The sequence below is a fragment of the Cysteiniphilum sp. genome, assembly GCF_057495195.1.
On record NZ_JBXTEF010000005.1, the window covers coordinates 1 to 57,671 of the forward strand.

At 38.1% G+C, this 57,671-nt stretch carries 56 protein-coding genes and 1 pseudogene (1 of these 57 running past the window's edge); 22 read left to right on the forward strand and 35 right to left on the reverse strand.

Annotated elements, in window-relative coordinates; translation table 11 throughout:
* Positions 1–104: 104 nt before the first annotated feature.
* On the reverse strand, positions 105–935 hold the full coding sequence (locus tag ACY10D_RS00270; protein WP_486998814.1) for a TIM44-like domain-containing protein: 831 nt from the start codon (positions 933–935) through the stop codon (positions 105–107).
* Between the two features lie 316 nt (positions 936–1,251).
* Here ACY10D_RS00270 and ACY10D_RS00275 point away from each other — a divergent pair, with 316 nt between their 5' ends.
* Both ACY10D_RS00275 and ACY10D_RS00280 read left to right on the forward strand, forming a co-directional pair.
* Positions 1,252–2,142 carry a hypothetical protein gene (locus ACY10D_RS00275; protein WP_486998815.1) on the forward strand — a complete coding sequence of 297 codons (891 nt, stop codon included), beginning with the start codon at positions 1,252–1,254 and terminating at the stop codon, positions 2,140–2,142.
* 298 nt (positions 2,143–2,440) lie between these two features.
* Positions 2,441–3,625: a hypothetical protein gene (locus ACY10D_RS00280; protein ID WP_486998816.1), complete on the forward strand. Its 1,185-nt coding sequence runs from the start codon at positions 2,441–2,443 to the stop codon at positions 3,623–3,625.
* Here ACY10D_RS00280 and ACY10D_RS00285 read toward each other — a convergent pair.
* A complete protein-coding gene (locus tag ACY10D_RS00285; protein ID WP_486998817.1) occupies positions 3,578–4,972 on the reverse strand; it encodes an NAD(P)-binding domain-containing protein in 1,395 nt (464 codons plus the stop codon). The two genes, ACY10D_RS00280 and ACY10D_RS00285, sit on opposite strands and share 48 nt — an antisense overlap.
* A 620-nt stretch (positions 4,973–5,592) precedes the next feature.
* On the opposite strand from ACY10D_RS00285, the gene ACY10D_RS00290 reads away from it, so the two are divergent.
* Positions 5,593–6,486 (forward strand): hypothetical protein, encoded by an 894-nt coding sequence (locus tag ACY10D_RS00290; RefSeq protein WP_486998818.1) that lies wholly within the window; start codon positions 5,593–5,595, stop codon positions 6,484–6,486.
* Here the strand turns inward: ACY10D_RS00290 and ACY10D_RS00295 are convergent.
* Both ACY10D_RS00295 and ACY10D_RS00300 read right to left on the reverse strand, forming a co-directional pair.
* Entirely contained in the window at positions 6,479–6,730 is a 252-nt protein-coding gene (locus ACY10D_RS00295; protein WP_486998819.1) for a LysM peptidoglycan-binding domain-containing protein, read from the reverse strand. The two genes, ACY10D_RS00290 and ACY10D_RS00295, sit on opposite strands and share 8 nt — an antisense overlap.
* 7 nt (positions 6,731–6,737) lie before the next feature.
* Positions 6,738–7,571, reverse strand: a complete 834-nt coding sequence (locus tag ACY10D_RS00300; RefSeq protein ID WP_486998820.1) for an outer membrane beta-barrel protein — start codon at positions 7,569–7,571, stop codon at positions 6,738–6,740.
* A gap of 181 nt (positions 7,572–7,752) precedes the next feature.
* On the opposite strand from ACY10D_RS00300, the gene ACY10D_RS00305 reads away from it, so the two are divergent.
* Positions 7,753–8,265 carry a hypothetical protein gene (locus tag ACY10D_RS00305; protein WP_486998821.1) on the forward strand — a complete coding sequence of 171 codons (513 nt, stop codon included), beginning with the start codon at positions 7,753–7,755 and terminating at the stop codon, positions 8,263–8,265.
* Between the two features lie 10 nt (positions 8,266–8,275).
* Here ACY10D_RS00305 and ACY10D_RS00310 read toward each other — a convergent pair whose 3' ends face one another.
* Together ACY10D_RS00310 and ACY10D_RS00315 are read right to left on the reverse strand one after the other, a co-directional pair.
* A complete protein-coding gene (locus tag ACY10D_RS00310) occupies positions 8,276–8,794 on the reverse strand; it encodes a hypothetical protein (RefSeq protein ID WP_486998822.1) in 519 nt (172 codons plus the stop codon).
* Between the two features lie 4 nt (positions 8,795–8,798).
* Entirely contained in the window at positions 8,799–9,809 is a 1,011-nt protein-coding gene (locus ACY10D_RS00315; protein WP_486998823.1) for a hypothetical protein, read from the reverse strand.
* Positions 9,810–10,456: 647 nt separating this feature from the next.
* On the opposite strand from ACY10D_RS00315, the gene ACY10D_RS00320 reads away from it, so the two are divergent.
* Positions 10,457–11,062: a short chain dehydrogenase gene (locus ACY10D_RS00320; RefSeq protein WP_486998824.1), complete on the forward strand. Its 606-nt coding sequence runs from the start codon at positions 10,457–10,459 to the stop codon at positions 11,060–11,062.
* Here the strand turns inward: ACY10D_RS00320 and ACY10D_RS00325 are convergent.
* From ACY10D_RS00325 to csrA, 5 genes are all read right to left on the reverse strand, one after another.
* The gene (locus ACY10D_RS00325) at positions 11,059–13,134 is read right to left on the reverse strand and encodes an ABC transporter permease (RefSeq protein ID WP_486998825.1); all 2,076 of its coding nucleotides are present in this window, start codon (positions 13,132–13,134) and stop codon (positions 11,059–11,061) included. The two genes, ACY10D_RS00320 and ACY10D_RS00325, sit on opposite strands and share 4 nt — an antisense overlap.
* A complete protein-coding gene (locus ACY10D_RS00330; protein WP_486998826.1) occupies positions 13,094–13,987 on the reverse strand; it encodes an efflux RND transporter periplasmic adaptor subunit in 894 nt (297 codons plus the stop codon). Before ACY10D_RS00330 ends, ACY10D_RS00325 begins: the two co-directional genes overlap by 41 nt.
* Positions 13,968–15,284 carry a TolC family protein gene (locus ACY10D_RS00335; RefSeq protein WP_486998827.1) on the reverse strand — a complete coding sequence of 439 codons (1,317 nt, stop codon included), beginning with the start codon at positions 15,282–15,284 and terminating at the stop codon, positions 13,968–13,970. The genes ACY10D_RS00330 and ACY10D_RS00335 overlap by 20 nt, the downstream gene beginning before the upstream one ends.
* A gap of 6 nt (positions 15,285–15,290) precedes the next feature.
* Entirely contained in the window at positions 15,291–15,722 is a 432-nt protein-coding gene (locus ACY10D_RS00340; RefSeq protein WP_486998828.1) for a LysM peptidoglycan-binding domain-containing protein, read from the reverse strand.
* Between the two features lie 221 nt (positions 15,723–15,943).
* Entirely contained in the window at positions 15,944–16,129 is a 186-nt protein-coding gene (gene csrA / locus ACY10D_RS00345) for a carbon storage regulator CsrA (protein ID WP_117001530.1), read from the reverse strand.
* A 242-nt stretch (positions 16,130–16,371) separates the two neighbouring features.
* Between csrA and ACY10D_RS00350 the strand changes: the two genes are divergently transcribed.
* Positions 16,372–18,513 carry a RelA/SpoT family protein gene (locus ACY10D_RS00350; RefSeq protein ID WP_486998829.1) on the forward strand — a complete coding sequence of 714 codons (2,142 nt, stop codon included), beginning with the start codon at positions 16,372–16,374 and terminating at the stop codon, positions 18,511–18,513.
* On the opposite strand, the gene ACY10D_RS00355 is transcribed toward ACY10D_RS00350, so the two are convergent.
* The 8 genes and pseudogenes from ACY10D_RS00355 to ACY10D_RS00390 form a co-directional block, all read right to left on the reverse strand.
* The gene (locus tag ACY10D_RS00355; RefSeq protein WP_486998830.1) at positions 18,510–19,703 is read right to left on the reverse strand and encodes a protoporphyrinogen/coproporphyrinogen oxidase; all 1,194 of its coding nucleotides are present in this window, start codon (positions 19,701–19,703) and stop codon (positions 18,510–18,512) included. The two genes, ACY10D_RS00350 and ACY10D_RS00355, sit on opposite strands and share 4 nt — an antisense overlap.
* Before the next feature lie 166 nt (positions 19,704–19,869).
* Positions 19,870–20,940 carry a PDDEXK nuclease domain-containing protein gene (locus ACY10D_RS00360; RefSeq protein ID WP_486998831.1) on the reverse strand — a complete coding sequence of 357 codons (1,071 nt, stop codon included), beginning with the start codon at positions 20,938–20,940 and terminating at the stop codon, positions 19,870–19,872.
* A 203-nt stretch (positions 20,941–21,143) separates the two neighbouring features.
* Positions 21,144–22,157 carry a tRNA pseudouridine(13) synthase TruD gene (gene truD, locus ACY10D_RS00365; protein WP_486998832.1) on the reverse strand — a complete coding sequence of 338 codons (1,014 nt, stop codon included), beginning with the start codon at positions 22,155–22,157 and terminating at the stop codon, positions 21,144–21,146.
* On the reverse strand, positions 22,154–22,528 hold the full coding sequence (locus ACY10D_RS00370; RefSeq protein WP_486998833.1) for a ZapG family protein: 375 nt from the start codon (positions 22,526–22,528) through the stop codon (positions 22,154–22,156). The genes truD and ACY10D_RS00370 overlap by 4 nt, the downstream gene beginning before the upstream one ends.
* An 8-nt stretch (positions 22,529–22,536) precedes the next feature.
* Positions 22,537–23,019, reverse strand: a complete 483-nt coding sequence (ispF, locus tag ACY10D_RS00375) for a 2-C-methyl-D-erythritol 2,4-cyclodiphosphate synthase (protein WP_486998834.1) — start codon at positions 23,017–23,019, stop codon at positions 22,537–22,539.
* 17 nt (positions 23,020–23,036) lie between these two features.
* Positions 23,037–23,396 (reverse strand): annotated as a pseudogene (locus ACY10D_RS00380) (rhodanese-like domain-containing protein); the annotation flags it as partial.
* A 241-nt stretch (positions 23,397–23,637) separates the two neighbouring features.
* Complete coding sequence (locus ACY10D_RS00385) at positions 23,638–23,886, reverse strand: hypothetical protein (protein ID WP_192483440.1); 249 nt, start codon at positions 23,884–23,886, stop codon at positions 23,638–23,640.
* Positions 23,887–23,913: 27 nt separating this feature from the next.
* Positions 23,914–24,543 (reverse strand): LOG family protein, encoded by a 630-nt coding sequence (locus tag ACY10D_RS00390; protein ID WP_486998871.1) that lies wholly within the window; start codon positions 24,541–24,543, stop codon positions 23,914–23,916.
* 249 nt (positions 24,544–24,792) lie between these two features.
* Between ACY10D_RS00390 and ACY10D_RS00395 the strand changes: the two genes are divergently transcribed.
* The gene (locus ACY10D_RS00395; protein WP_486998835.1) at positions 24,793–25,578 is read left to right on the forward strand and encodes an enoyl-ACP reductase FabI; all 786 of its coding nucleotides are present in this window, start codon (positions 24,793–24,795) and stop codon (positions 25,576–25,578) included.
* 1 nt (position 25,579) lies between these two features.
* Here the strand turns inward: ACY10D_RS00395 and glnD are convergent, their stop codons facing one another.
* From glnD to ACY10D_RS00430, 7 genes are all read right to left on the reverse strand, one after another.
* Positions 25,580–28,129, reverse strand: a complete 2,550-nt coding sequence (gene glnD, locus ACY10D_RS00400; RefSeq protein ID WP_486998836.1) for a [protein-PII] uridylyltransferase — start codon at positions 28,127–28,129, stop codon at positions 25,580–25,582.
* Positions 28,130–28,212: 83 nt separating this feature from the next.
* Complete coding sequence (locus tag ACY10D_RS00405; protein WP_486998837.1) at positions 28,213–30,210, reverse strand: iron ABC transporter permease; 1,998 nt, start codon at positions 30,208–30,210, stop codon at positions 28,213–28,215.
* Complete coding sequence (locus ACY10D_RS00410; protein WP_486998838.1) at positions 30,203–31,222, reverse strand: ABC transporter substrate-binding protein; 1,020 nt, start codon at positions 31,220–31,222, stop codon at positions 30,203–30,205. Before ACY10D_RS00410 ends, ACY10D_RS00405 begins: the two co-directional genes overlap by 8 nt.
* An 11-nt stretch (positions 31,223–31,233) precedes the next feature.
* On the reverse strand, positions 31,234–31,986 hold the full coding sequence (locus ACY10D_RS00415; RefSeq protein WP_486998839.1) for an energy transducer TonB: 753 nt from the start codon (positions 31,984–31,986) through the stop codon (positions 31,234–31,236).
* 2 nt (positions 31,987–31,988) lie between these two features.
* On the reverse strand, positions 31,989–32,369 hold the full coding sequence (locus ACY10D_RS00420) for an ExbD/TolR family protein (protein ID WP_486998840.1): 381 nt from the start codon (positions 32,367–32,369) through the stop codon (positions 31,989–31,991).
* Positions 32,362–32,769 (reverse strand): ExbD/TolR family protein, encoded by a 408-nt coding sequence (locus ACY10D_RS00425; RefSeq protein ID WP_486998841.1) that lies wholly within the window; start codon positions 32,767–32,769, stop codon positions 32,362–32,364. The genes ACY10D_RS00420 and ACY10D_RS00425 overlap by 8 nt, the downstream gene beginning before the upstream one ends.
* Positions 32,770–32,775: 6 nt before the next feature.
* Entirely contained in the window at positions 32,776–33,384 is a 609-nt protein-coding gene (locus tag ACY10D_RS00430) for a MotA/TolQ/ExbB proton channel family protein (RefSeq protein ID WP_486998842.1), read from the reverse strand.
* A gap of 142 nt (positions 33,385–33,526) precedes the next feature.
* On the opposite strand from ACY10D_RS00430, the gene ACY10D_RS00435 reads away from it, so the two are divergent.
* Genes ACY10D_RS00435 through ACY10D_RS00465 form a run of 7 tightly spaced genes read left to right on the forward strand, consistent with a single transcriptional unit; the run spans position 33,527 to position 43,530 of the window.
* Positions 33,527–35,608 (forward strand): TonB-dependent receptor family protein, encoded by a 2,082-nt coding sequence (locus ACY10D_RS00435; protein ID WP_486998843.1) that lies wholly within the window; start codon positions 33,527–33,529, stop codon positions 35,606–35,608.
* A 19-nt stretch (positions 35,609–35,627) separates the two neighbouring features.
* Positions 35,628–36,857 (forward strand): ATP-grasp domain-containing protein, encoded by a 1,230-nt coding sequence (locus ACY10D_RS00440; protein ID WP_486998844.1) that lies wholly within the window; start codon positions 35,628–35,630, stop codon positions 36,855–36,857.
* A complete protein-coding gene (locus ACY10D_RS00445) occupies positions 36,838–38,574 on the forward strand; it encodes an IucA/IucC family protein (protein ID WP_486998845.1) in 1,737 nt (578 codons plus the stop codon). Before ACY10D_RS00440 ends, ACY10D_RS00445 begins: the two co-directional genes overlap by 20 nt.
* Complete coding sequence (locus tag ACY10D_RS00450) at positions 38,571–39,818, forward strand: MFS transporter (RefSeq protein WP_486998846.1); 1,248 nt, start codon at positions 38,571–38,573, stop codon at positions 39,816–39,818. The genes ACY10D_RS00445 and ACY10D_RS00450 overlap by 4 nt, the downstream gene beginning before the upstream one ends.
* Positions 39,815–41,524: an IucA/IucC family protein gene (locus tag ACY10D_RS00455; protein WP_486998847.1), complete on the forward strand. Its 1,710-nt coding sequence runs from the start codon at positions 39,815–39,817 to the stop codon at positions 41,522–41,524. Before ACY10D_RS00450 ends, ACY10D_RS00455 begins: the two co-directional genes overlap by 4 nt.
* A gap of 1 nt (position 41,525) precedes the next feature.
* Positions 41,526–42,764 (forward strand): type III PLP-dependent enzyme, encoded by a 1,239-nt coding sequence (locus tag ACY10D_RS00460; protein WP_486998848.1) that lies wholly within the window; start codon positions 41,526–41,528, stop codon positions 42,762–42,764.
* On the forward strand, positions 42,757–43,530 hold the full coding sequence (locus ACY10D_RS00465; protein WP_486998849.1) for an ABC transporter ATP-binding protein: 774 nt from the start codon (positions 42,757–42,759) through the stop codon (positions 43,528–43,530). The genes ACY10D_RS00460 and ACY10D_RS00465 overlap by 8 nt, the downstream gene beginning before the upstream one ends.
* Before the next feature lie 429 nt (positions 43,531–43,959).
* On the opposite strand, the gene uvrB is transcribed toward ACY10D_RS00465, so the two are convergent.
* Entirely contained in the window at positions 43,960–45,981 is a 2,022-nt protein-coding gene (uvrB, locus tag ACY10D_RS00470) for an excinuclease ABC subunit UvrB (RefSeq protein ID WP_486998850.1), read from the reverse strand.
* A 202-nt stretch (positions 45,982–46,183) separates the two neighbouring features.
* On the opposite strand from uvrB, the gene ACY10D_RS00475 reads away from it, so the two are divergent.
* Positions 46,184–46,441: a helix-turn-helix domain-containing protein gene (locus tag ACY10D_RS00475; RefSeq protein WP_486998851.1), complete on the forward strand. Its 258-nt coding sequence runs from the start codon at positions 46,184–46,186 to the stop codon at positions 46,439–46,441.
* Between the two features lie 98 nt (positions 46,442–46,539).
* Here the strand turns inward: ACY10D_RS00475 and ACY10D_RS00480 are convergent, their stop codons facing one another.
* From ACY10D_RS00480 to ACY10D_RS00500, 5 genes are all read right to left on the reverse strand, one after another.
* Positions 46,540–47,514: a KpsF/GutQ family sugar-phosphate isomerase gene (locus ACY10D_RS00480; protein ID WP_486998852.1), complete on the reverse strand. Its 975-nt coding sequence runs from the start codon at positions 47,512–47,514 to the stop codon at positions 46,540–46,542.
* 107 nt (positions 47,515–47,621) lie between these two features.
* Positions 47,622–49,364 carry a proline--tRNA ligase gene (locus ACY10D_RS00485; protein WP_486998853.1) on the reverse strand — a complete coding sequence of 581 codons (1,743 nt, stop codon included), beginning with the start codon at positions 49,362–49,364 and terminating at the stop codon, positions 47,622–47,624.
* Between the two features lie 37 nt (positions 49,365–49,401).
* Positions 49,402–49,653: a hypothetical protein gene (locus tag ACY10D_RS00490; protein ID WP_486998854.1), complete on the reverse strand. Its 252-nt coding sequence runs from the start codon at positions 49,651–49,653 to the stop codon at positions 49,402–49,404.
* A 79-nt stretch (positions 49,654–49,732) separates the two neighbouring features.
* Positions 49,733–50,152: a PIN domain-containing protein gene (locus ACY10D_RS00495; RefSeq protein WP_486998855.1), complete on the reverse strand. Its 420-nt coding sequence runs from the start codon at positions 50,150–50,152 to the stop codon at positions 49,733–49,735.
* Complete coding sequence (locus tag ACY10D_RS00500; RefSeq protein WP_486998856.1) at positions 50,149–50,388, reverse strand: FitA-like ribbon-helix-helix domain-containing protein; 240 nt, start codon at positions 50,386–50,388, stop codon at positions 50,149–50,151. Before ACY10D_RS00500 ends, ACY10D_RS00495 begins: the two co-directional genes overlap by 4 nt.
* A gap of 188 nt (positions 50,389–50,576) precedes the next feature.
* Here ACY10D_RS00500 and ACY10D_RS00505 point away from each other — a divergent pair, with 188 nt between their 5' ends.
* Positions 50,577–51,227: a 4'-phosphopantetheinyl transferase family protein gene (locus ACY10D_RS00505; RefSeq protein WP_486998857.1), complete on the forward strand. Its 651-nt coding sequence runs from the start codon at positions 50,577–50,579 to the stop codon at positions 51,225–51,227.
* A 230-nt stretch (positions 51,228–51,457) separates the two neighbouring features.
* Here ACY10D_RS00505 and ACY10D_RS00510 read toward each other — a convergent pair whose 3' ends face one another.
* The 3 genes from ACY10D_RS00510 to ACY10D_RS00520 form a co-directional block, all read right to left on the reverse strand.
* Positions 51,458–51,919 (reverse strand): TUL4 family lipoprotein, encoded by a 462-nt coding sequence (locus ACY10D_RS00510; protein WP_486998858.1) that lies wholly within the window; start codon positions 51,917–51,919, stop codon positions 51,458–51,460.
* A gap of 146 nt (positions 51,920–52,065) precedes the next feature.
* Positions 52,066–52,437, reverse strand: coding sequence for an Mth938-like domain-containing protein (locus ACY10D_RS00515; RefSeq protein WP_486998859.1), 372 nt, complete (start codon positions 52,435–52,437; stop codon positions 52,066–52,068).
* Positions 52,438–52,453: 16 nt separating this feature from the next.
* Entirely contained in the window at positions 52,454–53,098 is a 645-nt protein-coding gene (locus ACY10D_RS00520; protein WP_486998860.1) for a site-2 protease family protein, read from the reverse strand.
* Positions 53,099–53,192: 94 nt separating this feature from the next.
* On the opposite strand from ACY10D_RS00520, the gene ACY10D_RS00525 reads away from it, so the two are divergent.
* The 6 genes from ACY10D_RS00525 to kdsB form a co-directional block, all read left to right on the forward strand.
* Positions 53,193–55,211 (forward strand): M3 family metallopeptidase, encoded by a 2,019-nt coding sequence (locus ACY10D_RS00525; protein WP_486998861.1) that lies wholly within the window; start codon positions 53,193–53,195, stop codon positions 55,209–55,211.
* Positions 55,212–55,550 (forward strand): YraN family protein, encoded by a 339-nt coding sequence (locus ACY10D_RS00530; RefSeq protein WP_486998862.1) that lies wholly within the window; start codon positions 55,212–55,214, stop codon positions 55,548–55,550.
* A gap of 106 nt (positions 55,551–55,656) precedes the next feature.
* Positions 55,657–56,733, forward strand: coding sequence for a tRNA (5-methylaminomethyl-2-thiouridylate)-methyltransferase (locus tag ACY10D_RS00535; RefSeq protein ID WP_486998863.1), 1,077 nt, complete (start codon positions 55,657–55,659; stop codon positions 56,731–56,733).
* Positions 56,733–56,957: a sulfurtransferase TusA family protein gene (locus ACY10D_RS00540; protein WP_486998864.1), complete on the forward strand. Its 225-nt coding sequence runs from the start codon at positions 56,733–56,735 to the stop codon at positions 56,955–56,957. The genes ACY10D_RS00535 and ACY10D_RS00540 overlap by 1 nt, the downstream gene beginning before the upstream one ends.
* A 3-nt stretch (positions 56,958–56,960) precedes the next feature.
* On the forward strand, positions 56,961–57,149 hold the full coding sequence (locus tag ACY10D_RS00545) for a Trm112 family protein (RefSeq protein WP_486998865.1): 189 nt from the start codon (positions 56,961–56,963) through the stop codon (positions 57,147–57,149).
* Positions 57,142–57,671, forward strand: partial view of a 3-deoxy-manno-octulosonate cytidylyltransferase gene (kdsB, locus tag ACY10D_RS00550; protein WP_486998866.1) — the 5' portion only. It continues 235 nt past the right edge of the window; the window shows 530 of its 765 coding nt (coding positions 1–530); the start codon lies at positions 57,142–57,144; the stop codon falls past the right edge of the window. The genes ACY10D_RS00545 and kdsB overlap by 8 nt, the downstream gene beginning before the upstream one ends.

Consider the following 57,671-nt stretch of genomic DNA (forward strand, 5'->3'; position numbering starts at 1 on the left):
TGGAAGGCTATGTGCAGCATTTGAGTTGCTGGCACAAAAATACTGTGCATAATTTAAACCTTGATTCACATTTAAAGCGCGTTATATGATGTAGCCTTTGAATTTTAGAATTGCTGAACACCGGCAACTTGCCATAAATGCTCACCATCTTTGCGTGTGAAGTGCCAGATTTCTTCAAAGTTTTGCCAGTCACTATGGGCATCTTCTTTGACTTGTCCAACGAACATGACACTTGCAATATATTGATTCTCTTGACGATCACAGCTCATGACTTTGCAGCTCAAATCTTTAAATTGCGCTAACTCATCATTGTGCTCGATGTCATTTAAGACACTGTGATAGAGATCTTCAGTGATATAGCTTTTGATCTTTTCAAGACCTTCTTTATTGTTTAAAGCTTGTAGTTGATTAAATAAGTTTAACGCTTGGTGATTAAAGACGGTCTCGGGTGTGCCATCAGCCAATTGACCATTAACGATGCCATTACTTACTGGCGCTGAGTGGTTGTGTTCAGTTGCACTTTCTTGTGCATTGCCTGTAAAGGCATTTGCAGCGCTATGCAATGGTGATGCTTGGTTAGGTGAAGCATTATTGTTGCTATTGTGCATTTGTTGCTGCATGGCTTTTCTACGCATAAAGAAAACAAAAAGCGCGATCAATGCGATAACGATAAGTAGTCCTGTCATACCGTGCGCGCTAAAAAGCCAAGCAAAAAGTGCACCCAATCCAAGGGCGGTTAAGATCTTGCCAAAGGTGCCCATACCACCTTTTTTCTGAGCAGTGCTGCCAGCAGCTGTGCTATTGTGTGTTTGTGTCGGTGCTGAGCGACTATAACCATGGCTTGAGCCACCGCCAAAACGCTTAGCTTCAGCTAACTGAAAGCCTGACATCGCTAACAGCATAAATGAGAATATCACGCCAATTTTCTTAAGCATCGTATTGTATCCTTTGGTTTTGCTAAATGAAATCTTGCCAATCATAACCAAAAGCTGCCGTAGAAACTAGTTGAATATTTCAGCAGGGTGGTTGATGTTTGGCTCTGTTAGTCAGGGGGTGATTTAAAAATAAAACGCGCGTATAAATAGCTAATGAGAATGGGAAAATTGAAATGCTCAACCATATCTGATAAAAATCGCGTTTGAAAAATAGGGAACTGTCAGATTGAATCTAAACTTCTGCATAATTGATGTGTGCAACATATTAGGATAATATCGAACTTAAACAATAGCTATCAATCTAGTGGTAAGGCATATGAATGCACTTGAAGACATAAATCTAATAAAGCTAAATCTGCACGATATAACACTGCTTATGAGGACTTTTAATGAGCTTGGGTTATATCAGTCTGGGAATACCTTAGCAAATGAATTTGCAGCAAGACTAATTGAATGTAGCAAAACTAACTGGTCATTAATTAAATTATATTTTAATGATGAAGCAAGTTTAACTGAAGTGTGTCATGAATTTATTAAAACATGCCAGAACCACAAAGAACTACTTGCTCCACAAGATATATTGGCTTGCTGGGATTATCATAATGTGATTACCAATCAATCTATATTAAATGCAATTGAGCCGCTTTGCCTTGAAAAAAAGGATGTCAATATTTTTAGTTATGGGATTGGTAATGGAGAATATGAGCTATCATTAAAATCATTTTTAGAGGAAAAATATTCAATCAATGTTGGTGTTTATGGATATGATCCCTATCCTGATATTAAATCAAATAGTATATGTTATGTAACTCCTGAAGAAAGTGAGCAACCATCCTATGATATTATCATTGCTCGATGGGTATTGCATCATGTCGAAGATAACTGCCGCTGGAGTGAGTTTTCATCTTTCCTTCGATGCTTATCTCAGCATGGAAAAGCAATTATTATCGAGCATGGTTATACTGAAAAGCCGCCAGAAACTCTTCATGAAAAGCTTCTGGCATTCTTAAATGCAACCTATGATGTCATCACCAATTATCACTTACGACCATCGGGATTTATTAACCATAATCAAACGAATCATTCTTTTTATATCAACTATCTGAATATGGATGATATTGCAAGAATTGGCAGTGGGTATAATGTTACAGTTACGACGCTAGGTCCAAAATTTCCACAGCAAACAGAAGTAGTCATCACAAGATAAAAAACCATTTTTTTGTGCCAGCAAAAAGTATTGCTGGCACTACCCCATTTATGATGCGTTAACCCCCACCATAAATTTCTTAAGACTATTGTTAAACATTCAACTTAACTGTTCGGAATGATATCCAAGCTTTTCGCACAATAAAATTGTTATATTTTCAGTAATTTAACTCCAGATATCAGGGATTTCTCCTGCTATAAATGCAGGCAAAGTGCGTAAATATATATAAATTTTGATTGTAATTAATTATGATGTCTCATGACTAAACTTTAGCTATAAAAATAAAGATAGATAGATAATGGAATTGAAATCATGCACATGGCAAGATGTTGCCCAATCGGTAAAGCAAGAAAACAAAGAATTATTTGATGCAATTGAAGATATTGTATCAGTGGATGATGTTTTCTATGAAGGAGCCTATTGTTATGGTGAAAACATTCTACTTAATGGGAAGGTCCAAACTAATGGAATACTAGATGATTTAAACTATGCACATATTCCCTTGTCAATAGTTCTATCAAATAATGTTGAGCTTTATATTGATAATAGCACTCGAACAATTCCATTAAATTTATTGCATCAGGGTGACATCTTTGGAACGTATGAAATTCTTGACGCGTTATGTAACATCAATGCTAAACCACTTTGGTCAATTACTGCTGGAAGTAAAAGCATATTTTGTTTACAAAAGCTAACTGAAGTATCAAGACTTAAAAAGCTACAACAGCATTTCCATCTTAAAAATGATATATTTCCAGCAACCTATCATCAGCATTATCACCTGTTTAAAGCGATTGCTGAGTCTCAGTCATGGACATGCAAAATCTTGTTTTTCCCTAAATCGATTGTAGAGCCCGTCATCAAACGCAAGCCTTCCCATCATTTATTAACTGATTTCATTACACAATACTCATGGAAATCAGTAAATTCATCTGTGGAGATGATGAAAAATTCATTACATTGGGAAAAATTATCACTAACATTGTCCCAATATAATATCAAACTGGATCAACAACACATTGAAACTTTAAAACACTTAATTCAAATTCATAAAGGTAAAGCGCCAGCATTTAGAGTATCTACATCAATGGATGCCCCTATTGATGAAATCAAATATGCATTATCAGAAATCTATCAATGCCGATATCCACCAGATATAATTTCTCTGGCTGGAACAGCCGAGAGTTCCACTGTAAAAAGTGTATATTACTCGTTTTTACACCCGACACTTTTAGATGGTAACGTTGTATTATCTGAAAACTTAAGAAGCTATTATGCTTTTTGTGAAAAGATTTCCTATACACTTAATTGTATTAACCATAATAACAAAGATATGCCACTTCCCATTAATATATACAGCTCTAAGAAAGATATATATGACAATAAGTTAGTGAGATCAAGCCATGAGATAGGCATAGATATTGCTACTGATAATTTATCCAGTTCTAGATTTTTCCGTGCTTGTGCTGAAGTCATTTTTTAGAGTAAGTAATAATTTAAACTCATCACAATCAAGACTCATTCCTTCAGAAAAAGACTTTATACAATCTAATGATGAAAAAATTTGCCGTACTTCATTGTTAAAGTCATCGCCATGATCATAAGTTAGGTATTTTTGTGCTAAGTAATATTGTAATGAAGCATCTGTTGCCAGGCTTAAATTACTCGTTACGTCATCTAAATTTAGGTACCTTAGTAAGAAACAGGCTTGAAAAATTGATCCCAACATTAATGCACGTGTAATGCATATATCTTTAATTGGTACAGACTCACTGGCTTGATCAAAGTTGACAGGAAATCCACCCGAAAGAATGGTTATGGTATTACCGTTGTCTGTCTTTAATTTAATATCGTTTTGTAATGGTTTATTGCTATCAACTGATTTTAGAAGTGATTTGAATTCCTTGTCTTCAGAGCTAGCACTAATCAAAAAGATGTCATGACATAAGTGCTCTTTAAAATTAAAGTCCACACTAATATCTTTTCCTGTTGTTCCTATAATGACTTCTGAATTATGAATTAATTCATCCAATGTTGAAGCCAATTCAACGCTGCTTTTATCTTTCAGTGATTTGCACTTTTCAGACTCTGTATCAAAAGCAATGACTTCATAGCCATTATTAACAAGCTCTCTTGATAAGGCAGCCCCGATATTACCTAACCCAACCACTCCATATACCTTATATTGTGAATAAGGTAATTTGCTGATTTTTTGTAAAACGGTTTTTACCACTTTACTGACAATTTTAGGAGATTCTAATATTTTTTTAACCGCAGATAACGCGGGCTTTAAAATGGGTATATTCATATGTTGAGAAGCACTATTGTACAGACCTCCTCTTGTATGCTCTATGACAATCACACTATATTTATTCTTCAAATAACGAGGAATTTCCTCTAACGCCCTGCCGCCTTCATCTAAAATAATGATGTTATCAATATTATTTGCATCCTCGATGTCAGCTAATGCATATTGCCACATATCTCTAATTGTCTGTTTTATTGCAATAGAAAACTCTCCTGGCTTTATCGTGTGGTTAATGGTGTGAATGTTAATTCCTTTACCTCTCAAAGTTTGAATAGCAGGAAAATAATCGGAATACAACTTACCAGCAAATCTAATTTGTTCTGGTATTGCACCTGCACACAATAAACCATCAAATAAGCATAGCTCCGTTTCCATTAAGTGCTGTACACCAATCACATAAGATCTTGATAAAATATTTTTCAAATAAACCCGACTTGTGTCTGATAGGTCATTCATCATATCATCAACCAAATCCACTTGATACGGTGACATTTTACTTTTAAATTGATTTACAACATACATCGTAACCCCCTTGTATTTAAAGATTTATATTATCTGCTGAAGCTAATCTTTTAGCATAAGCATAATCATTATAAGAGGATTCACTTTTAGATAATATAAACTCAAAAGGTAATATACGTATCAAAATCTGAAATACACATAAATGAGCTAATCTTTAACGCTCAAACATGAATATTACAACACCTATATCCCTATTAGGGTTTGATCTTAAAATGCAGATATCCATGCCAAAATTTATATATTCCTTTAATTTTTGCCTCTAGATGGGGGCTATTAGCAAGCAAGGCAACCTACGTTTAAGTGACGGGGTAGTTCACTTAAAGATAAGCTATCTGCACTGCTAAATAATAACTAATTTTACTCAATAAATCTACAAACAGACTTGTAATCATTTAGAAAAATGTAAAAATATACATCTTATATCCAAACTAAATAATCACCACCGTATTCACCCAAACCATAATAAGACTAACAAATATAAAGCAAGCAAGTAGACCAAACAAAAATAACTCATTCATCATCATTACCCCAGTTAAGAGTGATCGCACACATGTTGAGTATAGCCAAAGAAATAATGATGGTTTGCAATTATAAACTATACTCAACCTAAGAATGATCAGATGGAACCTAAACAAACAATGGATATAAGAAATAAACTCCCTTTCTATAGTGGACTATGCTTGCTACTGGGCTTGGTTGAATCTGCTATTGCAGCAAATGTTGTCGATAATCATGACCAAGATGATTTGCATCCTACGATGGCATTGCATAATTCAGATAATCGCTTGGATAATCACTGGTACTTTGGTCCAACACTAGAGGCGCGCTATACCCATAGTCGTATGAATCTTTTTAATGTCGTTGGCACAGCCGTAACATCTGAATGGATGGGTGGTGCTATTTTTGGTGTGATTAGCACCTATAATCATTGGCAAGCGCATTGGTATATCCATGGAGCGGCAGGAACAGGACGCGTTAATCTGCGCGCAAATGATTATAATATTGATCAACACACTAATCTTGAGCATTACTTTGCAACGTCAACTTTAAGCCTTGGTTATGAGTTTATTCAAGGAAGATTTCATATAACTCCAGGTGTTTACATCACGGCAAATTACTCAAAATATCGTACGACTGAACCGATGATGTTGGCCTTGATCAATACCAGTGGCACCAATCAGGATGATCTATATTTGCATGCAGGGGTATTGCAATCTAGTACATTTCATTTTAATCATCATTTTTCAATCTCCAGTCGCACTGAGCTTGGTTATATTTATTATAACAATACGCAAGTGGATTTTTATCAAGCCAATGGTCTAGGCACGCTATCACAATCGACTACGAATCATGGTGGATTGTATTCATTATTAGGTGTTAGCTTTAATTTTGATAGCAGTTATGGACGTTTTATTATTGTGCCATGGGCAAGCTATATTTATGTTCCCGCAAAAAACAATAGCATTAACAGCAATGTGAGTGCTGTTGGCTTGAAGCTTTTGTATCTTATTTAGTGCATTGCGCTTGATTGGGAATATACAAGCTCTGACCAATATAAATCTTATTGCTGTTTTTGATCCTGTTATACTTTGCCAAGCAATTTGTTGTAATTTTGTGATGCTTGGCAATTAATGACAATGTATCGCCTTTTTTAATAACATAGTCAGAAGCTTCGCCAAGTAACTTTATTTGCGAAGCATAACAAAGCGGGTTAAGTAGAAATAGCGCCAGAATAAGCGCTATGGTTTTATGAATCATTAATTAATTAGCAAGCGTGTGCTGCTGGAATCACAAGCTTTTGACCCACGAGAATCTTAGATGGGTTGGTGATGTTATTTTCTTTAGCAATACAGTTGGCGCCTTTAGTTTTTGATAAGCCATGTGCTACAGCGATATCATACAATGTATCACCTTTTTTAACAGTATATGTTGCATTACCAATAGCTGTTGGTGCTGGAACTTCAGCTGCGGCTGCAGTCGGTTGGCTATGCATTACAGGTTGCTCTTGACCGATTGCATTGTTCTCTTCATTTGAGAAATAGTTGCTTGGCCCCATCGGGATCGTGTAAGTCAAACCAATAGAAGCCGTTGCTTGCCCCATGTTGTGACCACCTTGTGGTAACCAGTTGTATTGGTATTGTGCAAATACATTCAAGGTGCGAGACAATTGGTAACCAGCACCCACTGCAACAACAGGTCTGAAAATTTTGCTGTAGTTATCATTAGCACCAACACGGTTCCATGCATAACCTGCTTTGCCAAATACATTAAACTGTTTGTTGCCACCAAAGTAGTATTTACCAACTAAGAATAATGGCACATTCCAAACATTGATTTTGTTACCTGCTGTTTTTGATACTTGGTTTGCATATTGCAAATCCATTTCTGCACCAACGCTAACGCTGCGATTTAAAGCGTAGTCATAACCTACTAAACCACCTAAAGCTACACCACCTTTGTGGTTTGCAAAACCATTTTGTGCAAATGAATAACCAACGTTACCACCAACAACTAAACCACTTTGTGCGCCAGCATTTGCTGCAGAGATGCTTAATAATGCAATGGCTGATAAGCCAATTATTTTGTTCATTTTTGTCATGAGATAAACCCCCTATAGATTTGTTTTGTACCAAAGACCTATTTTTGGTTCGCGCAAATTAACGCAAAAAATTGGAAAAATCAAATACGATACGCTTATTTCTATTAACATTACGTTTATTATGACCAATGTTTGGCTATACTGGCCAAGGAGTTGATGGAAAGATAAAAAGGAAATTGTTATGCCTCTCATTCAAATATATTTTGGTCGCAGGTATCACCCCGTTAGTTATGGCATTCGTTGGGTAACGCGTTCACATTTCTCACATGTCGAGCTGCAAGTTGATGATGATTGCTATAGTAGTAATGGTTCATTAGGTGTTTATAAGCGCAGCTATGATGATTTACGTCAATCTCAAGATATGCTAGAAACATGGTGTACAGAAATCAGTGACGCACAAAAGAATAGTCTGATTAGTTTTTTAAATAATCAACTTGGCAAGAAGTATGATTATTCATCCGCCTTGGGTCTTGGCTTATGGCGTCGTGACTGGATGGATGAGCATGATAAATGGTTCTGCTCAGAGCTTATTGATGCCGCATTTAAAGCGGCAAAATCACCGCTAACCAACAGTGACTTTGCTTCACATCGCTTAACGCCGAATGATTTAAGAACCTCATTGGCAATAAAGCGCGAAAAGCTTGAGAAAAATATTCACAACAAGAGTTGGTGGCAGAAATTAAAGTTTTTTTAGAGCGGCATTATTAATGCGATAATGACTTGTCATCGCTCTTTTGTTGATTTTTAGCTTGTAGATAACTTTTTTCAATTCGACCAAAAAGATCAAATTGAGATTTAACCTCTTTGCATGGGAAAGTTGCTTCCATAACGCCAAGCACGTAATAAGTAAATGGCAATACTTCCTTTATTGACAAGATATTATTGTATGCATCCAAGCGTGATAGATTTGCCATAATGATGCTATTAAATGTATCGATATCTAAATTGATAGGCTCATCTTTGGCATTGGCACAAAACAATGGTTTTTCCTGTATTTCGCGGGAAAAGACATCAGCGGCAATAAGCCAATTCTCAGTATCATCGAGGATTCCGCGCGCGCGTTGATTATCAGTAGGATTATCTGAATAATAAAGCTTAAGATAATCAGCAACGGTCATATCATTCAACGATGATTGGACTGCCATGCTTGCTGCTGCCGTGCTATAAATTGGCAGTACAATACATAGCATCGAGAATAAGAGAAAGAAAATAGTCTTTTTCATCTATTTACGGCTTTAATTTCTTTAGTGCATTAATAATTGATTGTGTTTCAGTAATTGTTACAAAATCAATCGCAGCAGTGGCAGCATAGACTGGGTAAGCGTGATCATTTGTCACATTTAAATCTTTAGAAAATTTACTTAATAAGTTTTTGTAACGATCAAAGCCCTTCATATACGCTTGCATAAATTGATTATTTTGCAGTGTTTCAGTTGCTACTTTATAGCTACAAACTTTGGCAGGATCCGTGGTGTAATAGAACTGCATATAAACATTAGCATCATGCAAGAACTTAATGCTATCCAATAATTTATTGTTGTCTAATAACTTATTAAAGGCATTGACTGATCCTAGAATATTTTGATAAAGATCAGTGCCGCGCGAGGCTTTAACGGCTAGAACACAGTCATTCTCCGAGAATTTTTGATAATTATCAACGGATTTAATCGTTGATGTATAAGCGATACCTGCTGCTTTGATGATCTTCTTAGGCACGGCATATGCTTGCGCCATACCATCATAATAACGAACTTTAGCGGTGTCTAAATCAACTTTTTGTGTTTTACCAATTGTGCCTAACAATGATTTTGTTGTTGTGTAGGTCATCGGTTGCGCCGCACCGCTCATCATCTTTTTCATAATGGCGTGATATTCATCCATGTTTTGATCGGCGTCATTAAATTTTACTTTCGATAAATTAGTTCCTAATTCAATCGTGTTAATGCCCATTTGCATAGAGAGCCCTAAAAAAGGCCAAAAAGACTTAAATTTTGTCCAACCGCTATATGTTCTTGCTTCTGCTACTGCACTATCAGCCCATTGCTTATGATCAGCAAGTACAGCCTGTGCCTGTTTGTTTACCTCAGCATTACTTTGATTGATTGCATTAACAAATGCCTCAACTCTTGCCGTGGGATCCACGTAAGTGTTGTGTGCATCATTAGCAGCATAGGCTAGCGAACCACTAAATATCAATGTACTGCATATGCCTAACGTGGTGATTGCTTGCCTTCTCATTTTCGACTCCTTTTATGATTTTTGCTATAACATTCTTGTCAATATCATTATGCAATATAACATTGCAGTTAATAACTTAGCACAATAATAGACATTATTGATACTAATGGATTCATCTTGATGATCAAACTCGTATTATTACTATGAATTGAGATGATACATCGATGCATTGACATAAACTATATTAACTATTTTTTAAAAAAACAATATACGTAATATTACGTATTCTCACATGCGGCTTTACTTTTGACATAAAAAACTATGAAGAAACAAAGAAATAACTATCAACAAAAAAGAAATTAAGTATAATGATAATAATTAATTATTAATTATTAATTATTAAATGTCGTTGAATTTTTCCCAGAAGAGCTGATCGCTCCCTGAGCGTAAGTCGAAGGGAGTGCTAATAAATTTGACATGTAAGTACCTAAACAATAGTTTCTTGGTAATAATGGATATTTGGGTCAAGCCAGAATATGACAACTCGCTGTCATTCTTGGACTTGATCCGAGAATCTAAAAAACACCTGATAATATTTGCATAGGTACTTATTATACTGGCTTCAACTTATGTTCAGCCAGCGACTGAGTGTTGATAGATGATAAAGTTGTTATAACCTAATTGTGTAATTTAAGAAGGATGTAGTTATGAAAAAAGTGATTATTGTTGGTGCGACGGGTACGATTGGGCAAGGTGTTTGTGATACATTGCAAAACCATGATTATGAGGTTGTGAAAGTATCACGTTCAGGTGGTATTGGAGTGGATATTACCGATCTTAACTCGATCAAAGCCATGTATGCCAAGATTGGTTCATTTGACGCCTTGGTATCGACCACGGGTAAAGTAACTTTTAAAGCGTTAACTGAAATGACGGAAGCGGATTTTGTGCTTGGGCTTCACAATAAATTGATGGGACAGGTCAATCTCGTGCAAGAGGGATTAAAATATATTAACGATAATGGTTCATTTACGCTAACCACAGGGATTTTAAATCAAGAGCCTATCGCCCTTGGCGCCTCGGCAGCAATGGTTAATGCCGCACTTGAAGGCTATATCAAAGCCGCAAGCTTAGAGCTGCGCCAACAAGTGCGTATCAATGCGGTAAGCCCAACGGTTATCACCGAAGCTCTTGCATCTTATGCACCATTCTTCCCTGGTTTTGAATCAGTATCAGCACATGAGGCAGCAGGAGCTTATCTAAGATCAGTTGCTGGCATTGAAACTGGCAAAGTTTTTAAAGTGGGGTTTTAATGGTTTAAACACTTTACGACATCTAAAGCTGCGGCTTTACGCGCGGGTAGCAAGCCGCTTAATATCCCTAAGCTGACGACGGAGATAAATGCCAATAATACCGCAAAGGGTGAGATGAACCAGATAAACTGGGTCTCTTGTACGAATTTTGAGGCGATATATAAGATCAACTCATAGCTGCCAACGCCAAGAATAAAGCCGATAATGCCAGCACTTAAGCACAGTAAAATGGCTTCAATCAAATAGCTCCAAAAAATTGTGCGATCTCCGGCACCAATAGCTTTTAATAAACCGATTTCATATAGATTTTCAGAAATTGATGCTAGCATCATATTGGTAATGCCAATACCTGCCACAACAAGTGACACGATCGAGATCACGGCGAGCATTAACGTGAAGATATTTAAGAAAGTCTGGATATTATGCAGTAGATCAATATCCGGTGACACCATAAAGGTGCCGCTATTGCCATATTTGCTGGTGAAGTAATTTTTAAGCGCATCACTGACTGGAATGACAGCGTTTACATCATCAACACTAAAATAAAACTGCGCTAAAAAGCTCCAATTTACCTTTTGTAAATAGGTAAAAGGCAGGAGAACCTGGGTGTTGATATTATTCCAAGCATCACTGCTTGAGCTTGATTTTTTCTTTAGCACGCCAATGACAAAGCAGGTATAACTACCACCATAATCACCAATCTTAATAACATTACCAATCGCGCGTTGCGTTGGAAAAAGCTCGCGATTAATATCATTACCAATAATACAAACGTTGTCAGCATTTTGAATATCAAGTGCTGAGAAATTTCGTCCTTGCGCTAAGTGTGTATTCACAATAGGTAAGAAATATTCATTAACACCTTGAATTGAGATTTGATTTTGATGCACTTTGTTACTGTTAAAAATCACACTATTGGCATAGCTGCTAATCGAAGGCGATAGCATAGTAATCTGTGGAAAAATTTGCTTTATTGGGATGAGATCATCTTTAACCGAAAGTTGCTCAAATGCGGAATTGCTATGATCTGATGCTGATTGCATCCAATTTTTGTAGGCATAGAATAATACCGTTTTTGCGCCCAATTTATCATAAGACGCTAGAATTTTATCCTTAGCATATTGTCCAAGCGTCATCATCACAATAATGGAAGCAACACCGATAATTACACCCAAAGCAGTCAATAGTGTTTGACCTTTTTTGATCATCAAGGTGCGCAAGGCTAAAGCAAAAAGCCGTGTTAAAGCATGTATGTAGCTACTGCTTGAGCTTGGCTTTTGTTTATTACCGTGGTCTTGAATTATATCCTGCTTGGCAGACGAATTTGTTTGGTTGTCCTTTTTAATATCCGCAAGCACTTTACCATCTTTAATCTCAATAGTGCGCGGCGCAAACTCAGCAATTTCCTTATCGTGTGTTACTAAAATGATTGTTTTTCCGCGTTGATTGAGTTTGGTTAATAGCGCCATAATGTTCTGAGTATTATGACTATCCAAATTACCCGTTGGTTCATCGGCAAGGATAATATCGGCATCACGCATCAATGCTCTAGCAATTGCGACACGTTGTTGCTCACCGCCTGATAGCTCTTTAGGATAATGATCTAGGCGATGGGCAATACCGACTTCTTTAGCAATGTCATGTGCCTTTTGTTTTAATGCTTTGCGATCATGTTGAATGTTGATCGGGTAATTCATCGGTAACAGGATGTTATCCAGCACACTAAGCTTGGGTAATAGATGAAATTGCTGAAATACAAAGCCGATATGTTTAGCACGTATCTGTGCTAGCTTACGACTATCAGCATGTGCAAGTGACTCGCTATTGATTTTGATATTGCCTGATTCAAGTGTCAGCATTGCACCGAATAAATGCAGTAGCGTTGACTTGCCTGATCCTGACGCCCCGACAATGGCAACAAAATCACCTTGTGTGATGTTTAGATTAATATCATGTAGCACAGGTGTTGATTTCATTGCGCCATGGTAGCTAAAACTAAGATTACTTACCTCATACGCCAAACTCATATGGCTATACTCCGCTAAAATAATCGATTGGCTCAACTTGATCACCGACCGTTAAGCCTTTGGTGATTTCAACATCTTGTGTGGTTTGTATGCCTAAGCTGACTTCTTGCATTTTACCATTGCTCAATTTGACATAATTATGCCCATCTTGAATGCGAATATATTGTTTAGGAAGGGCGATGACGTCGTGCTTTTCATCAATGTAAATATCACAAACAACATTCATTCCGGGAAGCAAATCAGCATTTTTCGTTGTAACGAGTACTTTAATTGGGTAAGTCGTTTGTTGTGTCGAATTAAATGACGTTCCCGAATTATTTGGCGAGGGTGCGAGAGCGACGCTAGTAATAACACCATTAAAGCTAGTATCGTTGTTAGCTGATGCTTTGATCATGACTTTTAAGCCTTTTTTCATTTGCAATATGTTTGATTCAGTAATATTTGCGGTAACATAAAGCTTCGATAAATCATCAACTTTGAGAATGAAGTCACTGTTTTGAGTGCTGCCAGAACCTTGGGTGACATACTCACCTTCAGATTTCTTGATATAAACCACTGTGCCTGCATAAGGTGCTCTAATTGGATAGACCTTCTCTGGTGATTGTAGAGAGCTAACGATACTCACAAGAGGGTCACCTTGAATGACGTGTTGTCCTAGATCGACATAGATTTTTTGGATATAGCCTGCATAGGGTGCGGTGACTACGGTTTCTTTGTTGGCACTAACTTCTCCGGCAGCGGAGATTTTGTTTATCAGCGTTTTTTTGCTTACTGTATAGGGCGTATTCGTTGTGGCTAATGGCTGACTGGTTTTAGCAAAGAAGTAATAATAAAGCCCATAGCCAAGCGCAATTAGGATGATAATGATAATTAGCCATTTAATGATTCTTGAAAACATAACGCTCAATGTCTCCTTTATAGAAATGATATTGATAGGTGTCTTTTAATAAACTTGCATAGAGATTGAGCATCGTTTGCTCAGCCGTTTGTAAGCTACTTAATGCATTGATTAAATCAAGGTAAGACTGACTTCCAGCTTGAAAATTACGTTTCACCGATGTGTAACTTTCTTTGGCGTATTTCTGCAGTTCAATCGCTGTTGGCAAGGTGTCATATTGGTTTTTGAAATCATTGAGTAAATCCGCAAGCGTTTTTTGCACATCGAGTATGTTGCCTTGATTGTCATATTGATTTTTAAGCTTTGTTTCTTCGGCAATGACGATATTGCGATCCAACGTGCCACCATCAAATAGGTTAAAACTCAATGTTAAGGTCGCATTCCAGCTAAACTCTTTGCGTGCACTAATGCCACTAAAAAAACCATTTTGTGCATAAGGATTTTGATAACCACCATTGATGGAGAAGGAGGCGTTTGGCCAGTAATTACGTTTTGCTTGATTGATACTCCAATCATCTTTTTGCTGTTGTAATTGCCATAATTTAGATTGATAGAGATATTGCTCAGAGAAGTGTGTTAATGCTTTAGGGATATCTTTTAGATCTTGTAATGCCAATACATTAAAGCTGAAATCCTGAGGGCTAAAAGCACTAATCCCCATGCTCTTTAGTAACTTCTGCTTGGCAACTTTAAGGCTTTGTTTTTGTTGCTTTAACGTAATCTCGGTACTTAAGAGCTGCGTTTTTAAGTTTAGCTCATCCGAGCGTGATTTAAGCCCTTGTTTATATAGGGTGTTGGCGCTTAAATACTGTGTTTGATATTGCTGATAAAGTGTTTCTTGCAATTTAAGGTTGTGTACACTAAGCGAGTATTGGATAAAATTTTCAGCCACTTCTTGGATTAGCTGGTCTTTAGCATAGCGATAGTTAAGTTGATCAATCGCGGTTTGGATCTTGGCTTGGTAATAGTTGGTGATCTTAATACCATTTTGACTAAAATCTTCCGATAACTGCAAGCCAAAGGTATTCCCTGTATTAAATTCTGTGCTATTGACTGCGCTGTATGTCGTATCACTTGCTGTTGATGTGCTGACTAAGTCAAGCTTTGGCAAGAATGCGGCAAAAGCATTGTCTTTTTGCAAAGTGCCAATGTTAAGTTGTGATTGTTGCGATTTTAAACTCGGAGAATGGTCAATTGCGTATTGCACCGCTTGCTGCAAACTAAAGCTTTTGCAAAACCCAAAAGAAGCCGTCGTGCTTAACATGCATAGACTAAGATATTTTAGATACTGGTTCATGGGAGTTTAGCAGTCAGCAGGTTTAGGAATGATGAGGGTTTGTCCTGCTGCTAAGCGATTTGGATCAGTGATTTTATTGGCTTTAGAAAGACAGGTCATACTGATATTATTCTTGCGTGCAATGCTATATAAGCTATCGCCAATCTCGACTTTATAAGTTACTGGTTGATGATTATCTACAGCGTTAGCAATTGCTGAAATTTCTTGAGTTTTTGTTTCAGGTGCACCGACTGCCTCAACGATTTTGGTTGTGTTATTGTCGGTAGACGCCTTGTCTGTTGTGGTTTTGTCATTATTGCTTACTGTTGAAGATGTATTGTCTTTAATAGCTTGTTCTGTCGGTGCTGTGGTAGTTGACTCTTTGTGTTGACTGCTAAATTGTGCACAACCTGCTAACAATAGTATTCCGGCTGCAAGAATATAAAGTTTCTTTTGCATAACTCACTCCTTCTTTTGATGATACCTCACCAGTGTAGCTATAAAGCATAAGTGCTGCAAAAGATTTACGGCTGAATTGTGGAGTACAGGTCTGTACTGTTTGTGAACCATTATAAGGATGAGAGGCAATAGGATGAGTCAGATTGCTATCGTACGCAAATGATATAAATCATTTTGATAATAGTTTGTTACTCAATATGAACTATGCTTATGGCGGTATGTTATTCCATATCACCTAATGAGTGCTCACCTTTAATGCGCACAAAGATTTCTTCACGATGTACTGACACCTCTTTAGGTGCGTTTATGCCTAGACGAACTTGATTTCCTTTGACGCCCAAAACAGTGACTGTTACTTCGTCCCCAATCATGACAGTCTCGCCAATTTTTCTTGTTAAAATTAACATGTTAAAGTTACTCCTTATTATATAGCTTTATCTTCCAAAGCTGATTAAACCTATACCAACCCTTTGCAAAGCAAATGCACAACCCCAAGCTTAAAATGCTTTTAGTCCTCGCAAAAAGTATAGACTTAAAATATTTATATGCATCTAAAAACTGGATAATTCTAAACAAATAAATAAGTTTTACCAGAAATTTATGCATTTAAATTGAAATTGACTAGTTTTGCCACAGCAGTAGTAGGGCTTTGGGTGAATTATCAGTTATACTGAAAAGCATTATTAAGCTGCGCTTATATCAGATGTTTTTATTTTATAAGTTAAATAAAATTATTTTTAGTTATCTAAATGATGAGCAACGCGCATTAGTGGCAGATGCTTTTTTATTTGGTGCTGATGCGCATGAGCTGCAGGTTAGAAGCTCTGGTGAGCCTTATTTTACCCATCCAGTGGCAGTTGCTTGTGTATTGGCAGGCATGCGCCTAGATTGTGAAACGGTGATTGCTGCCCTGTTGCATGACACGATTGAAGATACTGAAATCTCGTCAGAAATGATTGCCAAACGTTATGGTGAAAAAACAGCGCAATTAGTTGAAGGTGTTACCAAGTTAAGTAAGATAGAAACACATTCAAAGGCAGAGTTGCAAGCTGAAAATTTCCGTAAAATGGTTTTGGCAATGGTGCAGGATATTCGTGTTATTTTGATTAAGCTGGCTGATCGACTACATAATATGACAACCCTTGCGCCACTTCGCCCAGATAAGCGTCGACGGATTGCATTAGAGACTTTGGAGATTTATGCCCCTATTGCGCACAGGTTGGGGATGCATCATATTAAGAATTCCTTTGAAGAGTTAGCTTTTGAGGCAATGTATCCTTATCGCTATAAAACGCTTAAAACAAAAGTATTACATGCACAAAAGCATCGTGATCGCTTGTTTCGTAAGATTATGGAGCGATTACAACACCACTTGGCTGAGCTGTTAGAAAGTGAACAGTTGGTTTCTGGGCGCAAGAAACGTTTATATAGTATTTATCGCAAAATGCGTGATAAAGAGATGTCATTCTCTGAAATTATGGATATCTATGCTTATAAGGTCATCGCACCAACGCGTCGTGAGTGTTATATGATTTTAGGTGCGATTCATGAGATCTTTCGTCCAATTCCAGGGCGTTTTAAAGATTATATTGCGACACCAAAAGCCAATGGTTATCAGTCATTGCATACTACAGTTTTTGGTCCTTATGGTGTGCCAATCGAAGTGCAGATAAAAACCAAGATGATGGATGATACGGCAGAGAAGGGGGTTGCCGCACATTGGATTTATAAGGCAAAGTCATTAAGTCATGATAATGCTCAGAAATGGCTAGAAAAACTTTCTGATTTGCAACAACACGTCACCAAATCAACCGATTTTGTTGAAAGTGTTAAGCTTGATTTATTTCCCGATGAAGTTTATGTGTTCACACCAAATGGTGAGATTATTGAGTTACCCAAAAGTGCGACGTGCGTTGACTTTGCTTATCACATTCATACCTATATTGGTAATCACTGTATTGCCGCTAAGGTCAATCGTAGGATCACACCATTGAGTTATATATTAACCCATGGCGATACTGTTGAGATCATTACCTCGCCTAATGCCCACCCAAATCCCGCATGGCTTGAGTTTATTAAAACAGCGCGTGCCAAACACGCGATAAAACATGCTTTAAAGCGCCATGAGCATGAAGAATTTGTGCATATTGGGCAGCAGATTCTCACACAAGCGCTACTAAAAAATCATATGGATTTTTCGACTATTTCAGCGGAATTATTACAAGAGGTATTAGTTGAATTTAATTTCCCTACTATTGCCGAGTTACATGCCGCTATTGGGCAGGCGAATTTTTCAGCGAATACGTTTGTACACTTTGTTGAGCAAAAACAACAACTTGAAAGTGATGGTTATGACTCACAACGCAAATTATTAATTGATGATAGTTATTTGCGCCAATTAGCAAGCTGTTGCACACCAATTCCTGATGATCCAATTACAGGTGTATTGATCTCTGACAAAGGACTAATGATTCATCGCATTAAATGTAATGAGTTATTAAAACTTAAAAAAACACATGAAATTATTGAAACACAATGGGTAAAAAACTGCACAGGTTATTATCCGGTAAAGTTGCGTGTGAGTTTGCAAAATGTACAAGGTGCAATTGCCAAAGTCACTGCTAATATATCACGTCATGATGCACAAATTTTAAGTTTCAATATTCTGGAGTCTGATTCGCAATATGGTATCGTGCAAACGATGGTTGAGGTCAAAGACCGTGTGCATTTGGCGCGTGTCATCCGTGGGTTAAAGCACTTAAAAATATGTCTTAAAATAGAGCGTGTTTAATTAAGAAGTCTTTTTGCCTCTTCAAAAGAGCGTTTAACACAGTCCTCAACGGCTAAGCGCGTAAAGTAGTTGCCCGTTAATGCTAAAGTTTTATCTTTGGTCAGCTCATTATTAATTTCATCAATAAACTGTTGGTGCTGTGATTGATAACATGGCACGCTATTTTTTTTATGTTTTAGATCAATTAATGCGTCTTTTGGGATGTTGAGTTTCGATAAAAATCCATCAACTAAGTGTTGATAAGGAGTGTCTGTATTTTTAAAATGCACTGTCATGCCACGATATCTCTCATGTGTTAGCGTGTCACGTGTCACCATCGAAAAGAAGTCTTGTTTGACACCAATTAAGCCATTGATTGGCTTAATATGTTTGATCTTGTCTTTATTAAAAACTAAAGCGACTGTTATGAGCTTAGAAATATCAGGTTGATGCTGAAGATGAACAAGTGGATGATTAATTTGTGCAAGCAATCGATAGCAAACATGCCACGGTGTTGCTAAAACCAGCTTATCTGCTGTGAATACACCATTATCTGTGGTGATATGCCACTGTTTGTTCTGCTGCTCAACGCTCATGACTTGAGTATTTAGATTGATCGTTGTATTTGGGTTAGCTATATCTCTAAATAGGCTTGACATGCCGTGCTCAAAAGTAAAACTGCGTGGTAAGCTTTTATCTTTAGCACGTGTTTTAAAAAGAAAGTCAGCCGGGAAATGTTGGCTATCTTGACAAAGTACGGCATCAAAGCAATAACGTAGTGTTTTTTGATAATTTTGAGATCCGAAGACAAAGCTGAAATATTCTTCAACGGTGCGATTATTAGCATGGCTAAATTTAAATAGCGGCAAGCCAATACCTGCGCGAATTGGATTAAGCTTACTGACAACACTCGCGATTTTATTTTGTGCTGTTAGTAGTTTAAAGGGGTGTTTTTCACGTTTTTGCAACTGATTCAAAAGTCCGCTATCACGACACAAACTAATTAAATGTTGATAAGAGTTGTAAATGGTATGCGCACCTAGTTCAAGCCAAAAATCACGTGTTTTGGGGCTGTGGTAGGTTTCAATGCAGCCACCAAGCTTGTTACTTTGCTCAAGGATAATACTCTTATATCCTTTAAGCGCTGCAAAGTGTGCAAAGCTTACCCCTGAGATGCCGCCGCCAATAATTATAATCAACTGGTTGTTCATAACTATTTTCCTTGTTTAGTTAATCTAGTTGTAGCACTTCGCTTTTATAGCTCAAAAAATTTGTATCATCTTAAGGTTAACAGAGCTGTTGTTTGCCCACACCGTTAATGGAAGGAAAATTATTAATATTGACAAGTGTCTTAGTGGCTTCATATATGCCTCCAACCTAACTGTTATCTGTTTTTTCTTGATTATCCAAACCAAGTTCAAATTGAATCTTTTCCTCTAATTGACTGGCATCGGGCAAAGCATCTCTTAGTTTTTCAGGTATGTCACGGGTTAATTGATAACCTGCAACACCAACCGGTTTATCGATCCCTCTTAAAGCATATTCAACGTCAAATTTACTGTGTTCACTACATAAAATAATGCCAATAGATGGATTTTCATTAGGCTCTTTAACGAACTCATCCAAAAGGTTTAAGTAAAAATTCATTTTGCCTGCATGTTCTGGTTTAAAGCGAGTTCTTTTTAGCTCCAAAGCTACTAATGCTTGTAGTTTTCTGTGGTAAAACAATAGATCAATAAAATACTCTGAGTCAGGTGTTACAATACGATATTGATTGCCAATAAAGCTAAATCCATAGCCTAATTCCATGATGACATCTTTAATTTTTTCAACCATGCGGCGCTCAATTTCAGTTTCAATAACTGGTTCAGCAATGCCCAACATGTCAAACATGTAAACGTCTTTCATAGATTGATCTGCCTGCTCTGCAAGCATCTTTGGGAGCGTACTGTCAAAATTATGATGTTTAGTCGCCAAGTGGTGTCGCTCGTACGCATTTGAATTTATTTGGTCACGTAGTGTATCGCGTGTCCAAGCAAAATCTTTAGTTGACTTAAGGTAATACAGCTTTTTGTTATCCTCTTTTACCTTGCTCATGATGAGTAAATTTTGCCCCCATGGAATTTCTCCAACAAACTGTTGGAGTTCTGGTTTGCCATTATATTCAAGATAAAATTGCCTCATATACCATAAGTTTTGGGGTGAAAAACCAAATTTTGCGCTTGGAAATTTCTGTTTCAAGTCTTTGGATAGACGTTCTACAACCGATTTTCCCCACCCATATTGATCTTGATATTGAACAATGTGCTCGCCTAGCCACCAATAAAGGGAAGTTACTTCTTTATTCACTGATCTCACTGTCCGTATACATGACTTATGTATCTCAGTTGTTGCTTGCTTGAGGAATGTAGTGTATTCCGGTAATTCTTGAGTAGTAAGAGTATTCATCTCAATGACCTATGTTGAAATTCCAATGTTGCGCAATTTCTGGATAAACTCATTTTCCCGAGGGGAGTTAGGCTTACCCCGTAAGTGATCTTGTACTTCCTTAGCTGATGCATTTAGCGTCTCATTGGTATCTTTCATTCAATTGATAATCCTTTCGTGCAAGTTGAGCCCCTAATGAATTTAAATCAAAATGTAACGTTTTCTCAATCAATTTCGGTGTGATTGCAAAAGCGCGTTGCTATGTCTAATGCCTGAACTAATGAGATTGCGTATGCGCCTGTTCCTAAGCTAAAAGTAAGCATTAACGTATTATTTGATTCGTTATAATCATACTTAAGATCATCAGGATATGCATAGATGCTGCGAAATTGCATCTCGCAATGCGTTGTTAAATGCTCAATAAACTTGCCATGAGTTTGCGTAAACTGTTCATATTGGCTCAATGCCTCAGCATTGAAGAATAACTTTTGCTGTTTACCAATCAATGGTGCGGCAATGCTTAACGCTTTGGAGTCAATACGCTGTTGGATTTCGTCTTGATTTTCCGCAGTGACTTGAAAGACGCTATTGCCATCACTAAAGCCGACAATATCACCGATTAATGCTATTTGATCTGTGTGATTTTGTTGGCGAAACTGAACATAAGCATTAAATAAAAAGCTGCGCACAACAGATAATAAAAAGCCATGATCTTTTGGATTAAGATTGATTTTACCGTCAATAACATCATGTGCCTGTTGTAGATTATCATGACCAAAACGCTGCTCACCAAAAAGGTTTATAAAGCCATTTTGCATAATATGTTTAATCTTTGGCTCTATTTTTGCAAAAGGTAATGTTAAATCACGCAATACAAGGGTAAAGCGATTGGCTTTGTGGCTGCCAATTTTAAGCTTTTTATTGTGGCGACTGATGCGTAGAATATTGCAATTGTCGACGTCAAAATCACTAAAATCGATATCAGCTCTTCCTGGATAATATAGCGAGAACCACTGGCGAGTAATCGCGTGTTTATCTTTCAAACCACTGTAGCCAATATCGCGCTGCTTAAGACCGGTATATCGAGATAATGCACGGATAATGTCTTTGGTATTTAAACCATTTTTTTCGATAAAGAGCCAAATATGCTCGCCTTCACCGGTTAAATCAAAATCAAAGATTTCTTCAACCAAGAAGTCTTCATGATATGTTTTGAGGGTGCCAATAGGTTGACTCATTGCTTTTCTTTACCTTCAGACTCAGCAGCATAGTCTTTGGGGTATTGGGGTTCATTATTGAGCTGATGAGTTTTTTCTTTATCGCGATAGGCTTTAGGCTGCAATAAAGACTGTCTTGATGGGTCAAGATTCAGCTTAACACTGTATTCTTGCGAATGTTTCTGCAGCTCAGAAAATTGCTGATAGATGTTTTCCATGATCTCATGTGTTTTATGTACATGTTCATTAATGGTATTTTGATAGTGTGTTAACAACGTCTTAGTTTCATCTAATTCATTGCTAAGGTTTTTGCTACTTTTGCGCATGCTTAAGCCAATAGCAAGTCCGATGATAAAAGCGGCGATAACACCTAAAATTAACGAAATAAGCATATTTGCTCCTATTTTTGATAAATAAGGGTAACCGCATGGCAGGCGATACCTTCTTTTCTGCCGGTAAACCCAAGTTTTTCAGTCGTAGTTGCTTTGATGTTAACTTGATTTAGCGTAAGCTGCAACAGCGTTGCAATACATTGACGCATTTCAAGAATATAAGGGGCAAGCTTTGGCACTTGAGTAACCACAGTCACGTCAATATTGGCAATGTGATAACCCTGTGCTTTGATGCCTTGTTGCGCATGCACTAAAAAATCTTTACTTGCTTGATTTTTATGTTTGGGATCAGTGTCAGGGAAATGCTGACCAATATCACCTAAGGCGCCAGCACCAAGAATTGCGTCGGTAATGGCATGTAAAATGACATCACCATCAGAGTGGGCTTGAAGCGAAAAAGGTGCGTTAATCTCAATACCTCCAAGCATTAATGGCTTATCATCGCTACTAATGCGATGGACATCATAGCCGTGACCAATACGAAACATCATTAATCCTCAACACTTAATGGGAAGCTATTGCTAACCCATGCACGAAAACCACCATCCACTGAGATGACATTGTCATACCCCATTTTTTGCAGGTTATCGGCACTTAATGCTGAGCGAAAGCCACCACCGCAATATAGGTACATCTTTTGATTTTTGTTAGGAATGAGTTGTTCGATTTTAACTTCAATAATGCCACGGCTTAAATGATTAGCATTGGGTAAATGCGAATGCGCAAATTCAGACTCTTCACGGACATCAATAAGAAGACCATCTAATGTGTTATTGTCAAGCATCTGTTTAATGTGGAAAACATCGCACTCTTTGATGCGTGTTTTGGCATCATTGACCAGTTTAAGAAATTCAGTGTTATGTTGCATCTTACGTCCTTTGCTTTTTGATGATATGTGACGAGTGTTATTGTACCTTAGTCTCTCATCAACTTATAGTTTTAATGACAAAGGAATAGTATCAATATAAGCTAGTAACCGATGGCATGCTGTGAAAATAATATTAGATACCAAGGAGCTTTATCATGGCTAATTTTGCATTAAGATTACCTAACTCAATCTATGATGATTTAAAATAAGTTGCTGAGATAGAGGGGGCTCTATTTTGTTACTAGCGTCGCGACAGACTTGAATGATGCATAATCCAGTAGATAAAAATTCCCCAAACACCACTGATTAGGACAGTGATCGTCCAAGCAAAGCCTGGCATCATTTGCGGCGTAACATTATGTTTGGTGAAGTTATTTAAATCACGAATGACTGCTAATGTGCAAACAAGATGCACGATGACAGTGAATGCGCTGATAACGTAATAAATATTTTGATACAGATTGATCACGGCTTGATGGAAGTAATCCATGCTCATTACCTCATGTTTTTTTCAGTTTTAAAAAATAAACTCAGGCTTTTTGTCGATATCTTGGCGTTGATTATGCTTATGATGTTCACTGATAATCTCAACAACTTCATCGATGGAATCAGTCATAATCAAAAGTTCAGTGTCATCATCACTAATAACACCTTCAGCAACAAGTTTCGTCTTAATCCACTCAACCAGTCCGCCCCAAAAGCTTGTATTAAAGAGAATAATTGGCATATGACGTTTTTTCTTGGTTTGCACTAAAGTAGCGATATCAAAAAGCTCATCTAATGTACCAAAACCACCTGGCATGCCAATATATGCCATTGAGTGTTTGACAAACATCGCTTTGCGTGTGAAGAAGTAGCGATAGTGTAAAGAGATATCTTGATGTTGGTTTGGCACTTGCTCAAAAGGTAAATGAATATTTAAACCAATACTTAAGCCTTCGCCTTTTGAGGCGCCAATGTTACCTGCTGCCATAATGCCATGACCGCCGCCAGTAATGATGCTAAAGCCTTCATTAGATAATCTGTGGGCAATTTCCTCGGCATCTTTAAAGTGCGGTGAGCTGCTTGGCAGACGCGCTGAGCCAAAGATACTCACAGCTGGTTGAATGTCATCTAGGCGTTCATAACCTTCGACGAGCTCTGACATGACTTTGAAAATATTCCAAGTAGCACGTGATTGGTCGAAGTGAACATTGCCATAAGTTGTTGCATCGGTGTGTGAGCGCGGGTGAACGGTTTTTCTTGTTTTGTTCATTTTTTATTATCGTATTCCATAATGATAGTGAAATATGGTAACACAAACGTGCGAGTATGCTATGTTAGGTGCTGCGTAATTTAAGAAATTATTGCATAATAAGCGCCAATTAAGCATATCATTAAAACAAAAGGAAACATGATGGGTTTTTTAACAGGTAAAAAAGTTTTAATCGTCGGGCTTTTAAGTAATAAGTCGATTGCCTACGGTGTTGCGGAAGCTATGCATCGTGAGGGCGCTGAGCTTGCATTTACTTATCAAAATGAGCGTTTTAAAGAGCGTATTGAGAAGCTGACTGCACACTACAATCCTGCAGCATTGATTGAATGTGATGTTACCAATGATGAGCAAATCGATAATGTGTTTGTTGAGCTTGGCAAAAAATGGGATGGCTTAGATAGCATTATTCACTCGGTAGCTTATGCTCCAGCTGATCAGCTTGAGGGTGATTTTATTTCAGCGGTTAATCGCGAAGGCTTCAAAGTTGCGCATGATATTAGTGCTTACAGCTTTGCAGCATTAGCAAAGTCAGGACGTGACATGATGCAAAATCGCAATGGCTCTCTAGTGACATTAACTTATCTTGGTGCTGAACGCGCGATGCCAAGCTATAACACAATGGGGATTGCCAAAGCGTCACTTGAGGCAACCGTACGCTATACTGCATTATCTTTGGGTGCTGAGGGTATTCGTGCCAATGCTGTTTCAGCAGGACCAATTCGCACATTGGCAGCATCAGGGATTAAGAGCTTTAGAAAAATGCTTGACTACAATGCGCAAGTGGCACCGCTTAAGCGTAATGTTGATATTATTGAAGTTGGCAACACCGTGGCGTTCTTAGCATCTGATCTTGCCAGCGGCATTACTGGTGAAGTGGTGTATGTTGATGCCGGTTATCATTGTGTGAGCATGGGTGGGATGGAGTAATTTACTCATCCAGTGTCTTTAGATATTTCAAAAATTTATGTGTCAGTAATTGACGCTTACTTTGTTTGAGGATCGGTTGATCATTACTATCTGTAATATAAAAACTATCTTCAATAGAGAACCCTGACGTGTGAATCCGTGCACGAATAATATGGAGATTGTGTGTTTCAAAGAAATAACAAAGGGCGGCTAACAGTCCTGGTCGATCAGGGTGTTTTACGATTACTTTGCTATAGCTTTTATGTCGAGGACTGAGCCATTGAATGTTTTTCTTAAGGCGCTTTGTGGTTGATTTATCGACTAATGCATTTAATTTAGCCGGTGTATAATCAATTTTTTGATGTGTTAGCTGTGCTTTTAAATGCTGCTCTAGCCATAGCAGCTCTTGTTCGCTTTGCAATGGATGGTGATTTAAATTAGTGACGTTAAATTGATAAATCATTTTATTGTCGGGGAGCTTGAAAAAACTTGCTTCCGTGATGTTGATGCTCGCTTTGTATAGCAAGTAGCAGAGTGCAGACAGTTTGATTTCTTTATCTGAAGCTAAAATAAGTAATAGCGTTTGATCCAAACTGTGATCAAAGTGCGTATGGATTGATAGAGACTGGTTGTTCTCTATCACATATTGATAGAGTATGTTGTTTTGCCATATCAAGGTGGCTAATGCCTGTTCTGTAAAGTAACGCGCAGGTAGGTATTGCCATAATGCTTTAACTCTATTGTGATCAGTACACTCTAGCTGTGCCAAAACTTTCTTTTGCGTTTCGTTTACTTGCTCTTTAAGTGATAAGTTGACGGATTTGCTTAATAACTCGCTAGTGCGTGTATACAGATGCTCAAACATCGTTTGTTGCCAATGTGTCCACAATGTGGGGTTAGTGCCTTTAATATCAGCAATGGTCAAAAGAAACAAGCTATCCAGATAGTATTGGCTTTGGCAAAATTCAGCAAATTGCGTGATAGTCGCACTATCATAGATATCTTCTTTTTTGACCATCCGCGAAAATGCCAAATGATGTTTAACCAACCATGATAGCAAATGGATCTCATCTTGTTTTAAATGCCAAGTTTCAGCATATTTTTGTACAAGACGCGCACCGAATTTACTATGATCGACACCGGACCCTTTGCCAATATCATGAAAGAATGCGGCGATATACAATAGTCGTTGCGCGGGATGCTCAAGCATCATCTGATAAGCTAATGGGAAGTCTTGTTCAAAATGAACTGTCCGCATGCTGCGCAGGTTGCTGATAACCTCAATTGTATGGCGATCAACAGTGTATTGATGATATAGATCAAACTGCATCTGTCCTTTGCTAATGGCAAACTCTGGAATGATTTTTTCAACAATCCCTAAATCCATCATAATACTGAGCGCACCTTTAATGTTGTATGGATAGGTGAAAATCGCTAAAAATTGTTGCTGTAATGTTTGGTTGGAAAGTAGGTTTTTCTTAGCCGATTGTGAAAGTAGCTGCAGTGTATTACGCACGATATGTGCATCAAGTGTTTTAATCTCTTTGTGTTGGCAAAAATATTTAAAAGGCATCAGAATGTTATTTATATGGTTAGGGTAGTCGTTTTGTGTATGCTTTAAAATACCACCATAAATACTAAAGCCTTCGGCAAGTGCTGTTTCATTGCTGGTTACTTGTGATGCCATTAGCTCATGGAAAATAATACGATTGATAAGCTTAATATGACGAATACTGTTGTAATAATGCTGCATAAATAGCTCAATGTTTTTATGTGGCTTCTTGTGCTTGAAGCCAAAAAAATTAGCAACTATAAGTTGTTTATCAATTAGCAATGCGTTTTGCTCACGCTGATACAAAATATGCAAATAAAAGCGAATAGCAGAAAGCAAACGATGTGCCTGACTTAAACTCGTTAGCTCATCTGCAGTAATATAATGGTGCTCAACAAGGTAATGTAAATTTACATTAGGATGAAGGTAAATCAACAGCCAATGAATACTTTGCAAATAGCGCAAGTTGCCAACAGTATTTTTAAGATCGGGCTGTTGGTTGATTGGGAAATTATTGTCACGATCAATTTGCTCAGCATATTTGCTATAAATAAAGTCGCAATGAACAGGAAGGTTTTGTTTGCTTTCAACGAATGACTTAAATCTGTCAAATAGTCTCTCATTGCCACAGATAAAACGTGCATCCAAAATAGCAGTAAGTAAATTAATGTCATCATTGGCGCACTGTATGATGCTGTTAATGCTATGCGTTGAATAGCCAACTTTAATTGGCAAACTTTGTAATTCCTGAATAAATGCCAACAGTTTGGGACTTTCTAGTGATTGATCATCTTCTGATAAAAACAATAAATCAAGATCTGAATATAATGCGCGATCCTGACGACCATAGCCACCAATGGCAATCAGAGAAATATGGGCTATTTGTTGCGGAAAATATTCTATCAATAATTTATCGATGCGCTTGCTGTAAATGAGCAATATCTTATAGATAGAGTGTTTTTTCTTAAGAAAAATCTCTGTGACATCGTGCATAATACTCTGGCAGTGTTGTTTCATCATAATGTAGATAAAAGCTTACGATAAGAATAACTCTAGATTTTATACTCATTACAAACTGCTAAGCAACGAAACATCGCAAATGATTAACGCTGACGTAGGAGTAACCATAGCAAATACACGGTGCCAATAATAGGTGCAATGAGTCCGGCTGGAATTTCGGTAGGTGCAAAAAGTAAGTTTGCTAACCAATCAGAAAATAATGCCAATAATCCGCCAATGAAAAAACTAATCACAACAAGGTTACGAGGATTGTTATAACCAAGCATTCGTGCTAGGTGGGGTGCCATAAGTCCGATAAATCCAAGCATGCCAATACTGGCAACAACAGCAGAAGTTTGCAAAGTGGCAAGTAATAACAAGCACACTTGCATTAAATAGACATTGCCACCCAATGTTTTAGCTTTATCTGAGCCAAATGCCAATAGTGTAATCCATGGTGAAATAAGGTAACACAATGGTAAGCTTACGATTAATATGGCGATTAATTGATATACTGTTTGCCAGCTTTGCCCATAAACACTGCCACTTAGCCATCTAATCACTTCAGCTGCCTGCATGCCGGAAATTGCTAAAAGCCCAGTGTTAAGTGCGGCATAAAGCGCGCCCAAACAAACGCCAATCATCGCTAATTGCAGCGGTTGAAATCGCATTTTTTTGGCAATAAGCATGACAAGTATAAATGCCAATATCCCGCCCATAAAAGCGGATAATTGGATTCCCCACCAGCTTGCATTTGGGAAAAATAATAACAATATCAAAGCACTAAAGGTGCTGCCTTGGCTAATACCCAGTACTTCAGGAGATGCTAATGGATTTTGAATAACACCTTGGAAAAATAAGCCACTAACTGCTAAAGCGCCTCCGGCGATAAATGCAACGATCAGGCGAGGCAGGGTAATGTCCGTGTATAAGAAATAAGCTAAGCTATTGCTGTTAAATAAACTACCATCTAAAGCAGACTTAATAGTTGATGAGCCACTGTAAAAAACAAAAGCACATAGCAAAAGACTAAAAGATAAGGCAAGAAAATATTTCATCGGCAATTTACTATGCAAACCTTTAATGACAATTTGGTCATTCTGTTGCAAAGAAAATTGTTTTATTCTCAACAAAGCCCAAAGTAGGATGGGCGCGCCTAACATTGCCGTTAATATACCAACCGGTAAATTAATATAAAACATATTGGCAACATACAGCGTCACACTATCTGCGGCAAGTAAGACAAAAGCGCCAGCTAACATCGAAAATAATACAAATCGTTTGCCTGTTGGGCATTTCAAAACGCGTAGTATATTTGGGACAAAGAGTCCAATAAAACTGATTGGTCCAACGAGTGTTACCGCGATTGCTGTTAAAATAACGCCTAGAGCGATCATTCCCCAGCGTAATGAAATTATTGATACGCCTAAGCTTTTTGCATGATCATCACCTAGTGCATATATTTTGATTTTTGGACTGAATAATAAGCTTATGATCAATACAATAATGAAGGGCAGACTTAAGGCAGCAATATCTTGCCAACCTTGTTGCTCAACGTCACCCGCGCCCCATAAAAACAAACCTGATACGCTTTGTTCAAAGTAAAGACTTAAAATTGCAGCCAGTGCACTTAATGAAAAAGAAATGGCAACACCTGCAAAAATAATTCGTATGGGATTGGGTTCTTTATAAGTTATTCCAAATACGAGAACTGCAGCAAAAAAAGCACCTAGCAAGGAGAATAATATCCCGCCATACCCAGATACAAAGCTTGGAAATGCACTTAAACCAATGACCAATGCTAAATGTGCGCCTGCGCCAACACCTAATAAGTTAGGAGAGGCCAGTACATTTCGACTGGCTTCTTGAAATAGAAAACCTGCCAATGCTAACGCGCTTCCTGCAATAATAGCAGCTACCAAGCGAGGCAAGGCGCCATACCACAACAATACATCCTGCCAATGTAAAGTGATAATATTTTGATATATTATTTCAAGACTTTGCTGAGAGCTTAGTCTCAAATAATAAAGTACCAATATCAACAATAATCCCGATGTGATTAAAGCAATGATTGGCTGTCTTAGTTTGATAGTCTTAATCATGTGAAGACTCTAAGGCGGTCACGATCTGCTCTACAAACTGCATTAATGTCAAAGGTCCTCCCCATGGCCAGCTTTTAACTGCAAGTTCATGCGTATTTCCTTTTTTAACAAAAACAAAGCTTTGCCATATAGGCGAGTTTGTTGTCGCTTTTAATTGGCTGTCATCGCTGCGTTCGTTAAAATAAAAAAAGTGGAAATTGCCAAGTTTTGCCAAAACATCTGTGCTGACGGTTAAATACCCCATACCCATTCTTCCAGATTTCTCTTGCCATACCGGCTTAAGCCCGATTTGACGTAAGGCCTCCATGGCAACAGAATCAACAGTAAATAATCGTATCTTAGGACTTCCTGGCAGAAATTGTGCAATAGCAATGCTATCATTTTTAAGCTTACCATCTGCTTTTAACTGACTGATTTTAGCTTTGGCTTTAGCCATTACTTGCTCGTATTGCTGTATTATTTGTTGGGCTTCTTTAGTTTTATTTAAGGCTTTTGCCACTTGATTAAATTCAGTAAACATTTGTGTCAAGGAAGTTTGTTTGCCTTTATCTGTTTGCTTTCTATGCTTCTCTTGCTCTTGTGGATTTATAAGCGCAGGTTCAATATAACTAAAGAGCAGTGTGGGTGCGATGCGTGATAATAGTGGATATGTATTAGCGTTGCGCAATTTAGCGCCAATAATTAAATTAGGCTTTAAGCGAGCAATCGCTTCAATGCTCGGTGCGGCACGTCTGCCAACATCTAGTGTGTGAGATAGTTTAATGCCATCAATACCATCAAAGGTTTGGTAGCTTTTAATATCTGCCACACCAATAGGTGTAACACCTAAGCTTAACACCATCTCGGTATAGCGGTGCTCTAATGTAACTACTTTTGGCGTTTTAGATGGTGTGATATCCACTGCACCCATTGCTGTATTTATAGTCAGTGCACTTAATGTTTGTGTGCCACTTAGCACGATTAACACAATGAGTTGTATTTTATATATTAACCTTGTCCATGTATTGTTCATATCCGCCCCTTTTATACCACTTTAAACTCAATCGGTAATGTCATTGCAATACTTTGCTTGCACCCCTTCATTTTTGGAAATGCGCCAGCATCATTAATCATCTTCACAACAGCATTATCTAGTAGATTATTACCTGTGCTTTTTATCATCTTGTAACTTTCTAATTCGCCATTACATTTAACCAAAAATTTCACCTCTGCCACACCGCTGATATGACGCCTTAATGCCAGTGGCGGATAATATCGATAATTTTGTAAATACATCAAAACCTCTTGTTGATAGCTAATAGGGGCATCTAAATTACCATTTAAGCCTTGCTTTGAGCCACCCTTGACTAATTTGATATCTTTTTTTATTTCTTGAGATTCCACTTTATGTATAGAGCCTAAATCGGCTTTTGATGTTTTAATTATCGGTGTTTTTGTGGCATGTTTTTGAGTAGAGGGTTGCTTCTGTAGTGCGACATTGTCTTTAGGTGCTACAACTTTCTCAAGCTTTGTCTGCGGACTGTTTTTTATGGGAGCAACATCTTGATGTGTGCGTTTTTTTGTGATTTCTTCTTTCTGTTGTTGTAATTTTTCTTGCGTCCTAGTAGTCGCTTTGGGTGCGGCATATAAAGTGATAGTATAATCTTTGTTATTGCCTAATGTCCCACCTTTGGGAGTGGCTTTAGCTTGCATTGACATAGTAAGCATTACTGCAATCACAAAACATAGCAGTAAGCCACAATAAACGATTAAAATATACTTGAGTCTAATGTTCATATTCAGCGCTGCGCCACCAGTAATTTGATATTGCTAAAATGCGATTTAAGCTGTGATAAAGCATTTACCACCAGTAATGCTTCTGCATGATTTTGTGCAGCTAATAATATCTCTCCATTGCAGTGATGAGATAAGTTAGCTAAGTCTGTATTACTGATTTTTAGCAATATGTCTTGATAATACAAGCCCTCTTTTTTGACATATATCGTACAATTTTTTTTAGATAACACCTCACCTTGATCTAAAAGTGGTGGGCTAACCTTAAACTGTTCTGCAGCAATATGTCCGGCAACAAGGAAAAAGACGATCAGTAAAAATATAATATTAATCAACGAGAAGACAGACTCAACTTCTTTTTTTGGCTTTTGAGGGCGATTAAACATTAACTGACTCCAACTGTAATTTGCTAAACCCCGACTGTTTCAAACCATCCATTACATCGACTAAGGCTTGTATATTAACTTGATCGGTTAATGTCAAGGTGATGGGAAGTACTTGAGGCTCTTTTATACTTTTTTGAAGTATGGGGATGAGCTGAGTTAATGTATAAGGTTGATGCTCAAAATAAATATGCTTGTTATCTTTAAGTGTGAGTATGATTGGCTGTTCTGAAGATGCATTGCTAGCTGCTGTGATATTTTGAGCACTATCTGAAAGTTTTATCGATTGGTAGCGCACAAACTGCGAGCTTAGCATAAAAAAGATAAGCAAACATAAAAGCACATCAATCATTGGTACAAGACTAATGGCACTTTTTCGGCGCTGCTTTGCAAAAACAATCATATGATACTAGCGAATGATGAGGTGGTTTGACCATTGAACATAGTCACTCATCATTTGACGCACTTTATCGACCTTGCTATCTAAATAATGAAAACCAATTTGTGCGGGAATGGCAACACTTAAGCCAAGTGCTGTTGTGATGAGTGCGTGCGATATTCCGCTTGATAAAAGACCGGGGTCAACATAGGTTGCTGATTTAATCGCTGAGAATGCCATAATAATTCCAATGACCGTTCCCAATAGTCCAACTAAAGGTGACAAATGTGATAGCACCTCCAGAGGACGTAAATATTGCTCAAGTTGTTGTAAGCTTTTATTGCCGATACGCTGAACACTAGATTCCACGTAGTCTTCCGGCTTATTTTCAACATACTTCAACTGTAGTAATAGATAAATTGTTTTGGCTGCTGGGTGGTTGCTGTGTTTAAGCTTATTTAACAAATGTGAAAATTGTTTTTGATCTAAAACTTGCTCATTATCAGAGAGCAATTGCTTTTTCCATACCCCTAAACGTAAGAATTGATAGAATTTTAATAATAATAGTGTCAAAACGAATAGTCCAAACAAGATTAAAATCATACCAACTGCACCTACTTGCTCATAAAACACATTCATTTTTCCGCTATTTCCTCAATATCAGCTTTAAGCTCAATGCATTTTACACAAATGAAAACAATTATCAATTGCTTTATGGCAAAGGTATGGTAAACTCCCATCTTGTTTTAAATGAAAATCATTATCATAATCTGAGGGGAAAATGAGAGATAATCATCCATGTATTTGGCGTAAACCATTACAGCGTTTGGCGCTATTGCCGTTTTTGATTGCAAGCAGTGCTTATGCTGAACAAAGTACATCAAATAACGACACTAATGCGTTAGTGGTTGAAGGCAGCTGGTTAGGATCAAGCGATTTGCAAGATGTAAAGACCTACCCCGGTGCTCGGTCAATTGTTACTGAAAGTGACATAAAAAACTCAGGCGCTACCGATATTCAGAATGCTTTAATGAGTATTCCAAGTGTTCGTATCCAAGATGAAACAGCGGGTACAGGCATTTTACCTAATATCTCTGTGCGTGGTTTAAACCCTTTACGTAGTGTCGATTTGCAGGTTCTAGTCGATGGGATTCCATTGGCTTTGGGGCCTTATAGTGCAACAGGACTATCATTATTTCCGGTAAGTTTAGATATGGTTAAGAAAATCGACATTGTCCGTGGTGGTGGTGCTGTGCAATATGGTCCAAATAACGTTGGAGGTGTGATTAATATCATTACTAAGCCGATTCCAACAGATTATGAAAGCGTTATTGGTCAAACAACGACAGCTGCACCAACCGGTAAGCTACTATCCAATAGCTATTTGCGAACAGGAGGGTTTTTAAGTGACAACTTTGGCGCTCAATTCCAAGCAAATTTTACGCGAGGAAGTGGCGATAGAGAGCATTCTAATACCAATGTTGATAATTTCTTAGTGAACTTTGATTATTGGCCAACACAAAGTACAGAAGTAAAATCAAGTCTGCAATACTATCATGCCGATGCGGAGTTGCCAGGGGCATTGACTCCAGAGCAATATGCCGATAACTGGCGTCAATCTCAAACGCCTAATAACCAATATCAATCAGAAAGCTATCGCGCATCTGTCGTGCTACAACATGATTTTGATAATAACAGCCAATTTACTTGGATGAATTATTATAATAAAAATAGACGCAATTTTATTTGGCAAAGTCCTCTTAATGCAGGACAAATACCAACAGCCATGGATCAATCTCCTCGTACTTATCAAACGTTTGGTACTGAGCCAAGTTATAATTTCATTTGGGATGGTTATATTAAACAAAAATTTATTATTGGTGCACGTTACCTTTATGAAGATATTTTCTATCCGGTCTATAGCCAAGAGATTAGCTCAGGAGCAACGACAACAAAACGGCAGTGGTCATCTAATACAAATGCAATTGCCGCCTATGTAAGTGATACTTTTTATTTCATTAATGATCGACTGCAAATCACCCCAGGCGTTCGTGTTGAATCGGTATATCAAAATTTCACGGATGAATTAAATCATACGAATGACAAAACAAATAATATGACTAAGTTGCTACCAGGGTTAACGATTGGTTTTCAAGCCAATAAAAATATTTATCTGTTTGCAAATGCCCAGCGCTCATTGCTACCACCACAAATGACGCAGGTTGCCAATAGTAATGGTAGTAGTCTCACCGCTGAGTTAGCCAATAATTATGAAGTTGGTACGCGCACACAAATTACCAAAGAGCTACATACGAATATCACGTTATTTAGGACTGATTTTGATAACAAAATTGAAAAGATTAATTCAATTGAGCTGGCTAATGTTGGTAAAAGTGTTCAACAAGGTATTGAAACACAGTTAACTTATAGCCCTGTCTTTATTAAAGGTTTGGACTTTACACTGGGTTATACTTATCTAGATGCTGAGATTCAAGAGGGGGAAAATGCCGGTAATCGCCTGCCATACACCTCACGTAATCAATTTAGCATTATTAGTAATTATAACTATCATAGCTGGAACTATAATATTAGTGGATATTACTTAAGTAGTGCATTTAGCGATCCAGAAAACACCCCTATAGAAACAAGTGATGGGACACAGGGACCTATTCCAGCCTACTGGTTATGGAATGTATCGGTTAATAAAACCACTCAACTTTCAACCAATACAGAGCTATCTATAAGCTTCTCAATACATAATTTATTTAATGAACAATATTACTTTAGAAATGTCGATGTCAGTGGCGGTATAACACCTGCGCCTGGACGTGCATTTGTTTTAGGTGCTCAACTAAAATTTTAACTTGATGGAGTCAATTATAATGATGCCAAATACATCTGTTTTTGTTATCGTCAGTCATGTTGTTACCAAGATGATTAGCGATGGTATTGTGCCTAAGCTCATTGCTCGCCAACAACCCTTTGTTATCTTGACAGATCATGCAAAGGAGCATGAGCAGTCTATTTTGTCTTTATATCCGCAACTTAATGGCAATACTGTTATTGACTGTGATGTCTTTAACCCAATTAGTATCATGAATACTTTGCATGCCAAGCAGATATATCCTTGTGCAATCTTTAGTAATAGTGATCATTTGCAAACGGCAACAAGCATTGTGGCTGCATTTTTTAAGGTGCCTCATAAAGATTGGCATACAACGCAGTACTGTAAAAATAAATCGCTCATGCGTTCTAAACTGATTGATTTGGGCTTATCAACTATTTGGCAATATACACTGACCAATCTTCAAGAGTTAAATACCATCATAAATAATCTTCAGTATCCGCTTATTGCTAAACCATGCATGGGTGTTGCGAGCATGAGTGTTAGGAAGATAAATGATGTGGATGAACTGCTTAAGTACTGTAATCATTATTTCATGCAGTCATCTGAACAAATTGCTTTGTTGCTAGAGAAATATATAAAAGGTGATGTTTATAGCATTGAAACATTAGGTGATAGTCATGCGATACGAACACTGGGTGGATTTAAGACACATATCAGCCCGCCACCTTATTTTATTGAAACCAATGCTTTATGGATACCAACGCTTGATTCAGTTATTGAATTACAACTATTGCATATACTTAAAGTCCTTAACGTCCAATTTGGCGCATGTCACACCGAATTTGTGATTGATGAGAATGATAAGGTAGAAATTATTGAGATTAATTATCGCTCAGTTGGCGATCATAAGGAGTTTCTTATCAATGAACTATATGATGATCAATATTTTGATGATCTAATTGACATTTATCTTGGTGAGAAGTTAAAGCATCATCAGCCTGCTTTTAGCTGTGCAGCAATTCATTATCTTGTGGCTGAGCGTGATGGTCAGATTATTAAAGCGCCTCAAAATATGTCTCAATCGAATCTTAATTTCACGGCATTAAAAACGGTAGGTGAAAGTGTTCAGCGTGATTATTCCAACAAAGATTATTTAGGCATCTTATATGCATTGAGCAATCAAGAGTCACAGCTTAAAAAAATGATGAGTAACACAAAAGCATTGCTACTTTGGGAGGTTATCAATGAAGTTGATTTCGCTTAAAGAATGGCGACATGCGCGTCAGTATATTATTACCCGCTTATTGGATTGTTTTATTCGCGAGCAAATTGGTGCATTTGCACAGCCGATGATGGTATCTAATACAAATACATTAACCATTGAGCTTAATAATAAAATCTATTGTTTTGCTGTTTCTACAGCGCAATTTTTGCAGCACTATAAAGTCAAACATTATACCTGGACGCATGAAGGTGATCGCACGACTAAATCAAATATTATTGGCTTGATGCGTGCACTTTATGCTCAGTACTCAATGACTGATCATTATGATTTAAATCTTGCAATTTCTGAGTATAAAATCGCGGTATTGCAGCATGCGCAAATATTAAAGAAAGCAGCTAAATCGCAACCGTATTTTGAAAATACGCTAGCGTATTATGATCATCTGGCGTCTTTTATGGATCACCCATTATATCCAACAGCGCGTGCTAAGCTTGGATTTTCAATAGAGGATTTAATCAAGTATGCGCCAGAGTATGCACAAGTCTTTGAGCTAAGATGGCTTGCTATTGAAAAATCAAAAGTACAGTTAACGACAGAAGCATCGTCATTCTGGCCGACAGCAGCGACATTTGGTTTATCGTTACAGCGAGATGAACCCCATCAATTTATTCCGGTTCACCCCTTTGCTTATGATTTTGTGCAAAATATACTTTCACAGCATAATATCTCTTACATAAAAATTGAGACATCTTATCTTAAAGTACGCGCGACTTTGTCAGTACGTACGGTCGCACTAGTCGATTGGCCGCATATTCATATTAAATTACCTTTAAATATTCGCACACTGAGTACTAAAAATATCCGGTTGATTAAACCAAGTACGATTAATGATGGCGCTGTTGTTCAATCGCTTTTAAATGATATTGTGATGCAAGATCCAACACTTAATGACTATTTACAATTATGTGATGAGTCATTTGGAGGGTGTGTTGCCAATTTACGCGAAGTTGCGTTTATTGTCAGGACTTATCCCAATACACTTTCAGATGGTCGTTATCTTTTTATTCCAGTTGCTAGTTTGAATGCTAAGAAAGGTGCGCAATCAGTCATTGAGCAACTTTGTCACGACTATTATGCCGGCAACCTCCTTTGTTTTCTCAAGCAGTACTTTGCGCTGCAGCTGCATGTTCATTTAAAGCTTGCTTTTAAATATGGTATTGCCTTAGAAGCAAATCAGCAAAACAGTATTATTGTCATTGATAAAGTCACAGCAAAAATGCAGTTATTACTCAAAGATAATGACGCTCCTAGAATTCATAAAAACCGCTTATTAAACACATTTGCTAATGCACAATCTCACCTTCAAAGAATTCAGGATGTGCGTATATTACATGATGATGAAAGTGCGACGTTAAACATGTTTAATACCATTATTTGGCAGTTGAATATTGCGTGCATTATAGAGCCCTTGATTCAAAAAAACCTGCTTAAGCGTCTTGATATTTATAGGGTGTTACAAGAAAGCCTTGATCAGGCGATGTCTGATTTAGGGCTCGCACACACAGTACAAAATAGCATTAGGGAAACCTTGATTGAGTCTCAATTTATATCGATCAAGCATCTATATACGGCTGGAACTTTTTTGCCAAAGCACCTGAGTGCTCAAGGGGATATTAATAAGTTTTATGGTGATAGGGCACCTAATTTTATGAGTGTGCTACTAGCTAAACCAAAAACCGTGTGTGATCGATCATGAATAGTCAGAGTCGCAATATTAGCTTGGTGTTATTATGCCATTTTATTTCTGCTGTGAGCACACTTGGTATTGCACCCTTTTTTAGCTTGATTCTTCATCAAGGCTTTCAACAGCAGCCATCAATGCTGATTGGTTTTTTATATGTCTTACCAACATTATTAACAGCAATTAGCGCGCCTATGTGGGGTAAGCTTGCGGATAGAATGAATAAAAAGTCAGCGATTTTGCGTGCACAGTTAGGTTTGAGTATAAGCTTCTTTATTGCTGCTTTTTCGGCGCAACATCTTGCTGTTTTTATTGTATCTCTCTGCTTGCAAGGAATACTAGGTGGCACACTTGCTGCAGCGAATGCCTATCTTGCTAAAACAGTTTCACAGCAAAAACTCCCACAGATTCTAAATTTAACGCAGCTGTCAGCGCGTTGTGCATTTCTTATTGCGCCTATTGTCATCGGCTTTCTGATTCATGTTCATTCTGTTTTTAGTATTTATGCATTACTGGGCACGATAACCTTTCTTTCTAGTATCTTGATAATGATCTATCTGGAAAATGATGAAAAAAACATATCTATGGATTTAGATAAAGATAAAAAAGGTGAAAAAGATAAAGTAGTGAATAAAAGATCAGGCAATAAAAGATCATCTGACATTGGTGCGAGCCTGCCTTATGGATTGTTATTGCTTGGTACATTTGTATTAAGTTTTAGTCTTGTAGCAACTTTTCCTTATTTTCTACTATTTCTAAATACTGTTTTTGATGTTTACAGTACGACGGTTGCAGGCATTATTTTTGCGATACCTCATGCTGTATATTTACTTATTTTATTGCCTTGCCAACGGTTGCAGCTATATCTTAGGCATCCTTTAAAGTTATTGATGATTTCATTGATTACATTGTCTATTAGCTTTATCTACCAAGCATACACATCATCTTTTGTGCTCTTAATTATCTTGAGAGTGATTATGGGGATAAGCATGACTTGTGCTTATATCAGTCTCAACAAGCTGACTGCTCAGCTGCCATTTGCTCAAAAAGAAGGACGCGTTTTTGCATGGCTTGATAGCTTTAACAAGTATGGTGGTGTTGTCGCAGGCGTCTTAGCAGGTGTTATGTTTAGTGCTTGGGGTTTATCAGCTCCTTTTATGCTTGCAGCATTGCCACTTTTGCTGTTATGCGCCATTTATCAACTTTATCTCATGGTTTATTCAATTTCATCTTCTCAACAACATAAGGAGGCGATATGAGTGATTCGCTTGAAAGCCAACAATCTTCAGCTTTAATAAATAGGGCAAATGAGATCGCAGATCGGCACTCATGCAATGCACTATTGAATTGCTATATTCGAGAGTTTGTATTACCCGCAAATCAATTGACAATAAAAAAAGATCAACACCATAAACAGATCATTTATTTTCCTGTGGGTGCCTATACCTTATCTGCGCGTATTGCCAAAGCGTCATTGAGTGGGTTTTTCACCATTAATTCTCAGATTATAGCCACTGATCACTTAGGTAACGAAAATATAATCGATTATTTAAGTTTGCTTTCGCTTATTAATCATCACCTATCTCAACAGCAAGCCTCTATATTAAACATTGAGCTATTATTGCAAGCCAAAAATAGCTTACAAAATATGGCGTATTTTGTTTCGTGTATCAATGACTCTCCAATACAGACACATTTTATTGACAACGAACAACAACTTGTTTTCGGGCATGAATTCCATCCAACACCTAAGGCAAGATATGGTATTAATGGTCTATTAATGTGTAAGCTCTCGCCAGAGATTTCTGCAAAGTTTAGATTGCATTATTTTAAGGTCCCAAAGCACTTAATTCATAGCTATGCGTCACAAGCAGCATTACCCCCTTTATTCAAAAGTGATCAGGATTTTATTTACTATCCACTGCATCCATGGCAAGCAGCATATTTGTTATCAGATAAAAAATATCAAAAGCTATTAGCAGATTTATCTATTAGCTCAGTGGGTATCATGGGAGACCTAACACAGGCAACTTCCTCAGTAAGAACGTTATTTACTAACAGTGATGATTATATGTATAAGTTTTCATTACATATAAGATTGACGAATTGCCTCAGAAAGAATGCGATTTATGAATTAGAAAGTGCGGTAAGCTTAAGTAGGCTGCTTAAACAGCGGAACTTAACAGACGGGCATCCTAATGTCACTCTACTCTATGAACCAAATGCCTATACATTGGCGCTAAGTAACTTGGCAGAGCATATTCATTTAAAAGAAATATTTGGTGTTATCCTGCGTGAAAATATTCCAGTTGAACAGCAGCATAACACGTATGTTGCATTGAAACTTTTTTCTGCGAACGTGTCAACTAAGTCAACTATCGAGCAATTACTTCAACAGCGCTCTAGACAAACACAACAGCATTATACAGTAACGGCACAACAATGGTTTGTGAGATATTGTCAAATATTAATTCCTTTTGTATTGGAGAGTTTTTGTCATAAGGGTATTGTTTTTGAGCCACACTTGCAAAATATCATTGTTCATTTAAATGAAAATCATGAGCTAGAGCACCTTTATATTCGCGATTTAGAAGGAACAAAGCTGTGCTTGCATCACTGGAGAAATAATCCTCAAGAACTGATGTCAGAGAATGTTTTTTATGATGGTGAGCAAAGTTTTAGGCGGATTGCATATTGCCTTATATTTAATCATTTGGCGAGTGCTATTCATTATATCGCCAGTGATAGTTTTAGCCTTGAACAAAGTCTTTGGCAAATTGTGCATAAACAAATTCTTAAGTTAAGACATCACTCAAATGATCTCTTTACGCAACAGCAATTAGATCGATTATTAACAAGTAAATCCCTACCATACAAAGCGAACCTATTGACTCGATTTTTAAAATCTGCCGATAGAAATGCGCATTACATTGATTTACCTAATCCTTTGTTGATGGAGAAGTAGCGTGCAAGAAGTCTTAAAGATAATCACTCAACTTGATCAAGTAGAGCAACATATTAACCAACTAAAGAAAATACAGTTTCGACATGAGCCATTATGCGCTTACATTTACGACTTAGATGCCCTTGATGATCACCTAAGGCAAGTGATGCGTTTTTTGCCAAAACAATGCCAGATGTTTTACGCGGCTAAAGCCAATGCAGAAGCGCCAATACTCAAAACAATAGCGCAACATTGTTATGGTTTTGAGGTGGCCTCTATGGGTGAGCTTAGTAAGATCCGCCAACAGTATCCTAACATTCCAATTGCTTTTGGCGGTCCCGGGAAAACAGATGATGAACTATCAGCTTGTTTACAGCAAGATGTACAGTTTATTCATGTTGAAAGTTTGTATGAATTACAGCGCTTGAGTCACATTTGTCATAAAAACAATCAAACCGTGCAAATTTTGTTAAGGCTTAATCTTAAGTTTGATGAATTTAATCAGACTCGTTTAACGATGGGGTCAAAACCTTCGCCCTTTGGCATGGATGAAACTATGCTGCAATCGTGTTTAGCTTATTTGGTAGGTCATCAGTTGATTCAACTGAAAGGTCTGCACTTCCACCTTGCATCCTTTCAGGTTGATGAGTACAAACATGCTAAGCTGATCGCTCAATATATTGATTATTTACACCATATCAATCGTACACATCGATTGAATCTCACGCATTTAAATGTGGGTGGTGGTATTGGCGTAGATTATGCAGACAAAAGTCATCGCTTCAATTGGCAGCTTTTTTTTAATTTATTAAACCAAACCTTATCACATGATGATAACAAAGAACTTTCTATTTACTTTGAATGTGGCCGCAGTTTAAGTGTCTATTGCGGTTATTATGCTGTTGAGGTGATTGATATTAAACAAAGTCATGGTGAGTATTTTGTGATAACACGTGGAGGCACACATCATTTTCGCACACCCTATGCTCAGTCGCATAGCCATCCTTTTACTACCATCCCTGTCAAGCATTGGGATAAAGCATATCAGCGTATTACGATTGCCGATAAAGAAGTGACTATCGTAGGACAGCTGTGCACCCCTAAAGATGTGCTAGCATATAAACAGATGATCAAACACCTTTCAATAGGTGATATCATTGTATTTTCACATGCAGGTGCTTATGCTTGGAACATATCTCATCATGATTTTTTATGTCACCCGCACCCTGAACATTACTTTCTAGGAGAAACAAATGAATAATCTCTCACCAACACTTAGTGCACGTAATCTAAGCTTTGGCTATAAGAATAAGTTAATTCTTGATAGTATTAGCCTTGAAATTCCAACGGGTAAGATTAGTGCGCTTATTGGTCCTAATGGCTCAGGGAAAAGTACATTGTTGAAGGCTTTATGTGGATTATTAAAACCGAATAATGGTGAGGTGTTACTAGAAAATCAGCCAATCAACCATTACAAATCAAAACAACTCGCGCAGTCAATAGCCTTTCTCCCGCAGCGTTCGAGTATTCCAGATAATTATCGAGTTGCTGATTTATTAAATGCGGGAAGATTCCCCTATCAAAGTCTTATCAAGAAGATTTCCCAAGAGGATAATAGGGTCATTGAGTGGGCGCTAGATATTACGCAAATGCATGATTATAAAGATTATTTTATTAATGAACTATCAGGAGGATTACAACAGCGTGCATGGCTTGCCATGATATTAACACAGCAAACGCCAATTATTGTGTTAGATGAACCTTCTACATATTTAGATATTAAGCATCAATTACAATTGCTTCAACTAGTCAAAACACTTAATGTTGATCACAAGAAAACAATCATTTGGGTGCTTCATGATTTGGCTCATGCGGCACAAACCAGTGATTATCTATTTGTACTTGATTCTGGCCGGCTTGTTGCTCAAGGTGATGTTGGGTCGATAAGACAATCCGGTATTATTAATCAAACTTTTGACGTTAAATTAGCACCAGAATATTTTAATAAGCATGTTGAGCTTTTATAGTTATATACCGGAATGATGGCTCTAATCGTGGTCCAAAAAATGGGGAGTATTATAAGTTTCCACTCACACAACAAATGCAGAAGAGCCAAAATTATTTGCTTCTAAGGAACCTGCGAATGCGTAGGATCAGATAAGAGATAACAGTAAGTGCAACAACGAGCGCAATGATTGGGTGATCTTGAACAATTTGTGGAATAAATGATAGCGTGGCGGGGATATTCATTTCTCTAATTATTCGCTCTGCTGCATAGCTGTTGCTGTAGAGCATTACTGCGAATGCTGCAAGACATAGTAAAAATCGCATCGTACACTGTTGTAGTGCAGAGATTGTAGCATAAATATGTGAGATATTAACCATGGATAAGTAGATTTTTTCTCAAATATTGTAAAAAATACGCCATTTTAGTTAATTATAAAGTCATTAATTGTCTACAATAAGTACTTTTCTTTGATGGTTTTGATTTGGTCGCGCATTTTTCCTGCTTGTTCAAACTCAAGATTACGCGCATGCTCTTTCATTGTTTTTTCAAGTTTCTTAACGAGTGTCACGGCTTCTTTCACACCAAGAACCTCATCAATGGCAATATCTTTAACCTTTTTACGCGCATTATTTTTGGCTGCCTTCTTACCAAATTCAGGAGATAATTCCAATAAGTCACCAATCTTCTTTTTGATGGATGTTGGCGTAATATCGTGATCAATATTAAATTGCTGTTGTTTGTTGCGCCGCCGCAATGTCTCATCTATCGCGCGTTGCATTGATCCGGTAATCACCTCAGCGTATAAAATAGCCTTGCCATTAATGTGACGTGCAGCGCGGCCAATGGTCTGGATCAATGAGCGCTCTGATCTTAAGAAACCTTCCTTATCCGCATCAAAGATCAAAACCGTGCTAACCTCAGGCATGTCTAAACCTTCACGTAGTAGGTTGATACCAACCAATACATCAAAGACGCCCATGCGCAGATCACGAATAATCTCAACACGTTCAACGGTGTCAACATCAGCATGAAGATAACGGACATTGACCCCGTGTTCAGATAAATAATCCGTAAGATCCTCAGCCATACGCTTAGTAAGGGTTGTGATAAGAATGCGCTCATCTTTTTGCACTGCTTTGTTTATTTCAGATAAGGCATCTTCCACTTGTATGTTTACAGGTCTGACCTCAACCAAGGGATCTAGCAATCCTGTTGGCCGCACAACTTGTTCAGCTATATTTTGTTGATGTTCTTTTTCATAATCAGCGGGCGTAGCTGAGACATAAATTGTTTGGGTAACTAATGCCTCGAATTCATGAAATTTAAGTGGGCGGTTGTCTAATGCTGAAGGTAGACGAAAACCATAATTAACAAGATTTTCTTTGCGTGAGCGATCTCCTTTATACATGCCGCCAAATTGCGGTATGGTGACATGTGATTCGTCAATTACAATAAATGCATTTTGCGGTAAATAATCCAATAATGTCGGTGGTGGCTCACCTGGTGCGCGAGCCGACAAAAGGCGTGAATAATTCTCAATACCTGTGCAGTAACCCAGTTCATTAATCATTTCAATATCATATAATGTGCGCTGCTCAATGCGTTGTGCTTCAATCAAGCGGATTTCTTTTTGAAAATACGCAACACGCTCACGTAATTCATCTTTGATTTCTTCTACCATGCTTTTTTGGCGCTCTTTTGAGCTGACATAATGCGTACTTGGAAATATGGTTGCGCGATAGGTGTTTGCTGTGATTTTGCCAGTAAGTGGATCGATGAGTTTAATACTCTCAATCTCATCATCAAATAGCTCAACTCTTACGGCATCTTTATCAGAATCTGCAGGAAATATATCGATAACTTCGCCACGCACACGATATGTTCCACGTGAGAAATCCATATCATTGCGATGATACTGCATGTCACTCAAGCGTCTTAAAATACTGCGTTGATCGATTTGCTCACCTACTTTAAGGTGCAGCAGCATTTGCATATACTGCTCAGGATCGCCCAAGCCATAGATTGCTGATACGGTGGCAACAATGATTACATCTTGGCGTTCTAAGATCGCTTTGGTGGCAGATAAGCGCATTTGTTCAACATGTTCATTAATCGATGAGTCTTTTTCGATATAAGTATCCGATGCAGCAACATAAGCTTCAGGCTGATAATAATCATAATACGATACAAAATATTCCACGGCATTCTTTGGGAAAAACTGTTTCATCTCGGCATATAATTGCGCGGCAAGTGTTTTATTATGTGCAAGAATCAGCGTAGGGCGCTGAACATTCTGAATGACATTAGCCACTGTATAGGTTTTTCCAGAGCCGGTGACACCAAGTAATGTTTGATGTTTTAAGCCTCCTTTTAAACCTTGAGTTAAGGATGCAATTGCCGTTGGCTGATCTCCCGCGGGAGTGTAGTTTGTATGGAGTTCAAAGGCATTTTGTTTTCTCTCTAAGTGCATCGTAAAGTCGCTAATTTCAATTCAAACACAAGTCATGATAGCAAAGCAATGCATCTTTGTGACATTAAAACATAGCAATTTGACTATAGTTATTTCAGCGAAAACGCAAGCATCAAAGTGTTGATCTCTTTATGCAAGCTTTAAATTTGATTCTATCTTTAAGTTACAAGAGAGGTAACAAACTTAGATAAGGATATTCATCATGAGTAGCAATATAGAAAGATTTATTTATGCCATTGCTGAGATGCGTTATGAAGAAGCAAGACGTAATCCGCAAGATGAGCCACGTTTTATGTTAAGTCTAGTCACGGAAGAAATTGAGCGTGGCTTAATTAAGGCAACTTTAGCATATACTGGGTTTCATTTAAGTAATACCGCTGAAGTATTGGGCATAAGTCCTGCGACCTTGAAAGCTAAAATCAAAAAGTATGATATTTTTGTATTGGATTTCTCAAGTTAGTCATAATGAAAAAAGTTGCAGCAACGATTGCCTTGCCCTATGCGGGAGAGGTCGTGCAGCGTAGGCTGCGCGGGTGAGGGATAACTAAAGTTAGTTATTTAAGCGATACCCTCGCGTACTAAGTCATGCATGTGGATAATGCCAGCAATTTCATTTTGATGATTTAAAACCGCCAATGTGGTAATTTTCAATTGATTCATGAGGCTTAATGCTTCAATTGCCATGGCGTCCTCGGTGATTGTCTTTGGTCTTTTGCCCATAACTTCTGCAATATTAAGCCCTTTTTGATAAAGGGATTGTTGGAAAATTCTACGCAAATCACCATCGGTAAAAATACCATTAAGTGTCTTGTTATCATCAGATATAAGCGTCATTCCTAAACCTTTAGAGCTGATCTCTAAAATCGCATCTTCTAATGTACTTTGAGAAGTTACAATGGGCAGAGATGTACCGCTTTTCATAAGATCTGATACTTTTAAAAGCAAACGCTTGCCTAATGCACCACTTGGATGTGAGTTAGCAAAGTCTTCCGCACTAAAGTTTTTAGCATTTAATAACGCAATCGCTAAGGCATCACCCAATACCAAAGTTGCTGTTGTACTTGATGTGGGTGCTAAATTGTGTGGACAAGCTTCCTTTTCAACACCGAGGTTAAGGGCAATGTCTGCTGCTTGTGCCAATGCAGATTGAGGTTTACTGGAGATGGCGATAAGTGGGATATCAAGGCGCTTAATCATCGGGATTAATGAGGTTAGCTCAGGGGTTGAGCCAGAATTTGAGATGGCAATGACGATATCTTGACGTGTAATCATGCCAAAATCACCGTGCCCTGCTTCAGCTGGATGGACGAAGAATGCGGGTGTTCCCGTGCTAGCAAGCGTGGCTGCAATCTTTGAGGCGATATGCCCTGATTTACCCATGCCGATGATAATCACACGCCCCTGACATTTGAGAATTAACTCACAAGCGGTGATGAAACTATCATCAATATGTTTTTTAAGCTGTTGAAGCGTCTCAATTTCTAGATTGATTGTTTTTAGTGCATCTTGAGCAAAAGGATGGTTGTTTGACATAACAAAATCAAATAATAAAGTATTTTCAATGCGTGTTATTGTAAGTGAGGATAAGAGAAAGTCAAAATGGTTTGCGATGGGTTGTACCCTGCGCAAACTAAATTAGGTTAGTGGCATGGGCTTAATTTTGCTTTGCCAGTTTGCTTAGCGCAGACCTTTTGCAACACAGCGTCAATGCTATAAGGAATCTCAGATTTTTGTTGTGTTTTGCGACATTTGTATTCGATGACATCATTTTCTAGTCCACGTTCACCAATAATCAGTTGATGTGGTGCACCGATTAAATCCGCATCAGCAAACATAATACCTGGTCGCTCTTTGCGATCATCAAATAAAACATCAAAGCCGGCAGCTCTAAGATCATTGTAAAGTTTATTGGCAACCTCGAAGACTTTAGTTGATTTATGCATATTCATTGGAATGATCGAGATATCATACGGTGCGATCTCACTTGGCCAAATAATGCCATTATCATCATGCGATTGCTCGATTGCCGCCGCAATAATACGCGTGACACCAAAACCATAGCAGCCCATAATAAGGTCTTGTTTCTTACCATTTTCATCAAGAATATTGGCGTTCATCACTTTGGAGTAGTTGTCCCCTAGTTGGAAAATATGCCCAACTTCAATGCCGCTTGTAAGCTCAAGTGTGCCCTTGCCATCAGGAGATATATCGCCGGCAACTGCATTGCGAAGATCAGCAACATCATAGCTTTTAATATCGCGATCCCAGTTTGCACCAAAGAAGTGAAAATCATCTTCATTAGCGCCACATACAAAGTCGTGTAACATGACAGCGCTATGATCAGCAATCACTTTAATCGGTGAATTAACAGGACCTAAAGAGCCGATATTGGCATTAAATGCTTGCTGTATTTCGGCTTCCGTGGCAAAAGTAAAAGGTGCGTTGATTTGAGGTAACTTTTCGATTTTGATCTCATTTAACTCATGATCCCCGCGCAGCACTAAGGCAAAGAGTGTATTATCACTGTCCTTGATAATAATCGTTTTGATCGTGTTTTCAGGTAACAAGTCAAACTTTTGACAAATATCGCTAATGGTTTTTAAGTTAGGTGTTGAGATCCTTTCAAGTGATTGAGAAGGAGACTTGCGTGTCGTGAGATCTGGCTTTAAATACTCTGCCATTTCAATGTTGGCAGCATAATCACTTTGATTGCTGTAGCAAACAATATCTTCGCCCGCTGCGGCAAGTACTTGAAACTCATGTGTTTTACTACCACCAATGGCGCCAGCATCAGCATTAACGACACGAAATTTAAGTCCCATACGCGTTAGGATATTACAATATGCTTGATGCATTTTCTGATAGGTGTCTTCTAAGCAATCATAATTGCTATGAAATGAATAAGCATCTTTCATAATAAATTCACGTGCGCGCATCACGCCAAAGCGTGGACGTATCTCATCGCGGAATTTTGTTTGGATTTGATATAAATTCAGGGGTAATTGTTTATAGCTTTTAATTTCTTTGCGTGCAATGTCAACAATCGGTTCTTCATGTGTTGGTCCGTAGCAAAAGTCACGCTCATGGCGATCTTGCATTTTTAGAAGCTCAGGACCGAATTTTTGCCAACGATGCGTTTCTTGCAATAGCTCAGCAGGTAATATACTAGGCATTAAAATCTCACAGGCGCCTGCGTTATCCATTTCCTCACGAACAATTGTTTGCACTTTTTGTAGCACTTTCATGCCTGTAGGTAGCCATTGATAAATGCCTGAGGCAAGTTTGCGAATTAAGCCAGCACGTAACATATATTGATGACTGATTAATTCGGCATCTTTTGGCGTTTCTTTTTCAGTGGCAAGTAAAGTTTGCGATATTCTCATATTTAGAATCTTGTGAAAAGCAATGTGTGAGGTTACGTTAGCTCGTTTTTTGAGTCGGTTCAAGCGGATTTTCGGAATTTGTGTCATTTGGTTTATCCGCTAATAGCCGGTTACGTAAAAAAGCATATAAAAATAGCGCCAAAGGCGCCGCGTAAACCCAATAAACAACGTGTCCTTTAACGATAATACTAAAGTTGTTGAAATAGAAAATAGAGGTAAGTGAGGCAATAAAGGTAATGCAAGCAAGAAAGAAGATAGTATCAGCGATATAACGGAGTTTTTGTTTCATGGTGGTTGTCTCCAATTAAGTAAACTATGTTAATTATATAATGCAAGCATGCAGTTGGGTAGTCGCGTTTAATTAAATACTAACATTCCCAAGGATTAATATAAGGTACTTCAAATGCTTGAAATGGGTTTGTATCGCGTGTTGCAATGGTCATTGAGTTTGCTTTGGCAATAGCTGCAATATAGGCGTCTGCTATGCCGACGGCGATACCGTTTTTTCGTGCTTTTACCATTGATAACGCGTAGATTTTTGCAGCATTCTGATCAAAGCTCAAAACTCTATTAGCAAACAGTGGCAATATGGTTGATTCTAGACTTTCTTCTAGTATCGTCTTTTTCTTGCCTGAGGGTAATGCCGCAATACCAAATCGAATTTCTGCAATGCTGATGGTTGATAAATATAGCGCATCGATTAGTTGATCATCAAGCCATTTGATAACGTTTACATTCGGTCGAGGCTTTAATGGTTCTGAAATAACGTTAGTATCGACAAGTATCATGTGAAATCCAATGGTGAAGGTGGTGTTTTGTCACGATGCGTATCAAGTTTGATAACTCCAACCTTTTTGCGAATGGTGGATAATAGGCTGCCTAGCTTCACTTGACTTTGGTGCTCAACAGCGTTCTTTAGTATTTCCCTAATTTCAGCTTCAGTGCTTCTGCCGTGCTTTAATGCTTCTGCTTTTAGTGCGCGATGCACGTCATCTGGTACGTTGCGGATAGTTAGTACAGCCATATCATTCTCCTAGAGTTTATATATACCCATCACAAACTACTTTACAAGCAAGTACCGTAAAATGATTCACGAGCGATATAATGGAATTTGTGCTGTCAGTATATGAAAGTGCTTTCATTTCTGCAAGTTTACGTTTAAATTTCTATTTTAACTATGAAGTCAAGATGAACCTGTTCAATAAGCTTATAATGATGATTGATATATATGTTCTAAATCTAAACAAATTTGATGCGCTAGAAGCGCTTAGTATATTACCGTTTGAAATTAGAGATTATGCCAGAGGCTTGAAATTGGAGCGTAAGCGTATCGAGTATATTGCATCGCAATGGTTGCGCTATAAGTTGTTGAGTGAGTTATTAGGTGTTACTACTACTGATCTGCGATTTTCAAAGTCCCAAAATGGACGACCATTTCTCGTTGATAGTATGATCGATTTTAATATTAGTCATACGCGTGATTATGTTGTTATAGCAATTGCTAAAGGGAAGCGTGTTGGTATTGATGTACAGACGAAAAAAGAAAAAGTCGATGTGCTAGCGATAGCAAAGCAATATTTTGCAAAGAGCGAGTATGACTTGGTTGCTGCTAAGAAAGGCGACAGTGCGCAACGAGACGTGTTTTACTGGCTATGGGCATATAAAGAAGCAAGTCTTAAGCTGACTGGTGAGGGGATTGCTAATGGGTTAAATCGTTATATTTTTGAAGTCAATGAAAGTGGCGAATGCAAAAAGAAAAATGTCCAAGATAAATATTACTTCCATCAACAGTTAGATGAAAATACACTGCTCTGCTTAAGTTTTGAGAAAAGTAATAGCAAGGTTAGATTGAATTTTTTATAGAATTTAAGGCTATATCCCTGCCCACTTTGATTGTGTAAGCGTTGGCTGAACGCAAGTCGAAGCCTCTATGAAGTGTAATTTTCCCAAGCTACACACTTCGACTGATACTCAGTGCATCGCTTTGATTTACGCTCAGGGTACGGTGAGTACTTATGGGTGAATATTTAGTTTTAGTCAAATTTAAAGCGTATTAATACATAGAAAAGTTACTGTTGAGGTGCTGTCGCACTTTATTGAGAAACGTTAAGCTCAGCTTGGCCAACAACTGCTTTGCTTGGTGTGTACACCACTTCAGCTTTCCATACACCTGGACATGATATTGAACCATTAGCGCTTTGATGGGCAAGTGTTCTATAAGCCCAAGAGTAATCGCTGGCCTCTTTGTATTTCATAATTGGGAACGTTGTGCTTACGCAATGGGATTGGCTAGGTGCAACCCAGTGAAGTTTTAAATCCCCTTGTTTGGCGCCATTCCAATCAGTATAAATCTTTGCAACTAAACGTCCATCTTTAGCGCTTAGTTTAACTGTTGAGCTTGGCAATGAGCTACTATTTGAGGTGACTGATGCTGGTGCTGACATTGCTGTAACAGATGCATCCGTGCTTTGTGGCGCAGGTGCTTTAGGTGATGTGGCACAAGCAGATAATAATGCGGCACTAGAAACAATGCCAAGTAGTGTGATTTTTCTCATCGTTGTCTTCCTTCTGTTGTATGAACCTATAAGAATCACTGATTACTATAGACCTAATCCTAGCGTATAGCAAAAAGATATCAAGGAGGTTAGAGAAAATTTAATAAAAAGTGGCGAAAAATTGATTTATGCCGAGTATTTTGATGTTAGACAATGATAGCAGCGGCAACACGGCGCCCTTCATTTGCTAGAATATTAAAAGTGCGGCATGCGGCAGCTGAATCCATAAAATCAATGGATTTGCCTAGGCGGGCAAAAGCAATGATGATTTCTTGCGGTGGAATCTGTGATGTTGCACCGGTGCCAAGAAGATAAACATGCGCATCAAGCTCAATAAGTGGATCAATGACATCAAGATTAAGCCCATCAATAGATTTTACATCCCAGTTATTATTAATAATTGCCTCAGGTGTGATAATCACGCTGTGAGAGAATGTCTGTTGTGGGAGTGTTAGCTCGCCAGACTTGTAGTGTTTAACAAAAATTGGTGAATCCGGTTTTTCATGTTCTAATTGCATTGTTGATGCCTTGAAATTAAAAGATAAATTGAATGAGTAAATAGAGTTTATTAATCAGTGGTAGCAAGATGCTTGCCAGTAAATTTGATTGACCAAAAGGAATAAACAGCAGCAAAAGCACGATCAAAAATCCCCAGCGCTCTAAACGGTTGTACTGTAGTGTTGCTTTATAAGGTAATAATGCGCTAACAACGCGACTGCCATCAAGTGGTGGAATGGGTAATAAGTTAAATACCATTAGCATCAAATTGAGTATGACACCAAATTGTGCCATCTGATGGAAACCGAAGTTTGGTACAAATTTCCACAGCAAAAACCAAATAATTGCCATAATAAAATTGGCTAAAGGTCCAGCAATTGCCACAAGAATCATATCTTGGCGTGGCTTTTTGAGGTTGTTAAAATTAACAGGCACAGGCTTTGCCCAGCCAAATAAGAAACCAGTACCTAATAGAAACATTGCAGTTGGCAGAATGATTGTGCCGAGAATATCGATATGTTTAATCGGGTTTAAAGTAACTCGCCCCATAAGATAGGCGGTTTTGTCACCGCGTAATTTGGCGATGTAGGCGTGTGCTGCTTCATGTAGTGTGATAGCAAAGAGCATTGGGATGATAAACATCACAAAAGCTGTTAAATAAGTGTTAAGATCAGCAGGCATTGTCTATTAGTGCTTTTTTCATATTTTTTCGCAGTGAAATAAGTGTATTATAAAGCCTTAGCAGAATGAAGAATTTATGCCAAGGAACATACAGATGAGCGATGTAGTTACATTAGATTTACCCAAGTTTTCACAAATAGACATTGATAACGCCAAGACTGAAGTGGAAAAGTGCATTCAGTATTGCCGTAATTTAAAAGAGCAATTACTTAAAGAGAGTGATTACACATGGGATGATTTTATTTATCCTTTGGAAGAAGCCGAAGATGCGCTTAGCAAAACTTTTGGCCCTTTGGGGCATTTAAATGCCGTTAAGAACACACCGCAGTTGCGCGAAGTCTATCAGTATTGTGTTGAGAAAATATCAGAATATTCAACGCAAACTGCACAAGATGAGCGTATGTTAAAGGCATATCAAACTATTTTGCGACGTGATAAATCTTTAGATCAAGCGCAGATTAAGGCGATTAATGATGCTATTCGCAGTTTTAAATTATCAGGCGTGGACTTAGAAGGTGACAAGCGTCAGGAGTTTGAGCAAGTCGTTACTAAGCTTGCCAAGTTGCAAAGTGATTTTGAGAATAATGTGCTTGATGCAACGATGGCGTGGCATTATCACGCATTGAATGAAGATGAATTAAAAGGTTTATCAGACAGTGCTAAAGAGCAAGCACGTTTAAAGGCGCAGATACAAGAGAAGGATGGTTTTGTCTTAGGACTTGACGCACCAACCTATATTTCTGTAATGCAGCAAGCCGATAATCGCAAGCTGCGCGAGACTTTTTATAAAGCCTATATCACGCGCGCCTCCAGTGAAGCGGACAATAAAAGCTTTGATAACGCTAAGATTATGCAAGAGATTATGTGCTTAAGAGCACAAGAAGCTCGACTTTTAGGATTTAAAAACTATGCTGAAGTCTCATTGGCAACGAAGATGGCAACCTCAGTTGATGAGGTGATGCACTTTATGCAAGATTTGCTACAAAAGGCAAAACCACATGCACAAAAAGAGCTGCAAGAGCTTATAGCATTTGCTAAAGCGTCTGGATTGGATGATGAGTTTAAACCATGGGATAGCGTATATTATTCAGATAAGATGAAAAAGGCACGTTATGATTTTACCTCTGAAGAGCTGCGCCCTTATTTCCCTTTGAACCACGTAATGAAAGGCTTGTTTAGTGTATTGTTATCTCTTTATGGTATCACAGCGAAGAAGCGCAATGATTGGGATCGCTATCATCCACAAACAGAATTGTATGAATTTTATGATGAAAACAAGCAACTTCGTGGGGCAATTTTAGTTGATTTCTTTGCAAGAGCACACAAGCGTGATGGTGCGTGGATGGATGAATGTCGCACGCGCTATAAGCGTCTTGATCATTCAGTGCAAACACCTGTAGCGTATGTTACTTGTAACTTTATGCCCGCCAATGAAGGGGCTGATGCGTTATTGACGCATAATGATGTATTGACTTTATTTCATGAATTTGGTCATGCCTTACAGCATATCTTAACGCAAGTAGAGCATTTGCCTGTTTCAGGGATTAATGGTGTTGAGTGGGATGCCGTTGAGTTACCAAGTCAGTTTATGGAGAATTTCTGCTGGTGTGAAGAAGGGTTACAATTGCTGTCAGAGCATATTGAAACCAAAAAAAGCTTGCCAAAAGAGCTCTTTCAGAAGTTAGTTGCCTCACGTCAGTATCAATCAGGTTTAGCGATGTTGCGTCAGCTTGAGTTTGCACTGTTTGATATGCAACTACACCAAAGTAGTGTAGAGGGTTTAGATATTCATCAAATAATAGAGGATGTGCGCCAATCAACAGCATTGTTAGAGGTGCCCAAGTTTAATCGCTTTGAAAATGGCTTTTCACATATTTTTGCAGGTGGCTATGCGGCAGGCTATTACAGTTACAAATGGGCGGAAGTGTTATCCAGTGATGCTTTTGCTGAGTTTGAACAGGGTCAGTCCGTATTAAACAAAGTCATTGGTCAGAAGTTTATGCAAATTATTTTGGAGACAGGCGGCTCAGCACCAGCGGCCGAGCTATTTGAAAAATTCAAAGGTCAAAAACCATCAGTTGATGCATTACTGCGTCATAATGGTATTGTTTAGATGAGTCGAGCCATTGGTGGTGAAGCGGAAAATAGAGCCTTAACGTTTCTAGAGACTCAAGGTTTTAGCTTAATTACCAAGAACTTTCTGACACCATTAGGTGAGATCGATCTGATTGGTCAAATTGCTGATGTATTGATATTTGTTGAGGTTAAGGCGCGAAAGTCAGCACAGTTTGGCTCGGCATTAGAAATGGTGACAAAATCTAAACAGATAAAAGTGCGTAAAACAGCGCAAGTTTTTCTGCAGCAACATCCACATTATCAACATGCCGAATGCCGTTTTGATGTCATCGGCATGACAGGAGATGATATTCAGTGGGTACAAGCAGCTTTTTAAATAAATACTTTGACAGAAAGTTATAGAAAGTTTCATTTGAATAATGAAAAAATTGTCTATAGCGCGTACAATGTGCGCAAATTTTAAAGTAGACACAATATAATAAATGACATCATTACATAATTCTCATTCAGAAAAACCTAAGCAATATAAGGCGGTTTCACTTATTTCCGGTGGTTTAGATTCCATGTTGGCAACCAAGGTGATTGCAGATCAAGGCATTCATGTTGAGGGTATTAACTTCTTCACCGGTTTTTGTGTTGAAGGGCATACGCATGCCATTCGTAAGAAAGATCAAAGCAAAGAAAAGCGTAACAATGCCTTATGGGTTGCTGAACAGCTTGGGATAAAATTGCATATTATCGATGTGATTGAAGAGTACAAAGATGTGTTATTAAATCCAAAATATGGCTATGGCGCCAATATGAACCCGTGTTTGGATTGTAAGATTTTCATGGTCAAAAAAGCCAAAGAATGGGCGCTTGAAAATGGTTTCGATTTCATTATTACCGGTGAGGTCATTGGTCAGCGTCCGATGTCGCAACGTAAAGACACCATGCCAGTTATTCAAAAGCAATCAGGTATCGATGATTTATTATTGCGTCCATTATGTGCTAAAAATCTACCTGAAACCAAGCCTGAGCGCGAAGGGTGGGTTGATCGTCAGAAGCTATTTGGTTTTCACGGGCGCAATCGCACGCCACAATTTGAACTAGCCAGCTCATATGGTTTTGTTGATTATGCAACACCTGCTGGAGGTTGCTGCTTTTTAACCGATAAACAATATTCAGATAAACTAGTTGATTTATGGAAAGGTCGCAATGATAAGCGTGATTACGACTTTGATGACATTATGCTGTTGAAAGTTGGTCGCCATTTGCGTCCTAAACCTGAGTTTAAATTAATTATTGCCCGCGAAGAAGGTGAGAATAATTTTCTAAATGGTTATAAGCGTCAATTTCCGCATATTACTGTTGAAAGTCATGGTGGACCACTGACATTGATCGATGGCAACTTTGACACTCAAGATGAAGCGTTTGTCGCTAGAATTATTGCGCGCTTCTCACAAGGAAGAGAAGCTGACGAAGTGACTGTGCGCTTTGCTTATCCTGATGGTGTTGCACGTGAGCATACGGTGAAGCCTTTTACCGTTGATGAAGTACAGCAAGCGTGGTATGTCTGATGGAGGTTAATGTTGAGCTAGATTTACGTCGCTTATTATGTCCGATGCCTGTGATTAAAACGCAAAATGCATTAAAAAAGATGACCGCTGGCGAGCAGTTAAAAGTGACTTGTACCGATCCAGGGGTTAAGCATGATATTCCTGCTTGGTGTAAGATCAATGGCTATGCTATCTTAGAGCAACTTGAAGTAGATAATGAATTCATCTTTGTGATTAAGGCGTAACAAATGGATCAAGATTTATTAAGTATTTTAGTATGTCCTGAATGTCAATCATCATTGATATACGATAAGCAAAACAAGGTGCTTGTGTGTAAAGCGGATAAATTAGCATACCCTATTATCGATGGCGTACCGCGTATGCTATTAGAAGAAGCTAAGAAGCTAACGCTTGAAGAAGTCAAACACTATGAGTAAGCGCCATATTATTATTCCAGCGCGTTTGCAATCAAGTCGCCTTGCCAATAAGTTATTACTTGATTTGGCAGGCAAACCCATTATTGAGCATGTTTATGAGCGCGCATTACAATGTGGCTTTGAGCAAGTGGTGATTGCTACAGATAGTGAAGAAATTCAGGAGGTAGCACACAGTTTTGGTGCGACAGTTTGCATGACGGCAGTAGATCATCAATCAGGCACTGATCGTTTGGCTGAAGCCGTGCAGAAATTAGCAATTGCTGATGAAGATATCGTTGTTAATATCCAAGGGGATGAGCCATTAATTCCGATGGAAAATGTGATTCAAGCTGCTGATTTGTTAGTGGATAGATCGCAAGCGGTAATGGCGACTTTGTGTGAGCAAATAACCGATGACAGTGAAATTCATGATCCAAATTGCGTAAAAGTCGTATTTAATCGCGAGCAATATGCTTTGTATTTCTCAAGAGCGCCGATTCCATGGCAGCGTGGTGTGTTTGACCAAGGTGAGATTAAGATGGG

Excerpts from the sequence above, each read along its gene's own strand:
- ACY10D_RS00410 (WP_486998838.1), bottom strand. The coding sequence starts at position 31,222 with ATGAACAATACATGGACAAGGTTAATATATAAAATACAACTCATTGTG.
- ACY10D_RS00515 (WP_486998859.1), bottom strand. The coding sequence starts at position 52,437 with ATGCAATTAGAACATGAAAAACCGGATTCACCAATTTTTGTTAAACAC.
- ACY10D_RS00485 (WP_486998853.1), bottom strand. The coding sequence starts at position 49,364 with ATGAGAATATCGCAAACTTTACTTGCCACTGAAAAAGAAACGCCAAAA.
- ACY10D_RS00340 (WP_486998828.1), bottom strand. The coding sequence starts at position 15,722 with ATGCAAAAGAAACTTTATATTCTTGCAGCCGGAATACTATTGTTAGCA.
- ACY10D_RS00285 (WP_486998817.1), bottom strand. The coding sequence starts at position 4,972 with ATGTATGTTGTAAATCAATTTAAAAGTAAAATGTCACCGTATCAAGTG.
- ACY10D_RS00520 (WP_486998860.1), bottom strand. The coding sequence starts at position 53,098 with ATGCCTGCTGATCTTAACACTTATTTAACAGCTTTTGTGATGTTTATC.
- ACY10D_RS00545 (WP_486998865.1), top strand. The coding sequence starts at position 56,961 with ATGGATCAAGATTTATTAAGTATTTTAGTATGTCCTGAATGTCAATCA.
- ACY10D_RS00360 (WP_486998831.1), bottom strand. The coding sequence starts at position 20,940 with ATGAATACTCTTACTACTCAAGAATTACCGGAATACACTACATTCCTC.
- ACY10D_RS00425 (WP_486998841.1), bottom strand. The coding sequence starts at position 32,769 with ATGATTGTTTTTGCAAAGCAGCGCCGAAAAAGTGCCATTAGTCTTGTA.
- ACY10D_RS00395 (WP_486998835.1), top strand. The coding sequence starts at position 24,793 with ATGGGTTTTTTAACAGGTAAAAAAGTTTTAATCGTCGGGCTTTTAAGT.
- ACY10D_RS00355 (WP_486998830.1), bottom strand. The coding sequence starts at position 19,703 with ATGAACAACCAGTTGATTATAATTATTGGCGGCGGCATCTCAGGGGTA.
- ACY10D_RS00540 (WP_486998864.1), top strand. The coding sequence starts at position 56,733 with ATGGAGGTTAATGTTGAGCTAGATTTACGTCGCTTATTATGTCCGATG.
- ACY10D_RS00290 (WP_486998818.1), top strand. The coding sequence starts at position 5,593 with ATGGAACCTAAACAAACAATGGATATAAGAAATAAACTCCCTTTCTAT.
- ACY10D_RS00535 (WP_486998863.1), top strand. The coding sequence starts at position 55,657 with ATGACATCATTACATAATTCTCATTCAGAAAAACCTAAGCAATATAAG.
- ACY10D_RS00280 (WP_486998816.1), top strand. The coding sequence starts at position 2,441 with ATGGAATTGAAATCATGCACATGGCAAGATGTTGCCCAATCGGTAAAG.
- ACY10D_RS00435 (WP_486998843.1), top strand. The coding sequence starts at position 33,527 with ATGAGAGATAATCATCCATGTATTTGGCGTAAACCATTACAGCGTTTG.
- ACY10D_RS00530 (WP_486998862.1), top strand. The coding sequence starts at position 55,212 with ATGAGTCGAGCCATTGGTGGTGAAGCGGAAAATAGAGCCTTAACGTTT.
- ACY10D_RS00315 (WP_486998823.1), bottom strand. The coding sequence starts at position 9,809 with ATGAGAAGGCAAGCAATCACCACGTTAGGCATATGCAGTACATTGATA.
- ACY10D_RS00405 (WP_486998837.1), bottom strand. The coding sequence starts at position 30,210 with ATGATTAAGACTATCAAACTAAGACAGCCAATCATTGCTTTAATCACA.
- ACY10D_RS00420 (WP_486998840.1), bottom strand. The coding sequence starts at position 32,369 with ATGTTTAATCGCCCTCAAAAGCCAAAAAAAGAAGTTGAGTCTGTCTTC.
- ACY10D_RS00440 (WP_486998844.1), top strand. The coding sequence starts at position 35,628 with ATGATGCCAAATACATCTGTTTTTGTTATCGTCAGTCATGTTGTTACC.
- ACY10D_RS00445 (WP_486998845.1), top strand. The coding sequence starts at position 36,838 with ATGAAGTTGATTTCGCTTAAAGAATGGCGACATGCGCGTCAGTATATT.
- ACY10D_RS00320 (WP_486998824.1), top strand. The coding sequence starts at position 10,457 with ATGAAAAAAGTGATTATTGTTGGTGCGACGGGTACGATTGGGCAAGGT.
- ACY10D_RS00475 (WP_486998851.1), top strand. The coding sequence starts at position 46,184 with ATGAGTAGCAATATAGAAAGATTTATTTATGCCATTGCTGAGATGCGT.
- ACY10D_RS00330 (WP_486998826.1), bottom strand. The coding sequence starts at position 13,987 with ATGTTTTCAAGAATCATTAAATGGCTAATTATCATTATCATCCTAATT.
- ACY10D_RS00495 (WP_486998855.1), bottom strand. The coding sequence starts at position 50,152 with ATGATACTTGTCGATACTAACGTTATTTCAGAACCATTAAAGCCTCGA.
- csrA (WP_117001530.1), bottom strand. The coding sequence starts at position 16,129 with ATGTTAATTTTAACAAGAAAAATTGGCGAGACTGTCATGATTGGGGAC.
- ACY10D_RS00415 (WP_486998839.1), bottom strand. The coding sequence starts at position 31,986 with ATGAACATTAGACTCAAGTATATTTTAATCGTTTATTGTGGCTTACTG.
- ACY10D_RS00275 (WP_486998815.1), top strand. The coding sequence starts at position 1,252 with ATGAATGCACTTGAAGACATAAATCTAATAAAGCTAAATCTGCACGAT.
- ACY10D_RS00430 (WP_486998842.1), bottom strand. The coding sequence starts at position 33,384 with ATGAATGTGTTTTATGAGCAAGTAGGTGCAGTTGGTATGATTTTAATC.
- ACY10D_RS00455 (WP_486998847.1), top strand. The coding sequence starts at position 39,815 with ATGAGTGATTCGCTTGAAAGCCAACAATCTTCAGCTTTAATAAATAGG.
- ACY10D_RS00305 (WP_486998821.1), top strand. The coding sequence starts at position 7,753 with ATGCCTCTCATTCAAATATATTTTGGTCGCAGGTATCACCCCGTTAGT.
- ACY10D_RS00385 (WP_192483440.1), bottom strand. The coding sequence starts at position 23,886 with ATGGATTACTTCCATCAAGCCGTGATCAATCTGTATCAAAATATTTAT.
- ACY10D_RS00510 (WP_486998858.1), bottom strand. The coding sequence starts at position 51,919 with ATGAGAAAAATCACACTACTTGGCATTGTTTCTAGTGCCGCATTATTA.
- ACY10D_RS00490 (WP_486998854.1), bottom strand. The coding sequence starts at position 49,653 with ATGAAACAAAAACTCCGTTATATCGCTGATACTATCTTCTTTCTTGCT.
- ACY10D_RS00480 (WP_486998852.1), bottom strand. The coding sequence starts at position 47,514 with ATGTCAAACAACCATCCTTTTGCTCAAGATGCACTAAAAACAATCAAT.
- ACY10D_RS00310 (WP_486998822.1), bottom strand. The coding sequence starts at position 8,794 with ATGAAAAAGACTATTTTCTTTCTCTTATTCTCGATGCTATGTATTGTA.
- ACY10D_RS00335 (WP_486998827.1), bottom strand. The coding sequence starts at position 15,284 with ATGAACCAGTATCTAAAATATCTTAGTCTATGCATGTTAAGCACGACG.
- ACY10D_RS00465 (WP_486998849.1), top strand. The coding sequence starts at position 42,757 with ATGAATAATCTCTCACCAACACTTAGTGCACGTAATCTAAGCTTTGGC.
- ACY10D_RS00295 (WP_486998819.1), bottom strand. The coding sequence starts at position 6,730 with ATGATTCATAAAACCATAGCGCTTATTCTGGCGCTATTTCTACTTAAC.
- ACY10D_RS00505 (WP_486998857.1), top strand. The coding sequence starts at position 50,577 with ATGATGATTGATATATATGTTCTAAATCTAAACAAATTTGATGCGCTA.
- ACY10D_RS00450 (WP_486998846.1), top strand. The coding sequence starts at position 38,571 with ATGAATAGTCAGAGTCGCAATATTAGCTTGGTGTTATTATGCCATTTT.
- ACY10D_RS00300 (WP_486998820.1), bottom strand. The coding sequence starts at position 7,571 with ATGACAAAAATGAACAAAATAATTGGCTTATCAGCCATTGCATTATTA.
- uvrB (WP_486998850.1), bottom strand. The coding sequence starts at position 45,981 with ATGCACTTAGAGAGAAAACAAAATGCCTTTGAACTCCATACAAACTAC.
- ACY10D_RS00270 (WP_486998814.1), bottom strand. The coding sequence starts at position 935 with ATGCTTAAGAAAATTGGCGTGATATTCTCATTTATGCTGTTAGCGATG.
- ACY10D_RS00500 (WP_486998856.1), bottom strand. The coding sequence starts at position 50,388 with ATGGCTGTACTAACTATCCGCAACGTACCAGATGACGTGCATCGCGCA.
- ACY10D_RS00525 (WP_486998861.1), top strand. The coding sequence starts at position 53,193 with ATGAGCGATGTAGTTACATTAGATTTACCCAAGTTTTCACAAATAGAC.
- glnD (WP_486998836.1), bottom strand. The coding sequence starts at position 28,129 with ATGATGAAACAACACTGCCAGAGTATTATGCACGATGTCACAGAGATT.
- ACY10D_RS00390 (WP_486998871.1), bottom strand. The coding sequence starts at position 24,543 with ATGTCAGAGCTCGTCGAAGGTTATGAACGCCTAGATGACATTCAACCA.
- ACY10D_RS00370 (WP_486998833.1), bottom strand. The coding sequence starts at position 22,528 with ATGCTTATTTCGTTAATTTTAGGTGTTATCGCCGCTTTTATCATCGGA.
- truD (WP_486998832.1), bottom strand. The coding sequence starts at position 22,157 with ATGAGTCAACCTATTGGCACCCTCAAAACATATCATGAAGACTTCTTG.
- ispF (WP_486998834.1), bottom strand. The coding sequence starts at position 23,019 with ATGATGTTTCGTATTGGTCACGGCTATGATGTCCATCGCATTAGTAGC.